The organism is Pseudarthrobacter polychromogenes, from assembly GCF_014644495.1.
In the GTDB taxonomy this organism is placed as follows: domain Bacteria; phylum Actinomycetota; class Actinomycetes; order Actinomycetales; family Micrococcaceae; genus Arthrobacter; species Arthrobacter polychromogenes.
In genome coordinates, this window is sequence record NZ_BMKU01000006.1 from 1 (window position 1) to 56,298 (window position 56,298).

A 56,298-nucleotide genomic window follows, 5' to 3' on the forward strand; every position below is an offset into this window, starting at 1 on the left:
GACCCACAGCGCCGATGGTACTGCACCCGGGAGGGTGTGGGAGAGTAGGTCACCGCCGGACACACACTAAAGGGTCGAGGCCCCAACCACTAATGGTTGGGGCCTCCCACATTTAACACACACAACACGGGCCCCGCGAAGCCCGGACGACCCACCCCCCGACGCTCTCTCATTTAACGTCGCCTTCCCGAACGATCCTCTCGCACTTGATGCAGGCACCGGGCGGACCCTCTCGCAGTAGATGCCGCTTCCCGGACGATCCCGCACTTGATGGCGCTTCCCGAACGATCCTCTCTCACATGATGGCGCTTCCCGGACGATCCTCTCCCACCTTCTGCCGGCAAGAAACGGCCGCAACCCGACATCGAGTGAGGGAGCGTCCCGGGAAACCCCGCATCAGGTGAGAGAGCGTCCCGGGAAACCCCACATCAGGTGAGAGAGCGTCCCGGGAAACCCCGCATCGAGTGAGAGAGCGTCGCAGGGGGAGGGGCGGTAAAGTTGGGCAGCATGGACAGCCTCTTCAGCCACAAGAACGAACCGTCCGGGGGTGACGGCCACGCCGCTTTCGAACTCCTGGAGCCACTGGTGCACACGGTGGTCGTACCGGGAAGCGTCGCGCATGCATTCACAGGTTTCACGGACCACACCCACCTCTGGTGGCCACTGGAATCGTACGGCGTCTATGGGGCCGGCTCATATGTTGAGTTCGAGGAGAACCTCATCCTCGAAACGGCGGACGACGGCCGCACCAGCATCTGGGGAACGCTGGATGACTGGCAGCCTCCGTTGTCATTCCACGCCACCTGGCATCCCGGTACCACGGCGCTGTGGTCCACGGAGCTCCTGGTCGCCTTCCGGTCTGTCCCGGACGGAGCCGAAGTAAGAATATTCCACGACGGTTGGGAGGGGGCTGAAGACCCGGCTGCCACACGGGCCACCTACGCCCAAGCCTGGCCTGAGATCCTTGGCAGGTACGCCCGTTTCATGGGCGCTGCCTGAGCTTGTATTCACGGCTGCGGACGAGTGCCTGCCTGGGGCATCCGCCAACGAGCCCCGTGGGGTTTTCCCCCTAGACTTGGGAGAATCCGCCGACGACGTAGGGAGGCCAGGTTGGGAAGCGTAGTTGACGAGCTGGAGAGGGTCCTGGCACCCGGCCGGCTAGACGCAGGGGAAGTTACCCTCCGCCGGTATGCGGTGGACCAGGCTCCGGTGATCGACTTCCACCTGCCGCTGGCTGTGGTCTTCCCGGAATCCGTGGAAGAGGTCCAGGCCGTAGTCCGCGCGTGCGCCGGTACCGGCGTAGCCATCGTGGCGCGCGGCGCGGGCACTGGTGTGTCCGGCGGGGCCCACGCCACGAAGAACTGCATTGTCCTGTCCCTGGAGCGCATGGACCGGATCCTCGCGCTCAACCCGGACGACGAGACGGCAGTGGTTGAACCGGGCGTCGTCAATGCTGTCCTGAACGATGCGGCGGCGGACCATGGGCTGATGTACGCGCCCGATCCCGCCAGCTTCCGAACGTCAACCATCGGCGGGAACGTGGCCACCAACGCCGGCGGGCTGCGCTGCGCCAAATACGGGGTCACCCGGGACTCCGTCCTGGCGCTGGACGTGGTGCTCGCGGACGGCTCGCTCATCCATACCGGCCATCAAACGTTCAAGGGGGTAGCCGGCTACGATCTCACCGGGCTTTTCGTAGGCTCCGAAGGGACGCTCGGCATTGTGGTCGGAGTTACCGTGCGCTTGAAGTACCTGCCCCGTGACGTGCATACCGTCGCAGCGTTCTACCCCGACTTCCGGCAGGCCGCCGCAGGCGTCCTGGCAGTGGGAAGGGCCCGGGTCCAGCCAGCCATCATGGAACTGCTCGACGGCGGCACGCTGGCCCAGCTTGATGACATCCACGGGTCCGATCTCTCGACCCGCGGCCGGTCGCTGCTTCTGGTCCAAACCGACGGGTTTGGTGCCGCAGCGGAGGCCCAAGTGGTCCGTGAAGTGCTGCTCGCGGGCGGCGCGGCCGTTACCACTGAAGCCAGCGCGGAGGCTGAACGGCTGGTGGAGCTCCGGCGCCACAGCCGGGGAGTGGAGGTCGACGACGAATACCGCGTGGGCGAGGACGTCGCCGTTCCCCGTTCCCGGCTGGTGGACTACGTTGCAGCCTTGGATGCCATGGCGTTGGACTACGGGGTGCACCTCAAAGTTGTAGCCCACGCGGGAGACGGCAACCTGCATCCCACCTTCTGGATCGACCGGGCGGGCGGCAGTGTGGACGCCGGCGACCTGGAACGTCTCCAGCGGGTCCTGGACGAGTCCATCACCGCCGCGCTGGCCATGGGCGGCACCATCACCGGCGAACACGGTGTGGGGCAGTACAAGCTGCGCTGGCTGGGCCAGGAGCAGCCGGAGCCGGTCCGCGAGATCCAGCGGAGGATCAAGGAACTGTTTGATCCCGAGGGGATCCTCAACCCTGGAAAGGCAATCTAGCCTTAGTCGTCGGAGTCCGGGTATTCGTCAATCGACTCATCGTCGCCGTAGCGGGACTCTTCCGTCTCCACTTCAAGGATCTTCAGCATTCCCGTGTCCGGGTTCAGCATGATCGCGGCTTCATCACGGCGGTGGCGCAGGATGGAGTCAATGTAGGACTGCACGGCCTCCGCCAGCGGAATGTGCCGCTCCTGCTTCTCCGACATGTACCAGCGGTGCTCCAGGACCTCGTGCACCACTTCTGCCGGTTCCAGCTTGCCCGAGAGGTCCCGCGGGATGGATCTGACGATCGGCTCGAAGATCTGGCTGACCCAGAGGTGGGCGCTGTATTCCTCGTCCATGTTCGGGTTGTTGTCCGCACGGAAGGAGTCCATGTCGTTCAGCAGCCGGCGCGCCTGGTTCTCCTGCGCGTCGATGCCCGTGAGGCGCAGCAGCCGCCGCTGGTGGTGCCCGGCGTCCACCACCTTAGGCTGTAGTTGAATGGTGGACCCGTTCTGGGTGGTCTTGATGGCGTATTCCTCGACGTCAAAGCCGAGTTCGTTGAGCCGCCGGATCCTTGCACTCACGCGCCAGCGCTCACCGAGTTCGAAGGACTCCTTCTCTGTAAGCTCCGCCCAGAGCCGGCGGTAGCTGTCCATGATGAGCTCGCTGGTGGCCACAGGGTCCACCTTCTCCTCGATGAGCCCGCCGTCGAGCAGGTCCATCAGCTCACCGGCGATGTTCACCCGTGCGATCTCGAGGTCGTATTCCCGCTGGCCCGTGGACAGGTCCGGGTAGAGCTCGCCGGTCTCAGCGTCAACCAGGTATGCAGCGAACGCGCCGGCGTCGCGCCGGAACAGCGTATTGGAGAGGGAAACATCGCCCCAGTAGAAGCCGATGAGGTGCAGCCGCACCAGGAGCAGCGCCTGGGCGTCGATGAGGCGCGTCAGGGTGTCCTTGCGGAGCATCTGGGAGAACAGGGCGCGGTAGGGCATGGAAAACTTCAGGTGCCTGGTGACGAGGACCGGGTTCAGCGGCCGTCCGTCCAGGGTGGTGCGTCCGGTGATGACGGCGACGGGCTCCACGCAGGGGACGTCCAGGCGGGCCAGCTTCCGGAGCATGTGGTACTCGTGGCGCGCCACGTGCTCGGAGGTTTCCTTGATGGCGATCACGGAGCCGCCGAGGTGGGCAAAGCGCACGATGTGGCGGGAGATGCCCCGGGGGAGGGCAGCCAGGTTTTCCGCCGGCCAGTCCTCCAGGGCAATGTGCCAGGGAAGGTCCAGCAGTTCGGGATCGGCCGCAGCCGCCGTGATGTTCAGGGAGCTGGAAACCGAGGCAGCCTTGCCGTCATCGGCACTGGCGGCAACAAACCGCGGCAGTTTGCCGATCTGCGCATAGTCGGTGGGTTCGTCGTGCCACTGGGCGCTGTATTCCTCGGTCATGGGGTCAATTCTTCCGTACGTTAGGGGCGGCCAGCTAATTTCTTCTGAGGGCACGGTTAAAAGCCGACGGCGGCCATCCGGAAAGGAGGGCCGCCGTCAGTGATGCAGGGGGATTAGTCACCCAGGCGCAGGCCGGTCTTGGTGTCGAACAGGTGCACGTGGCCCGACTGCGGACGGACGTAGATGATCTCGCCCTTCATCGGAGGGCGGCGGCCGTCGACGCGGGCCACGATGTCGTGGTCCTTGCCGTCAAGCGTGGTGTGGCCGTAGACGTAGGCGTCGGCTCCGAGCTCTTCGACGACGTCGACCTCAACTTTCAGGCCTTCGCCCTGGGGCGCAGTTTCGAGGTCCTCGGGACGGCTTCCGAGGGTAACCGTGGAGCCGTGCGCCTCTTCCAGGACGTTGCGCGGCACGGGGTACACCGTTCCGCCGAACTGGACGCCGCCGTCGACGACCGGGAGTTCGAGCAGGTTCATGGCGGGGGAGCCGATGAAGCCGGCAACGAAGACGTTCTTGGGCTTGTCGTACAGGTTGCGCGGGGTGTCAACCTGCATCAGCAGGCCGTCCTTCAGCACAGCAACGCGGTCACCCATGGTCATGGCCTCGACCTGGTCGTGGGTCACGTAGACGGTGGTGACGCCCAGGCGGCGGGTCAGCGAGGCGATCTGGGTACGGGTCTGGACGCGGAGCTTGGCGTCCAGGTTGGAGAGCGGCTCATCCATGAGGAAGACCTGCGGGTTACGCACGATGGCGCGGCCCATGGCGACGCGCTGGCGCTGGCCGCCGGAGAGTGCCTTCGGCTTGCGGTCCAGGTACTGCTCAAGGTCAAGAAGCTTGGCTGCTTCGCGGACGCGCTCGGCGCGCTCTTCCTTGGAGACGCCTGCGATCTTCAGGGCGAAGCCCATGTTGTCGGCCACGGTCATGTGGGGGTACAGCGCGTAGTTCTGGAAAACCATCGCGATGTCGCGGTCCTTCGGCGGAACATCGGTGACGTCGCGGTCGCCAATAAGGATACGGCCGGCGTTGACGTCCTCGAGGCCTGCGAGCATGCGCAGGGAGGTGGACTTACCGCAACCTGAGGGTCCGACGAGGACCAGGAATTCGCCATCGGCGATGTCGATGTTGAGCTTATCGACGGCGGGCTTATCTGTGCCCGGGTACAGACGCGTAGCGTTATCAAAAGTAACTGTAGCCACAGTTATCAATCCCTTCACCGGCAGGTACGTGCCGGACGATCCGTTGTGAATGGTTCATGTTTGTTCAGTTTTGTACTGCAGGCGCCGTCCAGCCGAAACAGGAGGGCATTGAGTGACGCCGCACGGTTCTTGTGCGCCACATCACAAGCAAGAGTATGTCAGATGTTCCGCCAATGGTTGCAAATGTTACGGACGTCACACGTGAGCTTGCACAACCCGCGTGCGCCGCATCACGGCGCTCAAGTCCCGGGGTCTTCCTCCGCGACGGCCATGCTGCGCTCCTGAAGCAGTACCTCCAAAAGTTCCGCCACGTGGACCGGCGCCTCTACCCGGTACTGGGCCTGGGTGAAATCCAGGCCCACCTTGACGCCGACGTCCCCCGGCTCCAGCCGAGCCAGGGCGTCCTCGTCCGTGGTGTCGTCGCCGGCGAACAGGACCCCGGTGGCGCCGGTGATTTGCCGCAGGAAGGTGACGCCTTCGCCCTTGGAAGCATTGACCACCGAGGTCTCAAGGACGCGCTTGCCGTCCTTGAGGAACACCCCTTTGCGGTCCTGCAGCAGGGAACGCGCAGCAGCCACGGCATCGTTGGCGACGTCATCGGGGGCGAGGCGGGTGTGCAGCACCACCCCGGCCGGCTTGTCCTCGAGCATGGTGCCCGGTGCTTCCTTGACGATGTCCTCCAAGACGGCGCGCACCTCGGCAAGGAGCGCTTCTTGCTCGGGTTCGAGCGTCAGCCCGGTGGATCCAGGGCCCAGCCATGCCTCTGCTCCGTGGCTGCCGATCAGGAGGGTGTTCACCGGAGGGGACGCGACGGCGCGCAGGCTGGCGAGGGCGCGTCCGGAGATGAGTGCCGTCGTCGTTCGTGGAAGTACGGCCAGCCCGGCGAAAGCCGTTGCGGAGCGCGGCAGGGGCCGCGCGTCGTCCGCGTGGCCGACGATAGGCGCCATGGTTCCGTCGAAGTCCATGGCCACCAGCAGGTGCTCGGTCCCGGCGATCTCCCGGATGGCCTCCCGAAGTTCAGGAGTCAGCGCGAGCTTGTCCTTCGCGTGGCTGGCATCAGGAGTCATCACGGACAACCTTTTCGTTGAGCGCGTGCAGGAAGTCGGCAGACCAGTGGTCCACATCGTGCTCGAGGATCTGCTTGCGCATGGCCCGCATCCGGCGGCCGGCTTCCCGTGGCTGCATCTCCACGGCGCGCATGATGGCGCCCTTGAGCCCGTCGATGTCGTGGGGATTCATCAGCAGGGCCTGCTTCAGCTGGTCGGCTGCGCCGGCGAACTCACTCAGGACCAGGGCGCCGTCGTTGTTGGTTCGTGCCGTGACGTACTCCTTGGCGACGAGGTTCATACCGTCCCGGAGGGCCGTCACCAGCATGACGTCGGCGGCGAGGTACAGGGCCACCATCTCCTCAACGGGGTAGCTGTGGTGCAGGTAGCGGACGGCAGTGTTCTCGATGGTGTCGTAGGTGCCGTTGATATGGCCCACGGTGCCCTCCACCTCCTCGCGCAGGAGCCGGTACTGCTCAACGCGTTCACGGCTGGGGCTGGCCACCTGGATCAGGGTGGCGTCACCGACAGAAAGCTTGCCGTCCGCCAGGAGCTCCTCGAAGGCCTTGAGGCGGTGCCGGATGCCCTTGGTGTAGTCCAGCCGGTCCACGCCGAGCAGGATGGTCTTGGGGTTGCCAAGGTCCTGGCGGATCTGGCGTGCCCGCTCAACGATTTCCGGTGTGGCGGCCAGCTCGCTGATATGCCGCACATCGATGGAAATGGGGAAGGCCTGGGCCCGGGCAATGTGGGTGATCTTACCGTCCGGACCCTTGACGTGCACCTGCTGCTGCTTGACGCTGGCGCCCAGGAAGCGGCGTGCGGACCGCATGAAGTTGCCGGCATCGCTGGTCCGCTGGAAGCCCACCAGGTCTGCTCCGAGGAGCCCGTCGATGATTGCCTGGCGCCATGGCAGCTGGGCAAAAATCTCGGGCGGAGGAAAGGGGATGTGGTTGAAGAACCCGATCCGGAGGTCCGGCCGCGCTTCGCGCAGCATGCGCGGCACCAGCTGGAGCTGGTAGTCCTGCACCCATACCGTGGCGCCCTCGTCGGCATGGCGGACGACGGCGTCGGCAAACCTTCGGTTGACCTTGCGGTAGGCGTCCCACCAGGTCCGGTGGAACTCCGGCGGTGCGATGACGTCGTGGTAGAGCGGCCAGAGGGTGGCGTTGGAGAACCCCTCGTAGTACAGCTCCACGTCGTCGGTACTGAGCTGGACCGGGACGAGGTCCATGCCGCCGTGGCTGAAGGGCTTGACCGTCTCGTCCGGCGCGCCGTGCCACCCCACCCAGGCGCCGTCTGTCTTAGTCATCATGGGCGCCAGTGCTGTCACCAGGCCGCCTGGGGAGCGGCGCCAGCCGGAGCCGTCGTCCCCGCTGTCGCCGGGGGCGCAGCGGTCCACAGGCAGCCTGTTGGACACCACCATGAAGTCGTACTTTGTTTCGCCGCCGTGGCCTGCTCCGGCGGCGCCGGACGTCGCCGGGGCGGTGGGTTTTTCCTGGACGGGTGTTTGCATTGCGGCCCCCTGGGGTTGCTTGTGCCTCTCTGCCCACCCTAACGGGACGGAATCTTCCGTGCTATTCGGCCGTTCGTCAACCCCGCCAATACTTGAAGGAGCAAGCTCCCAGCTTTCTCCCCTAAAATGTTTGGAGTTGCCACGAAGTGGTCCCCCCACGTCAACCGACCCAAGGAACACATGAGCCCTGCAAACGAAGTCCGTAAGTCCAAGGCTGAGCGAACCGCGGAGGCGCGCGAAAAGGCGCGCCTGATCCGTGAAGCGCAGCTGAAAAAGGACAAGCGCAACAAACTGCTCATCGGCTGGGGCATCGTGGCGGCTGTCGTGGCCATCCTGGCTGTTGTCGCATTGGTGGTGACCACCAGCATCAGGCAGAACACCCCCATCGCCGACCAGGGGCCCGTGCCCGCCAACGCAAACGTCAATGGCGGCGTGACCCTCCTGGCCAACACCGACGTCAAGCAGACGGATCCTGCCACCGTTGACGTGACCACCCTGACCAAGCCCGAAACCCCGCCCAGCCCCGTGGTGGCACCGGGGGCAGAAGCCGAAGAAGGGCAGCCCGTCAAGGTCATTGCCTACATCGACTTCATCTGCCCGGTCTGCCTGCGCTTCGAAGAGACCTACAACGAGGCACTGACAAGCCTTCGCAATGAAGGCAAGATCACCATGGAGTACCGCCCCCTGGGCTTCCTGGACCGCCAGTCCAGCACCAACTACTCATCCCGGTCCGCCAACGCGGCTGCATGTGTTGCCGACACGGCCCCCGACAAGTACGGGGAATACGTCAATGTCCTCTTCGAGAACCAGCCCGCCGAAGGCGGTGCCGGCCTGTCCGATGACAAGCTGAAGTCCCTCGCCACCGACATCGGTGCGGACATCAACAGCTGCGTGGACGACAAGACCTTCCGCCCCTACGTCAAGTACTCCACGGAATTGGCAGCAAACACCGGCATCACCGGTACGCCCACGGTCTTCATCGACGGCAAGCAGTGGGACGGCGGCACCGACCTGAACGCCGAAATCCAGGCGGCGATCGACGCCAAGGCCTAACACCTTTCCCGCACCTGTACACCCAGCGGCCCGCTCCCGGATTCTTCCGGGAACGGGCCGCCGGCTTTAACCCTGAATCCTGTGGGGGCCGCCGGCGTTTTTACCACCGGCAGCAGTTGGGCTAACCTTATCTAGCGCCGTTCAGGCGCCGCCCGCAGGGGCACGCCTCCTTAGCTCAGTTGGCCAGAGCACCGCTCTTGTAAAGCGGGGGTCGTCGGTTCGAATCCGACAGGGGGCTCCACCGCCAGACATTCCGTCCAGGCCGCCCGCCTCTCCGTGCACCCCGCCAGTTAAGCTGGTGTCATCCGTATGATCAGCCTGCTGATGAAAGGAGTGTGGGTACCGTGCCCAAGACCGGCAAGAACGACCACGCCCGCAAGGAAGAGCTTCCCTCCACCCTGCAGCGCTCTGAGCAAAAGGCCCAGGACACGTTCGCCAAGACCTACGATTCAGCCCTTGAAAGCTATGACAATGACGAGGGCCGGGCTGCGCGGGCGGCCTACGCCTCCCTCAAGCACAGCTACGAGAAAGTGGGAGACCACTGGGAGCCGAAGGAAAAGCGCGGCCCCTCGGACAAGCGGGCCGAGGAGGGCGGCACGTCATCCGAGCCCACCGCGGGAGGGGTGGACGCGAACGCCTCAAAGGAACACCTCTACGAGCTTGCCCAGGAGCTGGACATCGACGGCCGGTCCATCATGGACAAGGACGAGCTGGTCAAGGCCATCCAGAAGGCCAATGACGCCGCCACCCGGAAGGCGCGCGGCAGCTAATCCCAAGCCCTGCGGCTCTTGCCGATCCACCCTCCAGGGTGTCGAATCAGAGGACACATTTCCGTCCGGTCGGATGGCAAAGACGCCAGGAGGTTTCCCATGTCGGTCAAGGGCACCAAGGACCCAGGCAGGACGGCAGCTGGCCGCAACGGAGCCGAATCGCGCCGTGCAGACGCCTCTGCCGGCATTGCCGCGGAGGATCCGGCCAGGATCCGGAATGTGGCACTCGTAGGCCATTCGGGCGCCGGAAAAACCATGCTCATAGAAGCACTGCTCGCTGCCCAGGGCATGATCACGCGCAAAGGATCCATCCCGGACGGGACAACGGTCAGCGATTCCGACCCCGCTGCCGTGCACCAGCAACGCTCCGTGACCCTGTCTTTGGTGCCGCTGCTGATCGACGGCATCAAAGTGAACCTCCTGGATACTCCCGGTTACCCCGATTTCATCGGCGAGCTCCGGGCGGGCCTGCGCGCGGCGGACGCCGCCTTGTTCGTGGTGTCCGCCGTCGACGGCATCGACGCCACCACCACCGCGCTGTGGGGTGAGTGCGAGCTCATGCAGCTGCCCCGCGCCGTCGCCATCACCCGGATGGACCACCCGCGGGCAGATTACGACGGCGTCCTGGCCGCCTGCCGGAAGTCCTTCGGCGAGGGCGTCCTGCCGCTCTATGTCCCGGTGCGGGCGGGCGGTGAGGTCACCGGCCTGCTGGGACTGCTGTCCGGCACGGTTACGGACTATTCGTCCGGGGAGCCGGCCGCTGCCGTGCGGGCAGCGGATGCGGCGGAACTCGCCGCGTCCGGTGCCGCCAGGGGTGATCTCATTGAGGGGATCATCGCCGAGAGCGAGGACGAGACCCTGATGGACCGCTACCTCGAAGGCGAGGACATCGACACTGATGTCCTCATCGCCGACCTGGAAACCGCCGTCGAACGCGGCACCTTCTTTCCTGTCCTGTCCACGTCCGCCGTGAGCGGGCTGGGCACCGCGGAACTCCTGGAAGTGCTGGTCCGGGCATTTCCAGCACCACCGGACGGCAGCGTACCCGGGGCGACCGACCTCGCGGGAGCACCCGCAGGGGCCCTGCGGTGCGACCCCATGGGACCGCTGGCGGCGGAGGTGGTCCGGACCTCCGTCGATCCGTTCCTGGGCCGGGTGTGCCTGGTCCGGGTTTTCTCCGGGACACTGCGGGAGGATGCGCCCGTGCACGTCGGCGGCCACGGGCTGGCGGACCGCGGCCACCAGGACCACGACTCGGACGAACGCGTCACGCACCTCTACTCACCGCTGGGGGCCTCCCTGCGGCCCGTGCCGTACTGCGTGGCCGGCGACATGTGCGCGGTGGCCAAACTGGGAAGCGCCGAAACGGGGGACACCATTTCCGGGCGGGACCGGCCCCTGCTGTTGGCCACGTGGGAGATGCCCGAACCGCTGCTGCCGGTGGCGGTGGAACCCGATTCGCGCAGCGACGAGGACGCGCTGGCTCGCAGCCTGGGGAAGATCGCGGCCGGCGATCCCACCCTCCGTGTGGAACGCAACTCAGAAACGCACCAGCTGGTCCTTTGGTGCATGGGCGAGGCCCACGTCGAGGTAGTCCTGGACCGGCTCCGCGACCAGGGCGTGAAGCTGCACACGGTGGACGTGGTGACGCCCCTGCGGGAAACCTTTGCAGCACCCGCGGCAGGACACGGCCGGCACGTCAAGCAGTCCGGAGGCCACGGGCAGTACGCCGTCTGCGACATCGACGTGGAGCCGCTTCCCCGCGGCGGGGGGTTCGAATTCGTGGACAAAACGGTGGGTGGCGTTATTCCGGGGACCTTCATCCCGTCCGTGGAAAAGGGCGTCCGTGCGCAAATGGAGAAGGGCGTGAGCGCGGGTTTCCCCGTGGTGGACCTGCGGGTCACCCTGACAGGAGGCAAGGCGCACAGCGTGGATTCCTCGGACGCAGCATTCCAGGCGGCGGGGGCACTGGCGCTCCGGGAGGCCGCGGCGGCCGGACGGATCCAGCTGCTTGAACCAGTCTCGTCAGTGACCATCTCGGTGGCGGACGAGCACGTGGGGTCCGTGATGAGTGACCTGTCATCCCGTCGCGGCCGGCTCACCGGCACCACGTCCGCGGGCGGGGGCCTGACTGAAATCGGCGCTGAAGTCCCGGACCAGGAGCTCCTGCGGTACGCCGTGGACCTGCGGGCGCTCACCGCCGGAACGGGGCGCTTCCGCCGCCGGTACCTGCGGCATGATCCCGTGCCTGCCAGCTTCAGCCCCTCGTAGCAGCCCTCCATGAACGCGGCTGCCAGGAAGATCCAGCGCGTCTATCTCACGCTGACCCTGGGAAACACCCTGGCGGCCTCGTTCATCTGGGGAATCAACACCCTCTTCCTGCTGGACGCCGGGCTGACCAACCTTGAGGCCTTCGCCGCGAACGCCTTCTTCACCGTGGGCATGGTGCTCTTCGAGGTGCCCACCGGCGTGGTGGCGGACAGTTGGGGGAGGCGGGCTTCCTTCCTGCTGGGGACCGTCACGCTGGCCGGGTCCACCTTCCTGTACTTCCTGCTGTGGCAGTTCTCGGCCCCGTTCTGGTGGTGGGCCGGCGTCTCGGTCCTGCTGGGCCTGGGCTTTACCTTCTTTTCGGGGGCGGTGGAGGCCTGGCTGGTGGACGCCCTGCGCTTTTCGGGATATGAGGGCGGGCTGGAGGTGGTGCTCGGGCGCGGACAAATGGTGTCCGGGGTCGCCATGCTCACCGGCTCCGTGGCCGGTGGGGTGATCGCCCAGGCCACGAACCTGGGGGTACCGTTCCTGGTGCGCGTGGGTGTGCTGGTGGCGATGTTCGCGGTGGCCTTCCTGCTCATGCACGACGTCGGCTTCACGCCTGAACGCTCGGCCCACCCCGTGCAGGCCACCCGGGCCGTCCTCAAAGCTTCAGTGGACGGGGGCCTCAAGCATCCGCCGGTGCGATACATCATGCTTGCTGCGCCGTTTACCGAGGGCGTGGGCATCTACGTCTTCTACGCTCTGCAGCCCTACCTGCTGCAGCTGTTTGGAGATCCCCGGGCCTATGCCATCGCCGGCCTGGCGGCGGCACTGGTGGCAGGAGCGGACATCGTGGGCGGGTGGATGGCGCCGCGCATCCGGAAACTGGTCAAACGGCGGACCAGCGTGCTGATCGCCACCAACATCGTCAGCGCAGTCATCCTGGTGGTACTGATGTTCACCACCGTCTTTTGGCTTGCCCTTGCGCTCCTGGCGCTGTGGGCCGTGGTGGCCTCGGCAGGCACTCCCGTGCGGCAGGCGTACCTGAACGACATGATCGCATCGAAGCAGCGGGCAACAGTGCTGAGCTTCGATTCCCTGATGGGTTCGGCAGGGGGAGTCGTGGTGCAGCCTGTGCTTGGCAGGACTGCAGACCTCTACGGCTATCCGGCTTCCCTGGCCGTGGGCGGTGCGCTGCAGCTGATCGCCGCACCTTTTATCCTGCTCAGCCGCAGGCAGCGACCGCCGGCGGACACGGCCTCAGAGGGAACACCGCCGGCGCCCTAGCAGCGGCCCCGGCTACGGCGGACGTTCCGGTCAGTCGGAGTCCATCAGTCCGAGCAGCTTCTTGGCCGCTTGCCTGATGTCATCGTGCCCGTACTGCGCCGCCCTGCTGTCCAGCGTAGAAGCGAGGAGGCAGGGAAACCGGCACGGATTAACGCCGGCGAGACAGCGACGAAACGCGCCCACAACAATCGCTGCGTAGCTTTCAGGCATGATCGCAAACATCTCCGACCGGTTCCGCGCGTGGCTCATTGACACGTTTACCTACGAATCCGGCCAGCAGGCAGCCGATGCCATGGCTGATGCCACCCGCTGGGGATGGCTGCCGGCCCTGAGCGGAGTGGCGGCCGGGGCAGAACACGCCAGGCGGAGCCACAATGAATCCGTGGTCCAGGGCAGCGGAGTGTCCGGTTGAGCACACTATTGCGCCGGTAGCGGGATCATGCCCTAAACTGCTTCACTGAGGTGCCTGAAATGGCGCTGCGCAGCAACGAAAGTGAACACGCTATGGCTACCGATTACGATGCCCCACGCAAGCAGGAAGAAGAAACTCCGGCCGACTCGCTGGAGGCCCTCCAGGCGTCGCGTAGCGGCAACGCGCAGACCGCAGTCATTGACGTCGATGAGAACGACACCGCCGAAGGCATAGACCTGCCCGGCGCGGATCTTTCCAACGAGGAACTGACGGTCATTGTTGTTCCAGAGCAGTCTGATGAATTCACCTGCTCATCCTGCTTCCTGGTCCGCCACCGCTCCCAGGTTGCCCGCGAAAAGAACGGCATGAAGTACTGCCGCGACTGCGAAGGCTGACTCCTCCCGAACTTCCTGCGCCGGCCACCTCCAAAGGTGGCCGGCGCTTTTTCGTCTCCTGCCGCCGTCGTTATGCCGGTAACGGCAAGGTGCAGGAACAGCGCAGCAACAGGTCAGAAACAGCCCGTATGGGGCCAAGGAAAGCCCGTTTTCCGCCCCGGATTTATGCGCGCGTGATGCGCGGCACCGCAGCCTAACGGTTGCGCGGCGAAGCGGCCACAGGCCTCGATCTGCGCCGAAAACGCTCCTACCCTTGAGCTATCACATCGCTCTACGCATGGGTGGCCCCACAATGAAAAAGTTCTCCACCTGGCTCGCCGCCATCCTCATGGCCGCCGGGCTCGGAATAGTGGCACCGGGGCCCGCCTCGGCAACCACTTCCTATTGCGGGCTCGTCTGGGGGTCCCTGGCGAAAGCCGACCGGGACATGAGCACCGCCAACGTTACCAACGTCCGCACGGGGCAGCACTACTGCTTCGACAGGATGGTGGTGGACCTCAACGGCCCTGCCGCCGGCTACACCGTGAGGTACGTTCCCCAAATAGTGCAGGACGGATCCGGGTTCACCATCCCGGTCCGGGGAAACGGGCGCCTGCAGGTGACAGTCAACGCACCCGCCTACGACGGGAACGGTAACTCCACCTATAACCCGGCTGACCCTGCCGAGCTCTCTAACGTGGCCGGTTACCAGACCTTCCGCCAGGTGGTCTGGGCCGGGAGCTACGAGGGCTACACCAGCATTGGCCTGGGTGTCCGCGCCCGACTTCCGTTCCGGGTCTTCACCCTGGACGGGCCGGGTTCGGGATCCCGCCTGGTGGTGGACGTGGCGCACTACTGGTGACAGGTGGCCCTAGACGGAGAGGTGCCGTTCCCCCTGTGTGCGGGGAACGGCACCTTTCCTGCGGTCGGGCGGTTGGACTAGCTCACGGCGGCTACTCCGGCACCACCAGCGCGGGGGTATCCCGCTTAAGGGTTTCGCCGCGGAAGAAGCCGGGGCGGACCTTGGCCATGATGAGCATGACGGCGGCGCCTGAGGCCAGGATGCCGACTCCGAGGACGAACACCAGGCCCACTCCAAAGATCTCCGAGCCGCTGCCGAACTCCGGGGCCACGCTGTCCACTGCGGTCTGCAGGAACACCACGAACAGCCCCACCCCGCCGAGCACCGGGCACACCAGGCGGAGAACGAAGTGCCGCAGGCTGTCGAAAACGCTGTGGCGGAAGTACCAGGCGCAGGCCAGCGCGGTCAGCCCGTAGTAGAAGCAGATCATCAGCCCGAGTGCCAGGATGGTGTCGTTGAGGACGTTCTCGCTGACCACATGCATCACCGCGTAGAAGCCGGCAGACATGATGCCGGCGGCAACGGTGGCGAAGCCCGGCGTCGCGAACTTCCTGCTGACGCGGCCGAACGGTGCGGGCAGGGCGCCGTAGAACCCCATGGCCAGCATGCTCCGGGAGGGTGACATGAAGGTGGACTGCAGGGAAGCGGCCGAGCTGGACAGTACGGCAAGGGACATCAGGATGGCGAAGGGACCCATGATGGGGGAAGCCAGGGCGGTGAAGATGTTCTCGTGGATCTCGGTATTGTTCAGGCCGTTGCCGGTATCCCCGACGCCGGCGAACATCATGGTGGCGATGCTCACCAGCAGGTAGATCGCCAGGACAATGAGGGCGGTGAGCGTGCCGGCGAGCCCGGAAGTCTTCCTGCCGTTGGACGTTTCCTCATTGACCGTCAGGCAGACGTCCCAGCCCCAGTAGACAAAGATGGAGAGCGAGATGCCGGCGGCGATCTGACCGAAGGTCTCGATCCTGGTGACGTCGAACCATTCCCAGCTGAAGGGAATGGCGGTTTCCGAGGAAGACCAGTTGGCGAAGGCCATGACCACAAACAGCCCCAGGACCAGCAGCTGGAATCCCACCAGGCCGTACTGGACGAGCTTGGTGGTGTGGAGTCCGCGGTAGCTGACCCAGACCGCCAGGGCTACGAACACAAAGCAGGTCAGCACGTTCAGGGCTTTGTTTGCGGACAGGTCCGCGAGCTCCGGGGAGCCGGTCAGCTGTGACAGGAAGAGGTAAAAGAAGTCGACGGCGACGCCCGCGAGGTTGGAGAGCACAATGATGTTCGCGGCCAGCAGGCCCCAGCCTCCCATCCAGCCCACCCAGGGGCCGAAGGCCTTGGTGACCCAGGTGAAGGTGGTGCCGCTGTCCGGGAAATCGGCATTGAGTTCCCGGTAGGCGAGGGAGACCAGGATCATGGGGATGAAACCGATCAGGAAGATGACAGGCAGCTGGAGCCCGGCTTCGTTGACCGTGGGACCCAGGGCGCTGGTGAGGGTGTAGGCGGGGGCGATGGTTGAAATGCCCAGGACGACGACGGCGAGCAGGCCCAGCTGCCCGCCCTTCAGTCCTTTGGGACTGGTGCCGGACGTCCCCGGGGAGTGCGGCCCGGAACCGGCAAGGGATGTTCTGGTGCGGATGGTCTCGGTCATGGCACCACTTTCTGGAAGATGTTGAGACAACGGTCACTATATGAATGGCGTTCATTTAGTATGAGTGGATGTGATGCAGGACGCAAGGGGAAATATGAATGCCGTTCGTTTATGTCCGTGTTCACAAATTAGTAAGCTCACTGAGAAATCCTCCGCCGACCGGCCACAGCACGCTGCGGTGCTGATAGCGTCGGGACTACTGGACCCACTTGAGGAGGACGCATGAAAGCTTCACCGACACTGACCAACAACCTGCAGGCCGTGCTCGCCGACCTGATCGAACTGCACATCCAGGGCAAGCAGGCGCACTGGAACATCGTGGGAACCAACTTCCGCGACCTGCACCTGCAGTTGGATGAAATTGTGGACGCTGCCCGCCAGTTCGCTGATGACACTGCCGAGCGGATGCGGGCACTGCACGCCCTGCCGGACGGCCGCAGCTCCACCGTGTCCGGGTCCACGAGCCTGGCCCAGTTCCCTGAAGGCCTGATCAGCACCAAGGACGCGATCGAACGCATCGTCGCTGCCCTTGAGGCTGCCGTTGGCACCATGCGCAAGGTTCACGACGAAGTGGATGAAGAGGATCCCACCACTGCGGACCTGCTGCACGAGTTCATCGCCAAGCTGGAGCAGTATGCCTGGATGGTCAACGCGGAAAACATGAAGCCTACTGCCAGCGTTACGGCGCCGGACGCAAAGTAGCAGCGTCCGCAGCGAAGCGGAGTGCAGGGCGCCCGCGGCCGGAGGTGGAATCCTCTGGCTGCGGGCGCCTTTTGCTGTCCCCGGTGAGCAGGGCCCCTTTCAGCTGTCCGCCTTGGGCACTTTCCGAAGCACGACGGCGGCGAGGACTGCCGCCGTCGCCATCAGTACCAGCCCAATTGCTGCGGTGATGTGCACTCCCGAATCGAACGCCGCTGCCGCGGCCAGGCGCACGGCGTCTGCCATTGGCTGCGGCAGCCGGGCCGCCATCTCCACGGCGCCGGCGAGGGTCTCGCCGGCCTGCGCAGTTCCCGCGGTGGGGGCGGCGTCGGTGATGCCCGCCGGCAGCCGCAGGTTGTGCTGGTAGGAGGCCGTAAGAATGGAGCCCAATACCGCGGTTCCCAGCAGGGCGCCCACCTCGTAGCCCGTCTCGGAGATCGCTGCTGCTGCGCCTGATTTTTCCGGCGGCGCACTTCCCAGGATGAGGTCGTTGGAGATTGTCTCGGCAGTCCCCACGCCCAAGGCGAGGATCAGCAGTGCGGCCAGCAGCAGTGAGGGACCGCCCGCATGGCTGCCGAAAGTGACCAGGCTGTAGCCCGTTGCGCTCATCGCGAGCCCGGCCGCCACCACGAAGCCGGGGCGGACTTTGCGTACGGCCGGCACCGCGGCAAGCCCCGCAATAACGGTGGCCACCAGGGCCGGAATCATCGCCATTCCGGCGGCCGAGGGTGACATGCCCTCGATGAGCTGAAGGTGCTGGGCCAGGAAGAGGATGAACCCGTTGAAGGAGAACAGGGCCAGGATGTTGGCGGTGATGGCCATGCTGAAAACCCTGTTCCGGAACAGGGAAATGTCCAGGAGTGGGCTGTGCAGGCGCTGCTGGCGGCGGACAAACACAACACCCATTGCCACGCCGAATGCCATGGTTCCCAGTGCTGCGCCGCCGGGCCCTTCGGTGGCGAACTCCTTGATCCCATAGACCACCGGGGCCATGGTGAACAGCGAGAGCAGGATGCTGGGCGCGTCCACCTTCCCCGGGGACGGGTCCCGGGATTCCGGAATGAAGGCGGGGCCCAGGACCAGGAGGGGGAGCATGATGGGCACCGCGACCAGAAGCACTGCTCCCCACCAGAACTGTTCCACCAGCCAGCCGCCAAAGATCGGCCCCAGCGCGGCGCCGCCCGAGAACCCTGCGGCCCAGACCGCGATGGCCAGCCGCCGCCGGTTGGGATCCGGAAAGATGTTCCGGATCAGCGACAGCGTGGAGGGCATCAGCATGGCGCCAAAAAAACCCAGCGCGGCCCTGCCTGCAATAAGCCAGCCAGCGCTGGGGGCAAAGGCGGTGGCTGCTGATACTGCCGCGAAGCCAATACTGCCGATGATCAGCAGCCGCCGGCGTCCGATCCTGTCGCCCAGGCTCCCCATGGCAACCAGCAGCCCCGCCAGTACCAGCGGGTAGGCGTCCACGATCCAAAGAAGCTGAACTCCCGAGGTGTCCAGGGCGCTCGCGATGGCCGGCAGCGCAAAGGTCAGCGCCGTGTTGTCAACGGCTACCAGCAGGACGGGGAACATCAGTAGCGCCAGCGCCAGCCAGTCCCGCCGGCTTGCCCGGAAGCGGCTGCCTGCGGGCAGGGGGGACAGGGTGGGGCTGAAGCTGTTCGGCTGGGCGGCGGCGGACGGTGTCATGGAATTAACTGTACCGTCTGGACGGTATAGTTAAGAAATCGAATCCCAACCGTGCATGATGGGACCATGGCCAGGAAACCCGTCGCGCGAGATGCAGTCCTCGATGCTTTTGAAGAGCTCCTTATCGACGTGGGGGAGCGGGCGGCCACCCTCGATGCGGTCGCCAGGCGGGCTGGCGTCTCCAAGGGCGGCCTGCTGTACCACTTCCCCAACAAGGAAGCGCTGATCACGGCCACCCTCGAGCGGCTGGACCGGCTGGCGGGGGAGGACCTCGCGGCGATGGCGGCCGCGAAGGAAGGCGCCGCCGCGTACTTCATCCGATCGTCCCTCTGGTCCGACACCCCCATGGACCGCTCCTTTGTTGCTGCCACCCGCCTGGCGGAAGTGGCGCACGAGGAGGCACGGCGCCGCTTCGCGGCGATCCAGCAGCAGTGGCTGGACCTCATCGGGAAGGATGTGGGCACGGCAATGGCCAAGGCGGTGCTGTACATGGGGGATGGGCTGTACTTCAATGCCATGTGGGAGAGCGGGCCGTCCGGTAACCCCGGGAACAGGCGGGAAGATGTGGAGGAACTCCTGGCGGCAGTGGAGCGGCTGAAGGGCTGACCGGCATTTGCCCGCGGGCCCGCAGCGTAGGAGAATTGGTCCATGTGTGGGCCGTCACCGGCAACCACAAACATTACAAATCAATAGCCTTTGATCTGCGGCGGGAGAGTTCTGCCAGAAGGTACAAGCAGGCGCCGTAGGAGCAATACCTCCCCAGGAATCTCACAGGCCCATGTACCGCCGCGGCGAGGCAACTCTGGAAAGCAGCAGGCTGTCGGCTCGGAGATCCGGTTCCGGAAATCCAGGCAGCTGTGCTCACCGACGGTGCAAGCGAGGCCAGCCCAGGCAGGCCACGCGGAAACTCTCAGGTCCAATACAGAGCGGGGAGGGACACGAATCGATGTGGCGTACCCTGCGCCGCCCTATCTATGGAGTTCCTCGTGACTGTATCTCCGGCCTCCGCCACCCCGGCAACCGCCACCCATGCTTCTGCCGAACCCGCTGCCGCAGCCTTCGTTGACCGGCACATCGGCGCAAGGCGCCAGTCCGACGTCGACACCATGCTCAAGGCCGTGGGATACGACACCGTGGACGCACTGGTAGATACCGCCGTCCCCAAGGACATCCGGCAGGACTCCCCGCTGGAACTGGCAGGCGCGCTGAGCGAGGTGGAGGCCCTCGCTGAGCTCCGCAGGCTGGCCGGCAAGAACAAGACGGCCGTGCAGATGATCGGCCAGGGCTACTACGACACCGTTACGCCGCCGGTGATCCGCCGCAACATCCTCGAGGGGCCGGCATGGTACACCGCCTACACGCCCTACCAGCCGGAGATTTCCCAGGGCCGGCTCGAGGCGCTGCTGAACTTCCAGACCATGGTGCAGGACCTGGTAGGCCTGCCCATCGCCAACGCCTCCCTGCTGGACGAAGCCACCGCCGTGGCCGAGGCCGTGCTGATGATGCGCCGGGCGAACAAGGCCACAGGGCAGAATGCAGATGCCCGCGACGGCAAGACGGTGCTGGACGCAGACTGCCTGCCGCAGACCATTGCCATTGTGAAGGGCCGCGCCGAAGCGCTCGGCTTCGAGGTTGAAGTGGCGGACCTTTCCCAAGGACTGCCGGACGGCGCCATCAACGGGATTGTCCTGCAGCAGCCTGGTGCTTCCGGCCGGGTCTTCGACCACTCCGCGGTGATCGCGGAGGCCAAGGAGCGCGGCGCCCTGGTGACCGTTGCAGCCGACCTGCTGGCCCTTAGCCTGATCACCCCGCCGGGCGAGCAGGGCGCGGACATCGCCGTGGGCTCCGCCCAGCGCTTCGGCGTCCCGCTGTTCTACGGCGGCCCGCACGCGGCCTACATGGCAGTCCAGAAGGGCCTCGAACGCTCGATGCCCGGCCGCCTGGTGGGCGTCTCCAAGGACAACGCCGGCGTTCCCGCCTACCGCCTGGCCCTGCAGACCCGCGAGCAGCACATCCGCCGCGAAAAGGCCACGTCCAACATCTGCACCGCCCAAGCGCTGCTCGCCATCGTGGCTTCGATGTACGCCGTCTACCACGGCCCGGAGGGCCTGAAGGCGATTGCGCAGTCCGCCCACACCCATGCCAGGAGCCTGGCTGCGTCCCTCAAGGCCGCAGGCCTCGAAGTGCTGCACACCAGCTTCTTCGACACTGTCACGGTTTCGGTGCCGGGCAAGGCTGCCGGAGTCGTCGCCGCGGCCGAGGCGATGGGCATCAACCTGCGCAGCATCGATGCCGACACCGTCGGCTTCTCCACCGATGAAACCACGACGCCGGACATTGCCGCCCGTGTCCTCGACGCTTTTGGCGTGAAGGCCTCCGGCGTCCCGGCCACGGCGGACGGCGACGCAGCCTTCGCGCTGGACAGCGCCGTCGAACGCTCCTCCGACTTCCTGCAGCACCCGGTGTTCAATACGCACCGCTCCGAGACCCAGCTCCTGCGTTACATCCGGAAACTCAGCGACCGGGACCTGGCGCTGGACCGCACGATGATTCCGCTGGGTTCATGCACCATGAAGCTGAACGCCACGGCCGAGATGGAAGCCATTTCCTGGCCGGAGTTCGCCTCCATCCACCCGTTCGCTCCGGATTCGCAGACTGAGGGCTGGCGCGAACTCATTGCGGACCTGGAAGCGCAGCTGACGGAGATCACGGGCTATGACCAGGTGTCCATCCAGCCGAACGCCGGTTCGCAGGGTGAGCTCGCGGGCCTGCTGGCGATCCGCGGCTACCACCACTCCCGCGGCGACCAGCAGCGCAACGTCTGCCTCATTCCGGCGTCGGCCCACGGCACGAACGCCGCATCGGCCGTCCTGGCGGGCATGAAGGTTGTTGTGGTGGCGACCGCATCGGACGGCACCATCGACCACACCGATCTTGCCGCGAAGATCGAAGCCCACAAGGACGTCCTTTCGGCGATCATGATCACCTACCCGTCCACGCATGGTGTGTACGACTCCGATGTTCGCGAGGTGTGCGACGCGATCCATGCCGCCGGCGGCCAGGTGTACGTTGACGGCGCCAACCTGAACGCGCTCGTTGGCCTGGCGCAGCCGGGCAAGTTCGGCGGGGACGTGTCGCACCTGAACCTGCACAAGACCTTCTGCATCCCGCACGGCGGCGGCGGACCCGGCGTCGGACCCGTTGCTGCCAAGGCGCACCTGGCACCCTTCATGCCCGGCAACGCCGCCACCTGGACCGAAGGCAACGACGTCCCCATCTCCGCCTCCAAGTTCGGTTCCGCCGGCGTGCTGCCCATCTCCTGGGCCTACGTGAAGCTGATGGGCGGGACCGGTCTCACCGAGGCCACCAAGTCCGCACTGCTGGCAGCCAACTACGTCGCGGCACGGCTGAACGAACACTTCCCCGTCCTCTACACCGGCGAAGCCGGACTGGTGGCGCACGAGTGCATCCTGGACCTGCGCGAACTCACCGCCCGCACCGGCGTCACCGCCGAAGACGTGGCCAAGCGCCTGATCGACTACGGTTTCCACGCGCCCACGCTGGCGTTCCCCGTGGCCGGCACGCTGATGGTGGAGCCCACCGAGTCCGAGGACCTGGGGGAGATCGACCGCTTCATCGAAGCCATGATCGCCATCCGCGCCGAGATCGACCAGGTGGCGAACGGCGACTTCACGGTGGCGGACAGCCCGCTCCGGAACGCCCCGCACACCGCTGCCGCCGCCATCAGCAGCGACTGGGACCGCGCCTACCCGCGCGAGCAGGCCGTGTTCCCGGTGAAGTCACTCAAGCAGGACAAGTACTTCCCGCCGGTGGGCCGCATCGACGGCGCAGCCGGTGACCGCAACCTGATCTGCTCCTGCCCGCCGCTCTCCGAATTCGAAAACTGAGGACGCCTGCCATGACTGAGAAGCGCACCGCCCTCTATGACGAGCACACGAAGCTGGGTGCCTCCTTTACCGACTTCGGCGGCTGGCAGATGCCCCTGAAGTACAGCTCCGAACTGGCCGAGCACCACGCCGTCCGGAACTCCGCAGGGCTTTTTGACCTGTCCCACATGGGCGAGGTCTGGGTCACCGGGCCGGAGGCCGCCGCGTTCCTGGACTATGCGCTGGTGGGAAAGATCTCGGCCATGGCCGTGGGCAAGGCCAAGTACTCGCTGATCTGCACTGAAGACGGCGGCATCATCGACGACCTCATCACCTACCGCCGCCCTGCGGCCGATACCGCAGGAGACGGGACGGACCGCTTCCTGGTGGTTCCCAACGCAGGCAACGCGGACGTGGTGGCCGCGGCCCTGGCCGAACGTGCAGCCGGGTTCAACGTCCGGGTGGACGACGCCTCCGCGGCCACCTCGCTGATCGCCGTCCAGGGTCCCAGGGCGCAGGAGTTGCTGCTGCGCCTTGTCCCGGCTGCCCAGCACGGGCTGGTCACGGAGCTGAAGTACTATGCCGCCGTGGAGGTTCCGTTCCTTGTGGGAGGTGCCGGGCAGGAGCTCCTGCTTGCGCGCACCGGCTATACCGGTGAGGACGGCTTTGAGATCTTTGTGGCGAACGACGACGCCTCCGCCCTTTGGCAGGCACTCGCCGCCATCGCGGAGGATGGGGAGCTGACGCCTGCCGGGCTGGCTTCGCGCGACTCCCTCCGACTTGAAGCGGGGATGCCGCTGTACGGGAACGAGCTCTCGCTGCAGGGTGACCCCTTCGCCGCCGGACTGGGTCCCGTCGTCGCGCTCTCCAAGGAAGGCGACTTCGTGGGAAAGGCCGCCCTGGCCGCCAAGAAGGAGGCCGGAGCCGGTTCCACTGCAGGCCGCAGGCTTGTGGGACTCAAAGGACTGGGCCGGCGCGCCGGCCGCGCACACTACCCCGTGCTCAAGGACGGCAAGACCGTGGGCGAAGTGACCTCCGGGCAGCCTTCGCCCACCCTGGGGTACCCGATCGCCATGGCGTACGTCGATGTTGAGTTCACCCGGGCCGGCACGGCATTGGACATCGACCTGCGGGGCAAGGCGGAGCCGTTCGTCGTCGTCGATCTCCCGTTCTACAAGCGCGCCACGTAGTTTACCTTTGGAGTTTTTGTCCAGGTATGCAGGGTGTGGGGGTGTTTAGGCCTGCGTATCTGGACAAAAACTCTTGGCTTTTCGATCTGTTAGGAAAACCCGTCATGGCTGTTGGCGTTTTTGATCTTTTTTCTATTGGGATCGGGCCTTCGAGTTCTCATACTGTGGGGCCGATGCGGGCTGCTGCTGTGTTCGCCGGGGAGTTGAAGGGCTCCGGGGTGTTGGCGGGGGTGGCGTCGTTGCGGGTGGATCTGTATGGGTCGTTGGCGGCGACGGGTCATGGGCATGGGACGATGACTGCCATTTTGTTGGGGTTGGAGGGGTTTCATCCGGAGCTGATCCTGCCCGATGAGGTGGAGGAGCGGCTGGCCGCGATTGCGGAGACCGGGTTGCTGCAGCTGGCCGGTGCGGTGGCTTTGCCGTACGGGGTGAAGGATATGGTGCTGCGGCCGTTGACGGTCCTGCCGCGGCATACGAACGGGATGACGTTTACGGTCTCGGACGCCGACGGCAACGTCCTGCACAGCGCCACTTTCTTTTCGGTGGGTGGCGGGTTCATTGTCCGTGAGGGTGAGGAGGACGCGGCGCTGCAGGAGTTGGAGGAGTCCAAGCAGGAGCTGCCGCTGCCGTTCCGGACCGCGGCGGAGTTGCTGGAGCATTGCCGGGTGACCGGGCTGGGGATCAGTGAGGTGATGCGGGTCAACGAGGAGGACAGCCGCACCCCGGAGCAGATCCGGGCGGGCCTGCTGCACATTTACTCGGTGATGGAGGGGTGTGTGGCCACGTCCCTGAAGCGTGAGGGGGTGTTGCCGGGCGGGTTGAAGGTCCGGCGGCGGGCCCCTGACTGGTATGACCGGTTGCGGAAGGAAAGCGCCCGGCCTGCCGGTGACAGCCAGGACGGGGCGGGGGAGTTCCATGATCCGAAGTATTGGCAGGAGTGGGTTAACTTGGTCGCCTTGGCGGTGAATGAGGAGAACGCTTCCGGGGGCCGTGTGGTGACGGCGCCGACGAACGGTGCGGCGGGGATTATTCCGGCGGTGCTGTATTACGCGCTGCATTTCGCGCCGGGGATGGAGAACGCCTCCCAGGAGGACCGGGATGATGTGGTGGTCAGGTTCCTGCTCGCCGCCGGCGCTGTGGGGGTGCTGTATAAGGAGCAGGCGTCGATTTCGGGGGCTGAGGTGGGGTGCCAGGGCGAGGTGGGGTCGGCGTCGTCGATGGCTGCTGCGGGCCTGGCTGAGGTGATGGGCGGAACCCCGGCGCAGGTGGAGAACGCGGCGGAGATCGCGATGGAGCACAACCTGGGGTTGACGTGTGATCCGATCGGCGGGCTGGTCCAGGTTCCGTGTATCGAGCGGAACGCGATCGCGGCGGCGAAGGCGATCAACGCCGCGAAGATGGCGCTCTGGGGCGACGGCTCCCACCGCGTCTCGCTGGATGAGGTCATCGTGACCATGCGCGAGACCGGCAAGGACATGAGCTCCAAATACAAGGAAACGGCCATGGGCGGCCTCGCCGTCAACGTCGTCGAATGCTGAAGGAACAGGAAACCTTCAGTTGTGGACTGCAGCCCACCAATTCAAGGTGGACGCGAAGACCAGCCAGGCAATGTAGGGCAGCAGCAGCAGTCCAGCGGTCCGGCTGATGGGGCCGAAGTAGAGCACCGTCACCGTGACCGCGGCGATCAGGGCCACAATAATGGCCATGGCCAGCCAGAGGGCAGCCGTCCCCAGAGCGGGGTAGAGGCCGAAGAACACCGGAGTCCAGGCGAGGTTCAGCCCCAACTGGACCGCGTAGGCAGTCAGCGCCCGCCTGGTTTTGGGAGCCCGCTTCCGCCAGACCAGCCAGGCAGCCACCGCCATGGCTGTGTAGAGCAGTGTCCATACCGGGCCGAAGAGCCAGTTGGGCGGGGACCAGGGTGCCTTGTCAGCCGTGGCATACCAACCGTCCACGTTGTCCACGGTGGAGAATCCGCCGAACCCGGCCACCAGGAAGGATGCCACCAGGAATCCGGCCAGCACCGCTGCCTGGACCCGCGCGCTGTACGGCTGGTCGCTTCCATCAGGCGGGTAAGACAAGTCTTGACGGTTCGGCTGCATGCCTCCACCCTTGCCAACCGGTCCGCCCGAGTCAAGGGCGCGGGTGACGGCAGGCACGGGCCGGCTGCTGAAAAGCCGTGGGGGCTTCAGGCTTTAGACTTGAGGCTGCATGTCCGCACGCAGACACGAGTACCGAAACCGCGCACGACACCGATTGGACACGGCCCCCTTGCGAGAATTTACCGCACGTTTTGCCACAGCCGAAGAGATTGAAAACTGGGACAAGCACGTCACTGCCAACCCCAACGGCGGCAACATGCTGCAGTCCGCCGCGTACGCGTCAGTGAAGAACGGCAGCGGCTGGAAAGTCCGCTTCCTGGTCCTCGAAAACGGTGGATCTGCCAGCTACAACCTGGTGCTCGAAAAGAGCTTCCCTGTGCTGGGCCGGCTCTGGTACCTCATCAAGGGCCCCGACCTGGAAGCGGCGGCGGACCTCAAAGCGGCGCTGGAGGCCTGCGCAGCTTTGGTGCGCGGCCGGAAGCTCAACGTCTTCACCATCAAGATCGAGCCGGACATCGTGTACTCGGAGGAGGCCCAGGCACACCTGAGGGGGGCGGGCCTGGTCAAGGCGCCCAACATCCAGTCCAACGACTCCACTGCGCTGCTGGATATCTCCGGCCCCGAAGAAGCGGTGTTCAAGGCCATCTCCTCCCGGGCACGTAACGCCATCCGACGGGCCCAGCGGGAAGGCTGCGAAGTGGTCCGCAAGGAACACGGTCCGGAAACCTACCGGGCCCTTTATGGCCTGATGGCGGACACCGTCAGCGCCAAGGGCTCCATGCCCTTGCGCAGCTACGAGTATTACGCTGCGTTCTGGGACGAATTCTGCAACCGGGGCCAGGGCAACTTCTTCTTCACCTATGAGGACGGAAAACCCAGTGTGGGAGCCTTCGTCATCAACTATGGTGCCAAAGCCACCTACAAGGACGGCGGCTCCACCCAGAACCGCACGCAGTACGGCGATTCGCACCTCGTCCAGTGGGCTGCCATCCGGCGCATGCAGGAACTGGGCTGCACGGAATACGACTTCTGCGGCACCCCGCCAGCCTCACGGATCAAGGACAAGAGCCACAATCTCTACGGGATGGGCATGTTCAAGACCAGCTTCACCAAGACTGTCACCGATTTTGTCGGGTGCCACGACTACGTTCTCTCGCCCCTCAAGCACCGGCTCTGGGTTAAGGGAGCCGAGAAGGTGTTCCGCCGGATCGAAACTGCCCGCACCGGCCAGCAGTTCTACTGACCCGGAAGGCGGGGCCGCAGCTGACTTCTCAGCCATCCCCGCCGCCGGCCTGCCCACATCCTGCCTATGCCAGCCCCCATTCGTGAAGAAGGTAACCCCTTGACTGCAATCTCCGCCGCCGACCTGGAGTTCGCCATGCTCAGCGATGCCGAATTCGAGCAGTTCGCACTGAAGCACCCACAGAACAGCTTCCTCCAGTCCCTCGACTTCGCCCGGTTCCAGCGCGCCCGGGGACAGCAGGTTGAACTCTTCGGAGTGCGCCGCGACGGTGAACTGGTGGCGGCCGGCAAACTGAACTACACCACCACGCGCCTCGGCTACACGGTGTGCGAATGCGCCAAGGGCCCCCTGATGGACTACACGGACCCTGAACTGGTGCGCGCCGTCGTCGAACTCCTCCGCAAACGTGCAGCGGAGCGGAAAGCCGCCGAGCTGCGGATCTCCCCGAACCTCAGGTACATCGCCCGCGATGCCGACGGCGCGGAACACCCCGAAGTGGAGGACAACAGGCCGCTGGTGGACCAGCTCGGCGGGCTGGGGTTCCAGCACCAGGGGCTGGACATGAACTTCGTGAACGTGAACTGGATGTTCATCAAGAGCCTGGAAGGCATCCAGGATGCGGAAGAACTGATCATGGGCACCAGCTACCGCACCCGGAAGGCCATCCGCAAAGCGGAAAAGAACGGTGTTTTCCTGGAACAGGCAACGCTGGAGACCCTTGACGAGTTCTACGGCGCCCTGAGCCGGGCCGGCGACGAAAAGGGTTTTGTCTACCGCGAACGCGCCTACTACGAACAGCTGCTCCGCACCACGTCGGCCGAGTTCACCAAGCTCATGATGGCCAAGATCGACATTCCCGCCTACCGGAAATCCATTACGGAGCGGCTGGCCGCGGAATCGGAAACCGCGGCAGAACTCCGCCGCGACGTGGAGGAGACCGGCAGCAAGAAGAAGGCCAACCGGCTCAAAGTGGTCCAGGACCTGGTGGACAGCTACGAGCGAAGCCTCAAGGACATCGAACGTTTTCCGGATTCGGTTGGCGTTGCCACGGTGGCCGCCATCCACTTCGTCTGCTACGGCGACGAAGTGGTCTGCGTCATCGGCGGCACCGTGCAGGACTACATCTACTTCAACGGCGCCACGTCGCTGTACTGGGGGATGATGCTCCACGCCCTTGAAAAGGGTTACCGGCGGTACAACTTCTACGGTACGTTCGGCATCTCCGGCCAGGACGAGGAAGGCCACGGGGGCTACGAGTTCAAGAAGGGCTTCGGCGGCGAAGTGGTCCAGCTCGTGGGCGACTTTGTGATGCCTCTCCGCCCGGCAGTGTTCCGCGCCAACAAGCTTGCCCGCGCGGCAGCGGGCGCCGCCCGCCTCCTGCTGACCAAACTGCCCCTGCGGCGCTCCGCCTGACGCGCTCCGCAGCCACGCTGCACACCATTACAACGGGAGGAGGGACCCATGACCGACCGGCCTGACTATCCCGGCGGCGGATCACCGAAGGCAACGCCATCACCGAAGGCAACGCCGCGCACGGACGGCCTGCCCAAAACCGAGCCGCTGACCCCCTCCCAGCTGCGGCAGAATGCTGCGGCGAAAAGGATGCTGCGGCGCCTGGTCCAGGGCGAGAACCCGCCTACGGCTCCCATGAGCATCGTGGACAGGCTCACCGGGAGCCCCTATGCGAACCCCATGATCCAGGTGGGCGGCGTGGACACGTCCGCCCGGAAAACCCTGGATTTCGCGCTGCACCTGGCCGAAACCATGTTCCGCTACGGTGCGGGAGCCCTCGAGGTTGAAACCAGCATCATTGCCGTCACGGCGGCGCTTGGCCTGAAGAACATCGAAGTGGACATCACCAACCAGTCGGTGGGCATCAACTACGCCCCGAAGGACCAGACCCCCATTGCGCTGCTGCGGGTGGTGCGGTCCTGGACCAACAACTATGCGGGCCTGGCGAAGGTCCACCAGCTGGTGACGGACATCGTTGCCGGGGGAGTGGGGCGCGACGAGGCGATCCGCCGGCTGGATGAGGCAATTACCAGTCCCAAGCCGTTCCCCCGCTGGATGGTGACGGCGGCGTTCGGGGTATTTGCCGCCGCGTTCGTTGCGGTGCTGGGCGGCGGCCCAGTGTCCTCCGCCATAGCGTTCGCCGTCAACATCGGCGTGAGCCTGCTGGCCCGCCAGCTGGGCCGCTGGCGCGTGCCGGACTTCTTCACCACCGCCAGCTGCTCCTTCGCCGTGACCCTGCTGGCGTTGCTCTTGTGGCAGTTTGGGCTGACCACCTCGCCGGCGATCGTGGTGGTGGGCGGAATCCTCCTGCTCCTGCCCACAGGCCGGCTGGTCTCCTCCGTGCAGGACGCCATCAACGGCTTCCCCGTGACCGCCGCGGGGCGGTTCCTTTCCACCCTGCTGACCTTTGGCGCGCTGGTGGCAGGCATCGCCGTAGCTTTCGTGGTGGGCCAGCTGACCAGCATGCAGGCCATCGACGTGACGCAGACCTTCCCGCCCGCCTACGACTTGTGGGTGCTGGTGATCCTTGTTGCCGTGGCGGTGATGGCCATCGGGGTGACCGAGCAGACCACCTGGCAGCTCCTGCTTCCCACCGCGGCCGTGGGGGTCGCGGGGTACCTGGTCCTGCTGGGCGGCGGCCTGCTGGGCATTGGTGACCGGTTCTCGCCGGCCCTGGCCGCCGTGGTGATCGGCCTGCTGGCCCGGGTGGTCGCCTTGCGGATGGGAGCACCCCAGCTGGTGGTGGCGGTACCGGCGGCACTGATCCTGCTGCCCGGCCTCACCATTTTCCGCTCCATGTACGTACTGACCATCGAGGAAGCCGAGATCCTGCTCGGCGCCGGCGGGATGCTCAACGCCGGTGCCATCGTCCTGGGAACTGCCGGGGGGATCGTGCTGGGGGATACCCTGGCGAGGCCACTGACCCGCAGCCTGGCCAGCAACGAGCGCCGGCGGGCCCGCCGCCGCTGACCTGGCCTGGCTGCCTAGATCTGTCCTACGGGCAACTTCTTCTCCGCTTGGAAAACGTCCTCGACGCGGCCCTTGGCCCAGTAGCCGGACAGGGACACCTGCTTGCGTTCCAGTCCGCGCTGGACGAAAAGGACATCCCGGAGCGCCTTCATGTACCCCCGCTCGCCGTGGGCAAAAACGTCCACCCTCCCGGCAGGCCAGTCAGCGTCCGCGACGGCCTGGACCAGGAGGTTGCTTTCGCCTGCGGCGACACCGTGGCGGAAGAGCCAGCGCAGTTCCAGCCCGGCCGGGGCGGCAATCGGCTGGATGTCGGCGTCGGAATCGACCTCGAGGAACGCGACGCCGGCCGCTTCCGCAGGCAGGGATTCAATGCAGGCGGCGATGGCGGGCAGGGCGGCCTCGTCTCCGGCGAACAGGTACCAGTCAGCTTCGGGATTCGGGTTGTACGCTCCGCCCGGGCCGGTGAAAGTCAGGGTGTCGCCCGGCTGGGCCCTGGCCGCCCACGGCCCAGCCAGCCCCTCATCGCCGTGGACCACAAAGTCGATGGCGAGTTCCCGGGCCGCCGTATCCACCCAGCGAAGGGTGTATGTGCGCGTGAAAGGCCATTGTTCCCGAGGCATGGTCTCCCGGATGCTCCACAGATCGAGGGGTGAGGGGTACTGGACACCCGGCTGCGGAAAGACGATCTTGACGTAGCGGTCAACAAAGCCGTTGTTGACGAAATCGGCGAAACCGTCACCGCCCGCGACAATCCGGACCATCTGCGGCGCCAACTGTTCCCGGCGCACCACCGTGAGGTTGACCTGGGGGCGGCTTTTCTTGCTGGCGCTGGTGGAGGCGGGAACAATGCTCATAAGGCAAGCCTAAGCTAGGGCACCGCCGGAAGCTCCCAGGTTACGTCCGCGGCCCCCTGCTCACGCAGGAGCTCGTTGACACGGCTGAACGGGCGGGAACCAAAGAAACCCCGTGAAGCGGACAAGGGGCTGGGGTGCGCGCTGGACACTGCCGGGACCCCGGGCAGCAGCGCGCGCACGCTCTCGGCGTCCTTTCCCCACAAAACCGCGACCAGCGGCAAGGGCGACCCGTCCGGTGCCCGCCGCGCGCCCAGCGCCTCGACGGCCGCCGTCGTAATTTCTTCCCAGCCCTTCCTCCGGTGGGATCCCGCAGATCCCGCCCGTACCGTCATTACGCGGTTCAGCAGCAGCACCCCCTGCCCGGCCCACGCGGAGAGGTCACCATGCGCCCTCGGCGGGATTCCCAGGTCAGCCTCCAGCTCCCGGTAGATGTTCGCGAGGCTCCTGGGAATGGGCCGGACGTGCGGGTCAACGGCAAAGGACAGTCCGACGGCGTGTCCCGGTGTGGGGTAGGGGTCCTGTCCTACAACCAGCACTTTCACTTCCGCGAGGGGCTGGCGGAAGGTCCGCAGGACGTTCGACGGCGCCGGCAGGACCTGGTGCCCGGCCGCCACCTCGCCGGCCGCGAAGCGAAGAACGGCGCGAAGTTCCGCGTCCACGTCCGAGAGTGCGGCGGCCCAGTCGGGCGCCATCAGCTCCGCCAGCGGCAGCTGCGCCAGACCGGCGAAGCCGGTGCTGCCTGCCGGTTCCTGCTCCAGCTCAAACAAGGCGTCCGATTCAAACATCAGTCCATTCTTGCAGGCGGCTGGAGGCGCCGGCTGTACCGTTCGGCGTGTGCGGCAGGGCTATGCGCAAATGACAATGGTGTTGTTCGTCCGTAGCATGGGGGTCAGACATTTACGTAACCAGCTAAGGAGAGTGCGCCGTGGCGGAGCCAGCTCGGGAGCACCTGCCGGCGCAGGCACAACGGAACACCCTGCTGGCGGATTTCACGCTGCGGGAGTCGCCGCTGAGCGAGCGGGACCAGCAGATGCTCGCACTGGAGCGGCAGTGGTGGAAGTATGCCGGCGCCAAGGAACAGGCCATCCGGGAACTGTTCGATCTGTCCGCCACCCACTATTACCAGCTCCTCAACGCCCTGATCGACACCGAGGATGCGCTGGCGCACGACCCCATGCTGGTCAAGAGATTGCGTAGACTACGTACGTCGCGTCACCGTGCACGCACTGCACGCCGCCTGGGGTCCGACGCATAAGACGCTCACGCTGAGTCCTCAGCAGCTACACACAAGGATGTCTCTTTCCCATGACCAAATACGCCCGCGATGAATTCGACAAGGTCCCGGAGACCGCGTCGCGACAAGGTGTACACCGCACAGCCTCCGCTCCGGCACGGGTCCGTCTTTGGCCCATCCTGACTGCGGGGATTGTTGCGCTGGCCATTGGCGTGGTTTCCTTCCTGATCCTGCCCAAGCTGGGATTCGACGGTCCGGCAACCCAGGCGTCGTCGAGCCTGGAAGCAGCGCCGCTGGCCGAAACCGGTTCGACTCCGTCCGCTACGCCTGAGACGGCAGGAGTCCCCTCCACCGAGCCGGAGCCGTCGTTTTCCCCCGAACCGGCAGGCACCGCGGGGAACGGGATCCCGTCCAGCCCCCGGAGCACTGCTCCGGCCGCAACAGTGGACAAGGCCCAGGCAGTGGCGGTCTACAACGCTGCCGGAACTGCCGGGCTGGCCAGCCGGGTGGGCGGAACCGTGCAGTCGGACGGGTGGACCCTGGGCCAGGTAGGCAACTGGGCAGGGGCGCCCCAGCAGGGCTCCATCATCTTCTACGCGGGAGCGGCGCAGGAGGCCAACGCGCAGGCCCTCGCGGAACTCCTGGGAGTCCCCACCGTGGTGGAGAGCACCGAATTCCAGGTTCCCCTGGTGGTGGTGCTCGGCCCCGGGTACCGGTAGGCCGGGGTCCCCAACAGGGCGCCTCACGCCACATGCGCGCAGGTGAAGGCCGGGGGGTCACGCCTGAATAACGTTTGCGGCCGGCCATGCTGTGCCCCGGCGCTGCCGGCGAGCATTGGCTAGAGTGAATTCCGGGCTTCGAGCCACGGCGGCACCGGCGCAGCATCCCGGACCTAACGGAAAGAGTGGTCATCATGGCACGAGGAACCGTCAAATGGTTCAACGCGGAAAAAGGCTACGGCTTCATCACCGTTGACGGCTCCGGGGACGACGTTTTTGTCCACTGGTCCGCCATCCAGGGCGAGGGCTACCGCGCACTGGACGAGGGCCAGCGCGTGGAACTCGAAGTTGGCGAAGGCGAGAAAGGCCCGCAGGCCGAAAGCGTCCGGCCGGCCGAGTGAAGCACCCGTTTTCCTCCGCTGCACCCATCCGTCCGTTGTTCGCCGCAGCCCTCTGCGGCACGCTCGCCCTCACCGGCTGCTCCGGGGTGACCGGAAACGCGCGCACGGAACCGGCGGAGGCCTCAGGTGACGGCACGCTGCGGGTCGGCCTCATCCTGGACAACACCGGTGCCAACAGCTTCCTGAACGGTCCCCAACTGGCTGCCGCCAAGCTCGCGGTCAAGGAAATCAACGCTGCCGGCGGGCACAAGGGCCGGCCGGTGGAACTTCTCCCCGTTGAAACAGGCCAGGACACAGCGTCCCAGGCGCAGTCCCTGGTCCAGGCCAAAGCGGATGTGGTCATTGGCCCCACCGACTCCAGCCACGCCTCCGCAGCCGTCGACATCCTCTCCAGGGCGCGGACGCCACTGATTTCGCCTGCCAACACCGCGGCCGGGCTCAGCAGCATTGCCAGCGGCGGATACTACTTCCGGACGGCCGCCGCCGACGTCGCGCAGGGACCCGTGCTGGCCAAGCTCGCCAAGGATGCCGGCGCCGCAACCATCTCCGTGGTGTACCAGGAAGGCTCCTACGGCAGCGATGTCTCCGCGGCCGTCTCAGCGTCCGCTGAACAGGCGGGCCTGGACGTGTTGTCAGCGGTGGGCTTCACGCCGGGTGAAGCTGGATCTGCGGCTGCCGCAATCCGCGAGGCGCAACCCGACGCCGTCATCCTGGTGGCCCGTGACGGCGCACAGGGCGCCCTGGCTGAGCTGAACAACGCCGCCCTCGCAGGCTCAAGGCTTATCCTGAGCGACGGCGCCTTCAGCCCGTACGGCTCCAAACTGGGAACCAAAGCCCTGGACGGTGCCCGGGCGGTCGTCCCGGGGCAGCTTCCCTCGGCAGGGTTCCAGGAAAGACTACTGGGCATTGATCCGGCCCTGAAAGATGTGTCCTTCGCTGCGGAGACATACGACGCCGTGACCCTTGCCGCGCTGGCAGCGGCCAGGGCTGAGGACGATTCCGGGCGTTCAATCGCCGCAAGCCTGATCGCGGTATCAGGCGGGACTGCTGACGGAACCGGCCCGGCTGGAACGGCGCCCTGCCCCAGCTACAAAGACTGCCTGGCAGGCAAGGCTTCCGGTGCGGACATCAATTACGACGGCGAATCGGGCCCCATCGCCTTCGATGCCAACGGTGACATCACCTCGGCCGCCTTCACGGTGTTCACCTACGGTGCCGACAACATTCCGGCGGCCACCGGCGTCGAAACGGCAGGCCGCGCCGCCGGCTGATCGCCCTCGGCGAAGACGTGCCCGCCAGGGTGCTTTCCGCCGGTTATTCGCTTGCACTCTCACGTGGGGAGTGCTAATTATTGAGTTAGCACTCTGACGTACCGACTGCTAAGCAAAGCGTGGCTCCGGCCGGCGGCGCCGGCATCGGTCGAAGAGCGAAGAAACACCTAACTGGAGTGAGACCCACACCCGAAGGCATACAGAGGCCGCCGGCAACGGGTCGTCCGTCGCGGGCACTGCAGCGAAGGTTCATTCTTAACGACTGTCCCGAAAGGACTACTGCCGTTATGGCCAAGATCATTGCATTTGATGAAGAGGCACGCCGCGGCCTTGAGCGGGGCCTGAACATCCTCGCCGACGCCGTTAAGGTCACCCTCGGCCCGCGTGGACGCAACGTCGTCCTCGAAAAGAAGTGGGGCGCCCCCACGATCACCAACGATGGTGTTTCCATCGCCAAGGAGATCGAGCTGGACGATCCTTACGAAAAGATCGGCGCCGAGCTGGTCAAGGAAGTTGCCAAGAAGACGGACGACGTCGCCGGCGACGGCACCACCACAGCAACCGTGCTGGCACAGGCACTGGTGAAGGAAGGCCTGCGCAACGTTGCTGCCGGCGCCGACCCGCTGTCCCTCAAGCGCGGCATCGAGAAGGCCGTTGAGGCCGTCACCGCCGAACTTCTGAACTCCGCCAAGGAGATCGAAACCAAGGAAGAGATCGCCGCCACGGCGTCCATCTCCGCCGGTGACGAGGAAATCGGTGCACTCATCGCCGAAGCCCTGGACAAGGTGGGCAAGGAAGGCGTCATCACAGTCGAGGAGTCCAACACCTTCGGCCTGGAGCTTGAGCTCACCGAAGGCATGCGCTTCGACAAGGGCTACATCTCCGCCTACTTCGTTACCGACGCTGAGCGCCAGGAAACGGTCCTCGAGGATCCGTACATCCTGATCGTCAACTCCAAGATCTCCAACGTCAAGGAACTGGTTGCTGTCCTGGAGAAGGTCATGCAGTCCAACAAGCCGCTGCTGATCATCGCTGAGGACATCGAGGGCGAGGCCCTGGCCACCCTGATCGTCAACAAGATCCGCGGCACCTTCAAGTCCGTCGCCGTGAAGGCTCCGGGCTTCGGCGACCGCCGCAAGGCACAGCTTGCCGACATCGCCGTCCTCACCGGCGGCCAGGTCATCTCCGAGGAAGTCGGCCTGAAGCTGGAAAACGCCGGCCTGGAACTCCTGGGCCAGGCACGCAAGGTTGTTGTCACCAAGGACGAGACCACCATCGTCGAGGGTGCCGGCGACGCCGACCAGATCGCCGGCCGCGTTTCCCAGATCCGCGCCGAGATCGAAAACTCCGACTCCGACTACGACCGCGAGAAGCTGCAGGAGCGCCTGGCCAAGCTGGCCGGCGGCGTTGCAGTCATCAAGGCCGGTGCCGCAACGGAAGTTGAGCTCAAGGAGCGCAAGCACCGCATCGAAGACGCCGTGCGCAACGCCAAGGCTGCCGTCGAGGAAGGCATCGTCGCCGGTGGCGGCGTAGCCCTCATCCAGGCCGGCGCCAAGGCCTTCGCCAACCTGCAGCTGTCCGGCGACGAAGCAACCGGTGCGAACATCGTCCGCGTTGCCATCGACGCCCCGCTGAAGCAGATCGCCTTCAACGCAGGCCTCGAGCCCGGTGTCGTGGTGGACAAGGTCCGCGGCCTGCCCGCCGGCCACGGCCTGAACGCAGCCACCGGCGAGTATGTCGACCTGCTGGCCGCCGGCGTCAACGACCCCGTCAAGGTGACCCGCTCTGCCCTGCAGAACGCGGCTTCCATCGCCGGCCTCTTCCTCACCACCGAGGCAGTTGTTGCTGACAAGCCGGAGAAGAACGCTGCTCCGGCCGGCGGCGACGACATGGGTGGCATGGGCGGAATGGGCGGCTTCTAGCCACTCCTGCCGGGACCTGTCCCGCTAAACACGAATGTGGCCCCCTCTCCGGAGGGGGCCACATTCGTGTTTTACCGCAGGATGTTACTACCTGGCGCTGGCCAGCATTCCTTCAACTTCCTTCTTGAACGCGTCAGCGGCCGCCTGGGGCGTGAGGCGGTCATAGAGCACCTCATCGGTGTAGCGCTTGATGACGTTCTGCACGCTGCCCGCCCCCACCGGCGGAACAGGCGGCGCATCTTTGATATCGGGTGCGATGTCCTTCAGGAAGCCCACCACCGTGGTGTCGGCAGGCTTCAGGGACGGCGTAATGCTCTCAACGATGTCCGTGTTGGTGGGCACGCCGCGGTCCGTCATCAGGATGGCCCCGGCCTCCGGGCTGTTGGCCAGGTAGTTGATGAAGGTGGAAGCGGCTTCCGGGTGCTTGGAACGTGAGGAAGCCGACCAGAACATGGTGGGCTTGTAGTACATCCCGTTCTCAGCCGACGATCCGTCGACGCTGGGTGCCCGGAGCATCTTGATGCTGCTCCCGGTGGTGGACTCCAGGGACCCGAGCTGGTTGGTCCACCACCACGCCATCCCTACCCTGTTGGTGCCGAAGAGGCTCTCCTCGAGTCCGGCGCCGGAGTCCTCCGTGGCCACCGTGGCCGGCGGACTTGCCTTGGAGTCGCGCTGTTCCTTCAGCCGTTCCCAGAAGGACGCGGCCGTGGCGGTATCGAAATCGAGCTTGCCGTCCTGCGAGTACAGGTTCTCCCCGTGCTGGCGCAGCCAGATGATCAGGTCGGCTTCATTGCTTCCGTAGGCGGCACCGTAGTTCTTGCCGTCCCCGGCGGCGCTGATCTTCGAGGCTGTTGCCATGAACTCCTCCCACGTCCACGTGGTGTCATCCGGGACGGGAACATTGGCTGCTTCGAAGACCTTGGTGTTGGCCATGATGACATAGGCGTTCTGGCCGGTGCTGAGTCCGTACTGGGCGCCGTCATACTGGCCCGACACCAAGGCTTCCTGGTCCAGTTTGGAGGTATCGATACCGCCCTGCTTGGACAGGTCAAGGAGCGCCCCGCGCCCGCCGTATTCCGCGATGTACTTCTGGTCCATCTGGATCACGTCCGGCGCATCGTTGGCGGCTGTCTTGGTGGCCAGTTTGTCCCAGTAGCTGCCCCACTCGCCCGGCTCGGATTCAATCTTGATGTTCGGGTGTTCCGCCTCGAAGGCGTCGATAACCTTCTCGGTCTGGGCGTTGAGGTACTCGTTGCCCCACCAGGCAAACCGGAGGGTTACTTCCTCATTGCTCTCAGAGCCTGAAGAGGTGCCACAGCCTGTGGCGAGGAGGGAGAGTGCAACGGCGGCGGCGCCGAGCTGGAACTTCCTCCGGCTGAGGTTTGGGATCGTCATTGATGTGCCTTCCTGGTGCTGAGGGCGCTTTTCGTTGGCTGCCGCCGCGCGGTGCGTGTTGGGGACCGGATGAGAAAGCGCTTTCTCGTTTCAATACAGCGATTGTGCCTGCCCGGCTCTCCCCGCGTCAAGTACTTTCGGTAACCGCTTTCCGGACAACGGTCCGGGGTGGACTCCGGTTTGTCGTGCCGGTCTGGCAGGATGGACCGGTGACGATTACTGCAGCGGCTGACGGTTCGGCCTTGGGAAACCCTGGTCCGGCCGGCTGGGCCTGGTACGTGAATGACGACTGCTGGCGTGCCGGCGGTTGGCCCCACGGGACCAACAACCAAGGCGAACTGATGGCGGTCCTGGATCTGTTCCGGGCCACCGCCCACCTTCCCCAGGAGGACCTTCACATCCTCTGCGACAGCCAGTACGTCATCAATTCGATCACCAAGTGGATGCCGGGATGGAAGCGCAAAGGCTGGCGCAAAGCAGACGGGAAGCCGGTCCTCAATGTGGACCTGCTTAAGGAGCTGGACCGTGAGCTTGCCGGCCGGAAGTACACCTTCGAATGGGTGAAGGGGCATGCCGGGCATGACCTGAACGAAGCCGCGGACGAACGTGCGCGGGCGGCCGCAACGGCCTACCAGCAGGGCGTGGCTGCCCGCTCCGGGCCAGGCTTTCCCGGTGCCCACCATGCACACCCGGCGCCGGCGATACAGGAAGCCAGGGACGCGCCCCCGGAACCAGAAAAGCCGGCAGTGGCCTACGAGGAACCTGATCTGTTCAGCCAGCTGGACAACCGGGGTTTCGACGCGCCCGGAACTGCCGCAAAGGCAGCTGAAGCCCCGCCTGAGGCCGTGGTGGAGGAACTTGAGCGGGAACTGCTGGGCCCGCTGGTGCGCGGGGACATCGGCCGGACAGCCGTCCTGCTCCACCCCGATTTCATGGAGATCGGCAGCTCAGGCAGGATGTGGACCCGGGACGCCATGATGATGGCGCTCGAGGAGGACCCGGGCGAGCGGACGGACATCGAGATCCTGGGTGCCGAACGCGTCGGTGCTGAGGCGGTCCTCCTCACGTACCGCAGCTATGCGCGCTCCGGCACCACCCTCAGGAGCTCGCTGTGGGTACTGGACGGCGGCCGGTGGCGGCTGCGGTTCCACCAGGGCACACCCGAAGCCTAGGCGCAGCTCAGCTGAACCGCTGGGTATTGCCCTGTTCCGCCTGCGCGTAGGTGGCTGCTGCTGAGGCAAGCGCGGTGTTGATGGATGCCAGTGATGCCTCCACCCTCCCCTGCGTGAGGGTCCATTCCGTAATCAGTGCCTGGAAGTTCGTGGCGGCGGAGCCCCGCCAGGAACCCTGGAGTTCGTCCAGTCCGCGTTTCATGGCCTGGACATCGGCGCTGATTCTGTCCATGGTGGCCTGGACGCTGGCGGACTTCAGCTGCAGGAGTTCGGTATCGACGGAGATAATGCTCATGGTGGTGCCTTTCGCTGTGCGGCAGCTTGCGCCTGCGGGCCCGGCCGGTCCGGACCCTTGCCCTCGAGCGTAGGGAAGCCGCTCGGGACGCTGCCACTGCAAACGGCTATATGTGCATAACCTCGCCGCCGCTGCCCTTGCTCTTTTCAGCACGGTTCTCTTCCACGCGCATCCCCGTATCCGGGATGTCGTCACGCTGCGGAAGGCTGACCACGAGGGTGGCGCCGCCGCCGTCGGTCTTTTCAACCCGGACGCTGCCGCTGTGGGAGCCCACGATCGCGGCAACAATGGCGAGTCCCAGCCCGCTGCCTCCCGTTTCCCGCGTCCTGGAGGTGTCTGCCCGGTAGAACCGTTCAAAGACCTTGGACGCGTCTTCTTCCGAGATGCCCGGCCCGTGGTCCCGAACTTCGATCACGGAGAGCAGCTGCCCGTCTTCCGCCGCCCGGACCCCCACCGCCAGCTCGATGGGGCTGCCCTCAGGGGTGTAACGGAGGGCGTTGCCCACGAGGTTGCCCACTACCTGGCGGAGCTTGGCTTCGTCGCCCAGCGCAGGGGCAGGCGTGGCGGGGCCGCCGTCGAGGCCGGTCAGCGAAATCACGCGGGAGCGGTCGCTGGCCTGGGTGTCCACTACGGCATCATGCGCAATGAGCTGGAGGTCCACGGGTTTTTGCTGCAGCGGCCGCTGCTCGTCAAGGCGGGCCAGCAGCAGCAGGTCCTCCACCATCGAACCCATGCGCTTGGCTTCGCTTTCGATCCTTCCCATGGCTGTGGACACGTCTTCCTCCGTGGCCAGCGCGCCATGCCGGTACAGCTCGGAGAACCCCCGGATGGTCACGAGCGGGGTCCGCAGCTCATGGGAGGCGTCGGCCGCGAACCGCCGCATCCTCGCCTCCGATGCGGTGCGGGCCGCGAAGGCTGTTTCGATATGGGCGAGCATGGCGTTCAGTGACCTGCTCAACCGCCCGAGCTCGGTGCCGGGGTTTTCGACCTCCACGCGGCGGGAAAGATCGCCGGCGGCGATTGCGGCCGCCGTCTTTTCCACCCGGGCCAGCGGCCTGAAGGAGCGGGAGACGGTCCAGCTTGCAATGAGGGACGCGAGCAGCAGGGTGAGCAGCCCCACCCCCGTCACCACCAGGGTGGCATGCTTAAGGACGTCGTCGACGCTCCGCAGGGGCAGCCCTATGGCCACCACTGCTGTGGTCTGGCCGTTCTGCACGGGCACCGCGACCACCCGCCAGTTTTCGCCGTCCGTGCCCCGTACCTGGTAAGGGACTGTCCCGCGTGCCTGGGCCTGTTCCACGGTGATGGAGCTGATGTCCGGGCGGTTCTCCGGATCGCCGCCGAACGGATAGGGCTCCTCGCCGGGGGCGAAGAGAATCAACGAATAGTCCGTGGGGACCATCGGGTTCGTGGGAGCCTGCAGCGGCGTGAAGGAGCGCTGTTTCCGGGCCAGGTCCACAGCTGCATACAGTTTGCCGTCCACCTGCCCCTGCAGGTAACTGTGCAGCAGCGCCAGCGTTCCAGCCCCGGTCACTGTCAGGGCAACTATCAGCAGCGCCATGATCATGGCCACCAGCTGCGTCCTCAGGGACGCCGACTTCCATCGCTGCAGCAAGGTCAGCGCTTTTCTGCCGTCCGGAGCACGTAGCCCACGCCGCGCTTGGTCTGGATCAGTGCGGGGGCGTCGGGGTCGATGTCCACCTTCCGGCGAAGGTAGGAAATGTACGACTCCACGATGGAGGCGTCACCGTTGAAGTTGTATTCCCAGACGTGGTCCAGGATCTGGGATTTGGAGAGCACCCGGTTGGGGTTGAGCATGAGGTAGCGGAGCAGCTTGAACTCGGTGGGGGAGAGCTCGATCACGGTACCGCCGCGGCGTACTTCGTGCGCGTCGTCGTCGAGCTCCAGATCGTCCACGCGGATCACGGCGTCGTCATCCATCATCGGCTGCGTGCGGCGCAGGACGGCGCGGATCCGGGCCACCACCTCATCGAGGCTGAACGGTTTGGTGACGTAATCGTCCCCGCCGACAGTGAGCCCGGTGACCTTGTCCTCGGTGTCGTCCTTGGCAGTAAGGAACAGGACCGGGAAATGCTTCCCTGCGGCGCGGAGGCGGCGGGTGACAGTGAAGCCGTCCATGTCAGGGAGCATGACGTCCAGCACGGCCAAGTCCGGGGCATGGGCATCCGCGGCTGCAAGGGCGTCACGTCCGTTTGCTGCCGAGACGACGTCGAATCCGGCAAACCGCAGCGAAGTGGAGAGCAGCTCGCGGATGTTGGGTTCGTCGTCGACAACGAGGAGCTTCGCTTCTGGACCGTTCTTGTTCATGCTCCCATCATGCTCCCAGACTCTGGGAGTTGTCTGGATATTTGTTGGAAGCCAGGTGGGGAAAGGGGGTGCTCACCAACCCATGGTCCCGGGTTCGCCCTTGAACGGGCCAGCCACGCGGTCAGTGATCCAGCCTCCGTAGAAGCCTCCCGCCTGCGGACGGACACGCTCGCCCTCCACTTCGCAGTAGTCCATCCTGCCCGGGTACACGGCAACGCGGTCAGCCAGTGCCTCATACCCCTTGGATGGCTCAGGGTAGAACCACGCTGCTGCTTCAGCCGCCGTCCCGCCGCCGTGGACAGTCAGGTACTGTGCTGCGCCTTTGAACTCACAGAAGCTGCTTCCGGGGGCCGGTTCCAAGGACGCTGGCGGGAACGCCGACCGGGGCAAGTAGTAGACCGGCGGGTGGCTGGTTTCGAGCACCCTGAGCGAGTCAGCGGTGTCCAGGATCAGTTCGCCGCCAAGGACGATCCGGATCCGTTCGGTGCCCGGCTCCACGCGTGGGGGCCGGGGGTAGTCCCATACGGATTCCTGTCCGGGGCGGGGGATGGCGGGGGTAACTTTTGGGCGCATGCCTCCAGTGTGCAGGACGGGAACCCAAACCGGAGTAAGAACGTTCCGTGCTTCACGCCTTCCACCGGGTGCAGCACGGGAATACAGTGATGGTGCCGGGCTTGGGTCCATCCCTAATCCGGCACCGCAGGGCCCTCCCGGCGCCCGCGGATCCGTGCCTGGCTGCTGTACAACATGTTCTTCAAGGATTTCCGGCCCAATGAAGGGGATAGACCATCATGACTGACCTGAGTGCATCCGAAAACACCGCATCCAACGAACGCAGCATCCGGGACTGGGCGGACCTGGCGGAGGAGATGTGGTCATACCTCACCGGCAAGGGTGCCGCGATCAACTACCAGTTCGTTGATATGACCGTCGAAGTGCCGCGTGACATTGGCCCCGACGCTCCCCGGGCCACCTGGAAGCTGAACGGCAGCCTGCGCGTCACCACCAGCGACAAGGATGCCGCCGGCTCCGATCTGAACCGTGGCTGACGGATATGGCTGACTACCGCCTGGACGTGGATCTGGACTTCTCGTACACAGATGAGTCCGGATCGGTTACGAGGGGCAGCGCCCGGTCCTCGGGCACGGACGTCACGGTGTCCATGGACAGCCTGGCACCCCTGGGAGGCGGCGGCATCCCGTCACTGGACGAAATCAGGCCACTGGCGGAGATGCTGGCCGGGAAGGGACTCAGTGTCACCCTCTCCGGCCCGGACGGAAGCATCGTCAGCCTGGGTGCGGTGAACAGCCCCGCCTCACAGCGCCTGGTGACGCGCTCGCCCCACATCAAACTGGGCAAGCTGGGAGCACTCGTACCGATTGTCAGGCAGAGCCGGCGCAAGGCGGCAGCCGTCCCGCTGCTGCCGCCGTCCACTCCGTTGCCCTTGCTCCCCACCGTCCGGCGGAAGATAAACCGCCGGATCACCACCACGCACTACACCCGGGGCAGCGGCCGGCCGCGGTTGATCTTCGTCCAGGATTCAGCCACATGGACCGGACAGATCCCCAGGGAAGTGACGCTTGCCGGGGAGAAGACCACGATCGGAAGCGACCCTGGCTGCGACATCCTCCTGGAGGGGCTGGAAGGGCTCCATGCCGAAATCAGGCATGACGAGCTGGACGAGTACGTCCTGGTCCCTCACGGCGTGGTCAGCGGCAGCGTGGCGCAGGGCGGACCTTCAGTGCTTCGCACCGGCGCCAGGATCCAGATGGGGCAGTGGTGCCTCGCCTTCTTTCGGGAAGAATTCGCCGACCACGGGCGCCCTTACGGCGGCCGCAGCGGTGGAGAACTGGCGTACGAGCGCCCGCAGTTCGATCCGCGGACCGGCACCATGGAAAGGGACAGTTCGCGCGGCGTGACCTGACAGGACCCAACCTGACCGGGGCACGGCCTAGTCAGCCGTCTCCACGTCTTTGGCGTCCATGATCCGGTACGCGTAGCCCTGTTCCGCCAGGAACCGCTGGCGCTTGGCAGCGAAGTCCTGGTCCAGGGTGTCCCGCGCCACGAGCGAGTAAAAGCGTGCCGAGCGGCCGTCCTTCTTGGGCCGCAGTAGCCTGCCCAGCCGCTGGGCTTCCTCCTGCCGGGAACCGAATGAGCCCGACACCTGGATCGCCACCGAGGCCTCGGGAAGGTCGATGGAAAAGTTGGCCACCTTGGACACCACCAGCGTCTGGATCTCCCCGGCACGGAAGGCGTCAAACAGCTTCTGGCGCACCTTCACCGATGTATCGCCCTTGATCACGGGCGCCTTGAGGCGCTCGCCGAGCTCGTCCAGCTGGTCGATATACTGGCCGATGACCAGCAGCTGTTCACCGGCATGCCGGCTGACCAGCTGCTCCACCACCCGGGTCTTGGACTCGGAGGTGGCACAGAGCCGGTACTTGTCAGTGTCCTCAGCCATGGCGTAGGCAACCCGTTCGTCCTTGGGCAGGTCCACGCGGACTTCCACGCAGTCGGCTGGCGCGATGTAGCCCTGGGACTCGATGTCCTTCCAGGGCGCGTCGTACCGTTTGGGCCCGATCAGGCTGAATACCTCGCCCTCGCGGCCGTCCTCCCGCACCAGGGTTGCCGTCAGTCCGAGGCGCCGCCGCGCCTGCAGGTCCGCCGTCATCCGGAAGATCGGCGCTGGCAGGAGATGAACCTCGTCGTAGATGATCAAACCCCAGTCGTTCCCGTCCACCAGCTCCAGGTGGGGGTAGAGGCCGCCGCGCTTCATGGTGAGGACCTGGTAGGTGGCGATGGTCACCGGGCGGACTTCCTTGACCGCCCCGGAGTACTCGCCGATCTCGTCCTCCGTAAGGGACGTGCGCTTCAGCAGTTCGTCCTTCCACTGGCGCGCGGCCACGGTGTTGGTCACCAGGATCAGGGTGGTGGTGGACCCGGTAGCCATGGCGGCAGCCCCCACCAGCGTCTTCCCGGCGCCGCAGGGCAGCACCACCACGCCGCTCCCTCCGGACCAGAAGTTGTCGCTCGCCATTTGCTGGTAGGGCCTCAGCTTCCAGCCGTCCTCGTTGAGGGCGATCAGGTGCGGAGTTCCGTCCACGTAGCCCGCCAGGTCTTCGGCCGGCCAGCCGATCTTCAGCAGCAGCTGTTTGAGCTGTCCCCGCTGGGAGGCGTGCACCACCACTGTTTCACCGTCAATCCTTGGCCCGAGCAGGGGCTGGATCTTTTTGGCCCGGATGACTTCCTCCAGCACCGGATAGTCATCGGTCCGCATGACCAGCCCGTGCTGGGGGTCCTTCTCCAGGCGCAGCCGTCCGTAGCGGGACATGGTTTCTTCGACGTCGATCAGCAGCGAATGCGGCACGGGGAAGCGCGAGTACTTCAGCAATGTATCCAGAACCTTCTCCGCATCCAGTCCGGCTGCGCGGGCGTTCCAGAGCCCCAGGGGCGTCAGCCGGTAACTGTGCATGTGCTCCGGTGCCCGTTCGAGCTCCGCGAAAGGTGCGATGGCGTGGCGGGCTTCGGTTGCCAGCTCATGGTCCACTTCCAGCAAAATGGTCTTGTCGCTTTGGACGATCAAAGGTCCGTCGTTCACGCCGGGAAGTCCTTCACTGGCGCAGTTTCCTCTGCAGCCTCAATGTCGATGATGCGGTGGATGGACAGCACGCGTTCAGTTTCCCTGGCGGGATCAAACACCCGGACGCGTCCGCCGCTAACAGAGAGCGGAACAACCGTTTCCAGGTTGGCATTCCCCAGGCCGTCCACCACGTTCATGCTGATCCGCTGCTTGAGCCTGATGGCGCGCTGCAGGGCCTCAAGCCCCAGCTGCGTCCCCGTCTCGCCGGCGTGGTCTCCGGACGCGCCGCGGTGTCCGACGGCGGCGCCACCCTGGCGCAGGACCGCCAGCTGGGCTTCCACCTCCTCCGTCCCGGGCGCCATCCGCGGCGCGGTGTACACCGGGCGGTGGGCGTCCTGGGCGGCCTGGGTTCCGCGGAGCCGGACGACGGGCTCATCCGCGCCGTCCACGGCAGGGGAGAGGCCCAGGGTGCGGAGGACCTGTGCGGTTTCCCGCGGTGGCGCGGACGAAACCAGGACAGTTGGGGCAATCTTCTCCAGCTTCAGGTGGGCTGCCGTAGGCCCGGACAGAAGCTCCAGCAGGGCGCCCTCGTCCTCGCTGTGGACGAAGCTGGCCGCCGGCCCCACCCGCAGCCTTCCGTGCCGCAGCGATGTGTCCTCCACAAGGTATTGGAGAGGCTGGGGCACCGCGGTGGCGGAGTGATCGCGGAGGAACTCCAGGATGCCGGCAGCGTCGTACCCCGTGTCCAGGGCCCGCTTGATGGAGCCTTCCGAGAAGCGGTAGATGGTGGCCGGCCCCTGGCCTTCGGCGTCAGCCATCACCAGTAGCTTCTCGGTCAGCCCGGGGTCGAGGTACCCCGGGGCGACAGCTGTGAGATCTGCCTGGAGCAGGACATGGCTCAAAGCTGCCGGCAGGTGTTCGCCGAGGATGGCAATCGCGGCTTCCGGCTGGTCCTCCGCGAGGGCGCTGCCCAGTTGGCTGAGGGCGCCGGACCCCACCAGGCCCAGGAGTTCAGCTTCGGCGAGCACACCGCGGATCATCGAGCTGAAGCGGCGGGCCATCCGCGGCTGGGCCCATTCCGCGCGCTGGAGGACCGCTGCGGCATCAAGCACCGGTGCGGTGCCGTCTGCGGAGCCGGCCTCCACGGTCAGTTCGTGCAAAATCTCCAGGATGCGTTTGCGGACCAGGGGAGCGTCCGGCCGTTGGGCTTCCGCCGACAAAGCGATGATGGTGCTGCCGGAGGCTGAACGGTGCGCCGCCGGCACGCCCCGCGTCCCGTTGATGGGCTGGCCCACCAGGGACGGCACGCGCTCGCTGGCCAGCCAGGCATTCACCAGCCAGAGCCACTGTTCCTGGCGCGGCAGGACCAGCCATTCAAGCTGCGGAGGCTGGACCCAGGACGAGGAATCGACGTCCAGGCGAATCAGGCCTGCCAGTGCGGCCAGCTCCAGCAGGAGTCCCGTTTGCTGCTGGTCGATCCGCAGCAACTCGGCCAGCCGCCTCATCTCGCGCACCCCTACGCCACCGCTGCGCAGCGTGGCCAAGGGTTGCTCCCGTACGGCATGGAGGAGCTCGCCCATCAGCCGCAGCGTCTCCGATATTGCGCTGAGCGCAGCATTCCTGCGCAGGACCGCAGAGGTCCGGCCGAGCTCTGGGACAGGGGGCTGGAGGGTGAAATCGTTGATGATCGCGCCGCCGCGCAGCGAGAGTCCCACGCTGTGGGGCAGCTCCACGTGTGCGGCGTCCAGGGGCACCAGCAAACCGCGCGCCAGCAGCCAGTCGACGGGCCCGACGTCGGACCCCTCCGTGGTGATGGAGGCCTTGCGTTGCGCCTGGGGGACCGCCCCCATGGCCCAGTTGCGGAACCTGGCGAGCAACGCCGTCGTCCGCTCCGGTGCCGTGGACAGGATGGTGTTGAGGGCCTCAGGCGAGGAGGTCCAGTGCTGCAGCGCCAGCGCCGCCTCCATGGGAGTAGTGGCATCGTGGATGGCCACGCCGCTGCGGTGCAGCTCGGAGACCAGCTGCACCACGCGCTGGGCGAAGGCGGGCTGAAGCCGGACCAGTTCCGTGTAGCTCCTGCCCAGCCCGGCGGGATAGATCCCTACCACATCCTTAAGCGAACCCACCGGGAGGTAGTGGCGCTGTTTTGCCGCAGATTCCGGGGTGCCATGGGGAGGATCGGCACGGTGCACCAGTGCCAGGTCCTGCAGAGTGTGCAGGATCCGTTCAACCGCGGCCCCTGACGATCCCGGAATCATTTTGCGGAGTCCAGCCGCCGAGGCGCTGTGCCCGGTGTCCGTATTGGTGCACAGGTGGAGTGTCTCAAGGACCTGCATCTGCGGCCTGTTGAGCCGTTCCAGCGCACGCTGCACGCTGAGCCTGGCGCTGGCCCGCGCCGCGAGCGCGCCGAAGTCGGGGACGGGGGGAGTGATGAGGTCCGGCCGGGCGTCGAACAGCGCACGCAGTGAATTGTCGCTGCGTGCCTCCAGCTCCTTGCTCAACGCGCGAATGAGGGACATCAGTCCAACGTTACCGCCGGTCCGGCTTTCCTGCCCGGCGCCGCCCGGCAACGCTGTCCAGAACCAGGAAAAGCATCAGGAGGAACGCGACCGGCAGGCCGTACAGCGCCGAGTACGTTACCCAGGAGGGGGCCACTGACCCGGCGAAGGCCAAGGCCATCACAGTGCCTACTGCCACCAGGGAGAGCACGGCGACAGCTGCGGCGAGGATCATCAGGGCGCGCCGGTAACGCGAGGGAGTCATGGACGTAACGCTACAGCTCCGGCACCCTCCGGCGTGAACGCTGCTGCACGGAGCCCCGGAATGCCTCCGCAAGGCACATAAAAGCAGGAATAGGGCGGTGGGCAGGATAACCTTGGGGGATAGACCAACACGGCCTGCAGCCGCCATACCCTAAACCCGCACAGCAATGCGGATGCGGTGGCGGGCGGCCGTGTCAGAAGACGCAGAACGAAGAAGGTTGATTACGTGCCTACCGGCAAGGTCAAGTGGTATGACAAGGACAAGGGCTTTGGTTTCCTCGCGGGCGAGGACGGCCAGGAGGTATTCCTGCCCAAATCGTCGCTGCCCGAGGGCGTAACAGAGCTTAAGGCCGGCACCCGGGTTGAGTTCGGTGTGGCTGACGGCCGGAAGGGCGCCCAGGCGCTTGGCCTGCGCGTCCTGGACAAGACACCTTCCCTCGCCAAGGCAAAGCGGCCCAGTGCAAAAGACCTTGCTCCCCTTGTCCAGGATCTGGTGACTGTCCTGGACAACCTGTCCGGAACGCTCTCGGCAGGCAAATACCCGGAAGGCAACAAGGGCAAGGCCATCGCTGCTGCCCTGCGTAAGGTTGCCGACGAGCTGGACGTTTAGGCACTGATGATCCCGGAAGCTGAACAGCCGGTCCCGGCCCCGCCGGAACAGGACATGCCGGAACAGGACGGTACGACGGCGGGTGGCGCGGCCGCTGCCGGCCCCGCAGTTGCGGGGGCGAAGGCTGCCTCCAAGCGCCGCGCGGGTGTCCCGGTATGGCGGACAGGGAAGCCGGATGCTTTCCTTGCCGCCGCCGTGGACGCGGCGCGTGCTGCTGTGGAGGAAATCACGCCTGCACCGACCGTTGGCCGGCACCTGGCGGCCAAAAGCGAAGGCGACCGCCTGGTGACGCACCTGTTTGAATCCCGGCTGCCTGGCTACCTGGGCTGGCAGTGGTACGCGGTACTTACCCGCAACTCCCGCTCCAAGGTGGTCACCGTCAGCGAACTCGGCCTGCTGCCGTCGGAAGATTCGATCCTTGCCCCTGAATGGGTGCCGTGGGCTGAACGCGTCCGGCCCGAGGATGAGCAGGACCAGGAGCCGGAGCAGGTCCGGGCAGGGGAGCCGGAAGCTGGCGGGCAGGAAGCCGGGCCCGTGGAAGGCGAAGCCGATGACGACGCCCAGGATGCCGGAACAGAGCCCGCCATAGCAGAGCCCGCCGTCGACGCTCCTGATGGTGCCTCTCTTTGGCACACACAGCACGCGGAAGACGACGCCGTCACACCTTGAGGCATGCTGAACACTCCCTACGACATACACAAAGGCGCCGCCCGGAACTAACTCCGGGCGGCGCCGTCGTAATTTAACGCTCTTTGCTGCTGGGTGCGCTGCTTTTGGGACCACTGAGCCGCAGCGCGGACTGCTGCTGGAGTCCGCTACTTGCGCAGCTTGCCCACCACGAAGTCGATGCTGGCCAGCAGCGCGGAAACGTCGTCCGGTTCGATGGCCACGAACGTGGCAATGCGCAGCTGGTTGCGGCCGAGCTTGCGGTAGGGTTCGGTGTCCACGACGCCGTTGGCCCGCAGCACCTTTGCCACCACGGTTGCGTCCACTGACTCGTCAAAGTCGATGGTGGCGATGACGTTGGAGCGCTCATCCGGGTTGGTGACGAACGGGGTGGCGAACTCGGAAGATTCGGCCCAGCTGTAGATGCGGCCGGCGGAATCGGCGGTGCGTGCGGAGGCGAAGTCCAGGCCGCCGTTGGCGTTCAGCCACTGCACCTGGGCATCCAGCGTCACCAGGGTGGACAACGACGGCGTGTTGTACGTCTGGTTCAGCCGCGAGTTGTCGATTGCGGTCTGCAGGTCGAGGAAATCCGGGATCCAGCGGTCGGTGGCTTTGATGCGGGCCGCGCGGTCCAGGGCGTTGGGGGAGAACAGGCCCAGCCAGAGTCCGCCGTCGGAGGCAAAGTTTTTCTGCGGGGCGAAATAGTAGACGTCGCTCTCCGCCACGTCCACGTCAAGGCCGCCGGCCGCTGATGTTGCGTCAACCAGCACCAGTGCGCCCTCGTCCGCGCCTGCTACGCGCTTCACGGGGGCGGAGACGCCTGTGGAGGTCTCGTTCTGCGGCCAGGCGTAGGCATCAATGCCCGCTTCGGCCTGCGCGGCCGGGCGGGTACCTGGTTCGGACTTGATGATGGAGGAGGCAGCCAGGAAGGGCGCCTTGTTGGTGGCGGCCGCGAATTTGGACCCAAACTCACCGAACGAGAGGTGCTGTGCCTTCTGCTCCACTAGGCCGAAGCTGGCGATGTCCCAGAACGCAGTGGAACCGCCGACACCGAGGACCACCTCATAGCCCTCGGGTGCCCGGAAGAATTGGCTGAGGCCCTCGCGCACCGACCCCACCAGGTTCTTCACCGGAGCCTGCCGGTGCGAGGTTCCCAGGATGGTTTTCGACGCGGCGGAAAGCGCATCGATCTGCTCCTGCCGGACCTTTGACGGGCCGGCGCCGAACCGTCCGTCCTTGGGCAGGAGGTCGGCGGGAATAGTGATGCTGTTTTCGCTCACAGGTGCTCCAATTTCGGCGTGGACGCGGCTAGGGTCCGGACGGGTGGTTGCTTGGCGGACAGTTGGCTGTGACTGCAACTTTCGGCCCTCCTCATTCTGCCTGAACAGGCGTTGTGGCGGGAACCGGCGCCGTCATAGTCCAGACACTGAGACGGCCTGGTGTGACGGCCGCCAACTATTCGGACAAAGTCAAAATAGGCTAAGCTTTTCAACGGACTACGTCGCGCGGAAGGCGATACGGTGGGACAACGCAAGGTACTGCGCTCGAGGAGCTGAGCTGGATGACGGATCTGATCGACACTACGGAGATGTACCTTCGGACCATCTTGGAGCTTGAGGAAGAGAACATCGTTGCCCTTCGCGCCCGAATCGCCGAACGCCTGCGCCACTCAGGGCCCACAGTGTCCCAGACCATTGGCAGGATGGAGCGGGACGGCCTGGTGGTGGTCTCGGGAGACCGGCACCTCGAACTCACCGAAGTTGGCCGGAAGCGCGCTACCGAAGTGATGCGGAAGCACCGGCTGGCGGAGAGGCTGCTGGCAGACGTGATCGGCCTGGACTGGGCCTACGTCCATGACGAGGCCTGCCGCTGGGAGCACGTCATGAGCGAACGCGTGGAACGGCGCATCTACGAGCTGCTTGACCACCCAACGGAGTCCCCATACGGCAACCCCATACCTGGCCTCGCTGCCCTCGGCGGCCAGGCATCACAGGGCTTTGCCGACGGGGCCATCAGCCTTCTGGAAGCAATGAAGTCCTATGGCCCGGCGTCCGAGGTAACCGTAAGCCGCCTGGCTGAGCCGATCCAGGTGGAACCGGAACTGCTGGTCCAGCTGGACGAGGGCGGAATCCGCCCCGGGGCCGCAGTCTCGCTGGAGCGGGTGGGGGACTACATTTCGGTCCGCGTGCCCGGCATAGAGGGCGCCCTGGAGCTGCCACCGGAAGTGGCGGCCCACGTCTTCGTTGCCATCCGGTAAACGGGCCTACTACCCCGGCTGGGGCAGAATAGGCAAAGATAACGGAATTGTTACTTTGGGACTTCTGGCCCTATAGTTAAACCCAAGCGTAGATACTAAAGCGTTACCTGATCCGGAGCCGAGCTCTGCCAGCGGATCAGGTGCACGAGTCATTACTGGCAGAGGCGGGGGAACCACAACCGGCAGACGGGGGACTGCCTTGGGGTGAAGTCCGTCAGCAGCAAGCCTCTTCCAGCGTTGGATCCTTCCGGGGATACCTCTGTGCCGAGCTTGCCCAGGCGGACCGGGTCTGTGAACTCTCTGACCCGAATCCGACAGCTAACTTCGCAGGCTTTCCAGAGAGGAACCCTTCTTGTCCATGCAGACCCCCAAGGGGCGCCGCCGCGCGGCCGCCCCCGTTTCAACGCCGCGCGTTGTCGAGGTCATCACCACGGAACGCCCCCGCGATCCGCACCGTGATGCACGCCGCCGTCGAGGACCCTTCCGGCAAATCACTGAATTTGCCTCCGCCAGCGGAATCGGCCAGAAGGCCGGAATTGCGCTGGCCGCCACCGGGCTGGTGTTGACCGTGACCGTTCCGGCCACCAGCCCCGTCATGGCCACCGACAGTGCCGGCAGCGTTACCCCGGTGGCAGCCTCGGCTGTCACTCCGCAGCCGCAGGTATCGGCCGAGGCCGGCGCACAGATCGACTTCAGCCGCTCTGCCGTGGTGACCCAGGCGGATCCCGACGGCAAACTGAAGCAGCTGCTCAGCGCGCAGTCCGCAGGTTCCGTGTCCCGCGCAGCATCTGCCGGAAGCCTCGGAGCCCCTTTGGCCGCGCTGTCCACTGCTTCCCCGTTCGGTTACCGGGTCAGCCCGATCACCGGCGGCTCTGGTGACTTCCACCGCGGCCAGGACTACGTGGCCCAGTGCGGCACCTCGGTCCTGGCAGCAGCCACCGGCACCGTGACGTTCGTGGGCTGGCACCAGTACGGTGGCGGAAACCGGGTTGTCGTGGACCACGGCAACGGCCTGGAGACCACGTACAACCACCTCTCGTCCTTCAGCGTCACCGAGGGCCAGACGGTCTCCCGCGGCGATGTCCTGGCGCTCAGCGGCACCACGGGTGCTTCAACAGGCTGCCACCTCCACTTCGAGGTCCAGGTCAACGGCGAAGTCGTCGATCCCACCGGCTGGCTGTAGTCAAATGATGGTTCACTCTCGAATCATCGTGACCTGCCGTGACCTGAATGTGACATTCAACGAAAACTGCTGTACCGTCTAACTCGCGTCAACTTTTCCGAAGTTGACGCTCTTGTGCGGATTGCCTAGCTCTGCCACCGCTCAAGGTCCGTTCGCATTTCATCGTCTGGCAGGGGCGGGGGAACCAATTTTGGTCTTTGCTTCAGCGAAGGCCTTGGGGTTAAGTCGCACAGCTTCCTTGGAAGCGGTGTGGCCGGGTGACTCCCATCCGAATCCGACAGCTCACCTCGCAGGCATTGGGAGAGGCTACCTTCGTGTCTTCACGCCATAATTCTGCGCGCCACCGTGCGCAAACGGTTCGTACCAACCCTTTGGACACCGTGTCCAAGGCTGTTAGTGCCAATGCCGGGACAGTAGGTCGCCAGGCTGCCGTTATCGCAGCCGCTTCCGGTCTCATCCTCAGCATGGGCCTGCCTGCAAACGCCGCGGACACCACCGCCGGCGTTTCCGCTTCCACCGAGTCCGGGTCTGCCCAGTCCGCCCTCGCGGTGACCGCAGCACCCACCGCCACCGTCTCCTTCGAGCGTCCCGTGGTGAAGACCACCGCCGCTCCGAAGCCGGCACCGGTACGGGCACAGTCGACCGATTCCGAGAGCCGGACTGCTTCCGGAACCCGGACGGCTTCCACCGCGTCGGCCTCCACCGCGCCGGCTCCCGAAGCTGCAGCTGAGAAGCAGGCCGAAACGGTTTCCTCGGCCTCCACCTCCGGCATTGCCGCACTCGCGTACACCGGCATCGGCCGTCCCTACGTCTGGGGCGGCACCACCCCCAACGGCTGGGACTGCTCCGGCTTCACCCAGTGGGTTTATGCCCAGGCCGGCATCAGCATCCCGCGCGTCAACGCCTGGACGGCAATGACGCCCACCTCCACCCCGCAGCCGGGTGACCTGGTCATGCAGAACGGTGGCGCGCACGTAGGCATCTACGTCGGCAACGGCATGATGATCAGCGCGCTCAACCCCTCCCAGGGCACGCTGCTTCACTCGGTGGCCGCCACCGGAAGCTCCGCCTTCTTCACGATCAATAAATAGTTCTTGGGCCTTCGGGCCCAAGAGCTATTTCTTTGCTCCACCACTTTCCACAAACACCACATCCCCGTTCGGGGCGTGCCGGCGTACCCCCAAGATGCCGGCACGCCCATACCCCTTGGTGCCCACAACGGCCTGAGGAAAACGAAAGAGAGAACTGATGACTACTCGTGCCACCGCACGGCATCGCGCCGAAGTCACCAAGACCAGCTCAATCGCCGTTATCGCCAAGGCTGTTGGCGGCAACGCCGGCGGCATGGGCCGCCAGGCAGCGGTTATTGCTGCTGCTTCGGGCCTGGTGCTGACCAGCGGCATCGCTGCAAACGCGGCTGACTCCAGCGTCCAGCGCGACTCCGCCCCGGCGTCCACCCTGGAAGTTGAGTCCTCTGTCGAGGCGCCGATCTCCGCTGCTTCCACCATCGCCATCACCTTCGAGAAGCCGGCCGTCACCACCACGCCCGCGCCTGTTGTGGTTGTCGAGGAAGAGCCAGCTCCTGTTGAGGTCGAGGAAGCCGAGCCGGCTCCCGCCGTCGTCCAGCCTGCCGCAGCCCCCAAGGTGACCGCCAAGGTAACCACCGCCTCTGCACCCGCTGCAGCTCCTGCCGCTTCCGCCAGCGGCAAGGGCGCAGCCATCCTCTCCGCTGCGTACGCACAGCTGGGCGTCACGCAGGACTGCACCATGTTGGTGACCAACTCCCTGGCCGCAGTGGGCATCAACTTCCACGACTGGCCTGCCGGGTACCTCTCCCTGGGCCGCACCGTAAGCGCCGCGGAAGCCCAGCCGGGCGACCTCATCTACTACGCAGACGGTGGCGCGGGCATGGCCCACATCGCTGTCTACGCCGGCAACGGCCAGGCTGTCCACGGTGGATACAACGGAAACCAGACTGTGGTGTTCAGCGCCAACGTTGGCTCCGGCCCTGTTTTCATCCGCGTGAACTAACGAGCCCCGCGTTAGCCTTTCCCTGGGAACGGCACGAAGAACCCCTGCCCCGCGGCAGGGGTTCTTCCATTTAAGGACGATGCCGGCGGAGTGCAGCCCGCAGCCACCTGGGGAACCCCGCCAATGGGCCCGACACGGCAGTTTTGGAAAACCGCAATTAGCTGATAATGCGCTTCTATGTTTACTCTTGTGGTGTCGATCCATAGCCCGGACATGCCGAGGGCAGCCGGCCCTCGTGCCCCTGACGGGTGCGGCCGTGAAGAGGTACGTGCATGCGCACTCTCGTTCTGAATGCTGGATATGAACCGCTGGCGGTCATCACGTTCCGCCGGGCGCTGGTGCTTGTGCTCACAGGCAAAGCCAGCGTGGTTGCCGAGGGTGATGATCCCGTGGTGGGACCGCAGGAGATATTGGGCCGCCCGTCCGTTATCCTCCTGAACCGCTATATCCGTCCCAGATACAACCAGGCCACGGCCGTCAGCCGCCGCGGAGTGCTGAGGCGTGATGGCCACCGGTGCGCCTACTGCGGAAAAGCAGCCCACACTATCGACCATGTCCAGCCCAAGTCCCGCGGCGGTGCCGATTCCTGGGAGAACCTGGTGGCGGCCTGCCTGCGCTGCAACAACGTCAAGGGCGACCATACTCCCGCCGAGATGGGGTGGAAGCTGCGGTTCGTCCCGGAGCCCCCGCACGGAACCATCTGGCAGATCAAGGAACTCGAAAAGCCCACCCCCGCCTGGGACCCGTTCCTGCTGCCCGAGCGCGCCGCCTGACCCCACCCCGCACCATGCGCTTGGTGACTAGGCTGGGGGAGTGGAAGAGAACCGGTTGCCCTTCGATGCCCTCATCCTGGCCGGCGGCCGGTCGTCCCGGCTGGGCGGAGTGCCGAAGCAGGACCTTGTCTTCCACAATGCCACTCTCCTGCAGCGTGCGCTTGCCGCGTCCGCAGGTGCCTCCAGCACGGTGGTGGTGGGTCCCCGGCCGGAATCTTCCGCTCCCGGGCTGATCTGGTGCCGTGAAGAACCGGAGTTCGCGGGGCCGGCTGCAGCCATCGCGGCCGGGCTGGAGGCTCTTGCACAGCACGGCAGCAGCACAACGGAATACACCCTTGTGCTGGCGTGCGATATGCCGCTGGTCCAGGACGCCGTGGCGGCACTGAAGGAGGCGCTGATCCCGGGAGGGGGTGACGGCGTCGTGGCCCGTTCCGGTGACGGGACCCTCCAGCCGCTGGCCGGCATTTACCGCACGGCCGGGTTAATAAAATCAGCGGCGGAACTGTCGTCACGCGGTGCCTTAATCAACGGCTCCGTGCGCTCCCTCCTTGCTAGTCTGGAGGTGCAGCCTGTCACCGTCCCCGCAGGTTCCACGGCAGACGTGGACACGTGGGATGATGCCGCCGCACTAGGGATTGCCGCCGGGAACCAGGACAAGGGCCAGGACCGGCGCAGCCGCAGTTAACTTGGGAGGCACGTTCGTGAAAAGTCAGGATGAAACGCTGGAGGAGTGGTGCAGGTCCCTG

52 protein-coding genes, 1 tRNA gene and 3 riboswitches (1 of these 56 only partly in view) are annotated in these 56,298 nt (G+C 65.6%); of the genes, 35 read left to right on the plus strand and 18 right to left on the minus strand.

The genetic code is table 11. From position 1 onward, the window contains the following. Positions 1-507: 507 nt before the first annotated feature. Together IEX43_RS11025 and IEX43_RS11030 are read left to right on the plus strand one after the other, a co-directional pair. Entirely contained in the window at positions 508-999 is a 492-nt protein-coding gene (locus IEX43_RS11025) for an SRPBCC family protein (RefSeq protein ID WP_188811016.1), read from the plus strand. Between the two features lie 111 nt (positions 1,000-1,110). Then, positions 1,111-2,481, plus strand: coding sequence for an FAD-binding oxidoreductase (locus IEX43_RS11030; protein WP_188811018.1), 1,371 nt, complete (start codon positions 1,111-1,113; stop codon positions 2,479-2,481). A gap of 2 nt (positions 2,482-2,483) precedes the next feature. On the opposite strand, the gene IEX43_RS11035 is transcribed toward IEX43_RS11030, so the two are convergent. From IEX43_RS11035 to IEX43_RS11050, 4 genes are all read right to left on the minus strand, one after another. After that, positions 2,484-3,902, minus strand: a complete 1,419-nt coding sequence (locus IEX43_RS11035) for a DUF4032 domain-containing protein (protein WP_174179679.1) — start codon at positions 3,900-3,902, stop codon at positions 2,484-2,486. Positions 3,903-4,015: 113 nt separating this feature from the next. Further along, positions 4,016-5,098, minus strand: a complete 1,083-nt coding sequence (locus IEX43_RS11040) for an ABC transporter ATP-binding protein (protein ID WP_188811020.1) — start codon at positions 5,096-5,098, stop codon at positions 4,016-4,018. A gap of 239 nt (positions 5,099-5,337) precedes the next feature. Next, complete coding sequence (otsB, locus tag IEX43_RS11045; RefSeq protein WP_188811022.1) at positions 5,338-6,165, minus strand: trehalose-phosphatase; 828 nt, start codon at positions 6,163-6,165, stop codon at positions 5,338-5,340. Then, the gene (locus IEX43_RS11050) at positions 6,155-7,657 is read right to left on the minus strand and encodes an alpha,alpha-trehalose-phosphate synthase (UDP-forming) (RefSeq protein WP_188811024.1); all 1,503 of its coding nucleotides are present in this window, start codon (positions 7,655-7,657) and stop codon (positions 6,155-6,157) included. Before IEX43_RS11050 ends, otsB begins: the two co-directional genes overlap by 11 nt. A 180-nt stretch (positions 7,658-7,837) precedes the next feature. Between IEX43_RS11050 and IEX43_RS11055 the strand changes: the two genes are divergently transcribed. The 8 genes from IEX43_RS11055 to IEX43_RS11090 all read left to right on the plus strand — a co-directional run bounded on the left by IEX43_RS11055 (position 7,838) and on the right by IEX43_RS11090 (position 14,665). Beyond that, positions 7,838-8,710, plus strand: coding sequence for a DsbA family protein (locus IEX43_RS11055; RefSeq protein WP_188732292.1), 873 nt, complete (start codon positions 7,838-7,840; stop codon positions 8,708-8,710). A gap of 164 nt (positions 8,711-8,874) precedes the next feature. After that, positions 8,875-8,951: transfer RNA gene (locus tag IEX43_RS11060), tRNA-Thr, on the plus strand. Between the two features lie 103 nt (positions 8,952-9,054). Beyond that, the gene (locus IEX43_RS11065; RefSeq protein WP_188811026.1) at positions 9,055-9,480 is read left to right on the plus strand and encodes a ChaB family protein; all 426 of its coding nucleotides are present in this window, start codon (positions 9,055-9,057) and stop codon (positions 9,478-9,480) included. Positions 9,481-9,579: 99 nt separating this feature from the next. Then, positions 9,580-11,751, plus strand: a complete 2,172-nt coding sequence (locus tag IEX43_RS11070; RefSeq protein WP_188811028.1) for an elongation factor G-like protein EF-G2 — start codon at positions 9,580-9,582, stop codon at positions 11,749-11,751. Positions 11,752-11,760: 9 nt separating this feature from the next. Further along, a complete protein-coding gene (locus tag IEX43_RS11075) occupies positions 11,761-13,017 on the plus strand; it encodes an MFS transporter (RefSeq protein ID WP_188811030.1) in 1,257 nt (418 codons plus the stop codon). A gap of 208 nt (positions 13,018-13,225) precedes the next feature. After that, a complete protein-coding gene (locus IEX43_RS11080; protein WP_188811032.1) occupies positions 13,226-13,429 on the plus strand; it encodes a hypothetical protein in 204 nt (67 codons plus the stop codon). A 92-nt stretch (positions 13,430-13,521) separates the two neighbouring features. Further along, positions 13,522-13,824, plus strand: a complete 303-nt coding sequence (locus IEX43_RS11085; protein ID WP_188811034.1) for a DUF4193 domain-containing protein — start codon at positions 13,522-13,524, stop codon at positions 13,822-13,824. Between the two features lie 292 nt (positions 13,825-14,116). Then, positions 14,117-14,665 carry an AMIN-like domain-containing (lipo)protein gene (locus IEX43_RS11090; protein ID WP_188811036.1) on the plus strand — a complete coding sequence of 183 codons (549 nt, stop codon included), beginning with the start codon at positions 14,117-14,119 and terminating at the stop codon, positions 14,663-14,665. Between the two features lie 91 nt (positions 14,666-14,756). Here the strand turns inward: IEX43_RS11090 and IEX43_RS11095 are convergent, their stop codons facing one another. Next, complete coding sequence (locus IEX43_RS11095) at positions 14,757-16,313, minus strand: APC family permease (RefSeq protein ID WP_188811038.1); 1,557 nt, start codon at positions 16,311-16,313, stop codon at positions 14,757-14,759. Between the two features lie 222 nt (positions 16,314-16,535). On the opposite strand from IEX43_RS11095, the gene IEX43_RS11100 reads away from it, so the two are divergent. After that, a complete protein-coding gene (locus tag IEX43_RS11100) occupies positions 16,536-17,015 on the plus strand; it encodes a Dps family protein (protein ID WP_104189606.1) in 480 nt (159 codons plus the stop codon). A 99-nt stretch (positions 17,016-17,114) separates the two neighbouring features. On the opposite strand, the gene IEX43_RS11105 is transcribed toward IEX43_RS11100, so the two are convergent. Further along, positions 17,115-18,698 carry an MFS transporter gene (locus IEX43_RS11105; RefSeq protein WP_188811040.1) on the minus strand — a complete coding sequence of 528 codons (1,584 nt, stop codon included), beginning with the start codon at positions 18,696-18,698 and terminating at the stop codon, positions 17,115-17,117. Positions 18,699-18,764: 66 nt separating this feature from the next. On the opposite strand from IEX43_RS11105, the gene IEX43_RS11110 reads away from it, so the two are divergent. The 4 genes from IEX43_RS11110 to IEX43_RS11125 all read left to right on the plus strand — a co-directional run bounded on the left by IEX43_RS11110 (position 18,765) and on the right by IEX43_RS11125 (position 25,313). Continuing rightward, complete coding sequence (locus IEX43_RS11110) at positions 18,765-19,304, plus strand: TetR/AcrR family transcriptional regulator (RefSeq protein WP_188811042.1); 540 nt, start codon at positions 18,765-18,767, stop codon at positions 19,302-19,304. A 91-nt stretch (positions 19,305-19,395) separates the two neighbouring features. Continuing rightward, positions 19,396-19,494: riboswitch (glycine riboswitch) on the plus strand. A gap of 178 nt (positions 19,495-19,672) precedes the next feature. Then, positions 19,673-22,606 carry an aminomethyl-transferring glycine dehydrogenase gene (gene gcvP, locus IEX43_RS11115; protein ID WP_229666415.1) on the plus strand — a complete coding sequence of 978 codons (2,934 nt, stop codon included), beginning with the start codon at positions 19,673-19,675 and terminating at the stop codon, positions 22,604-22,606. Positions 22,607-22,617: 11 nt separating this feature from the next. After that, positions 22,618-23,775, plus strand: a complete 1,158-nt coding sequence (gcvT, locus tag IEX43_RS11120; RefSeq protein WP_188811045.1) for a glycine cleavage system aminomethyltransferase GcvT — start codon at positions 22,618-22,620, stop codon at positions 23,773-23,775. 104 nt (positions 23,776-23,879) lie between these two features. Then, positions 23,880-25,313, plus strand: a complete 1,434-nt coding sequence (locus IEX43_RS11125) for an L-serine ammonia-lyase (protein ID WP_188811047.1) — start codon at positions 23,880-23,882, stop codon at positions 25,311-25,313. A 15-nt stretch (positions 25,314-25,328) separates the two neighbouring features. Here the strand turns inward: IEX43_RS11125 and IEX43_RS11130 are convergent, their stop codons facing one another. Next, positions 25,329-25,874, minus strand: a complete 546-nt coding sequence (locus tag IEX43_RS11130; protein ID WP_188811049.1) for a TspO/MBR family protein — start codon at positions 25,872-25,874, stop codon at positions 25,329-25,331. Positions 25,875-25,983: 109 nt separating this feature from the next. Between IEX43_RS11130 and IEX43_RS11135 the strand changes: the two genes are divergently transcribed. From IEX43_RS11135 to IEX43_RS11145, 3 genes are all read left to right on the plus strand, one after another. Beyond that, a complete protein-coding gene (locus IEX43_RS11135; protein WP_188811051.1) occupies positions 25,984-27,117 on the plus strand; it encodes a lipid II:glycine glycyltransferase FemX in 1,134 nt (377 codons plus the stop codon). Positions 27,118-27,183: 66 nt separating this feature from the next. Further along, positions 27,184-28,530: a peptidoglycan bridge formation glycyltransferase FemA/FemB family protein gene (locus tag IEX43_RS11140; protein WP_188811053.1), complete on the plus strand. Its 1,347-nt coding sequence runs from the start codon at positions 27,184-27,186 to the stop codon at positions 28,528-28,530. A 48-nt stretch (positions 28,531-28,578) separates the two neighbouring features. Next, the gene (locus tag IEX43_RS11145) at positions 28,579-30,099 is read left to right on the plus strand and encodes a threonine/serine exporter family protein (protein WP_229666416.1); all 1,521 of its coding nucleotides are present in this window, start codon (positions 28,579-28,581) and stop codon (positions 30,097-30,099) included. Positions 30,100-30,113: 14 nt separating this feature from the next. Here the strand turns inward: IEX43_RS11145 and IEX43_RS11150 are convergent, their stop codons facing one another. Further along, positions 30,114-30,953, minus strand: coding sequence for a siderophore-interacting protein (locus IEX43_RS11150; RefSeq protein ID WP_188811055.1), 840 nt, complete (start codon positions 30,951-30,953; stop codon positions 30,114-30,116). Between the two features lie 14 nt (positions 30,954-30,967). Then, positions 30,968-31,738, minus strand: coding sequence for a uracil-DNA glycosylase (locus IEX43_RS11155; RefSeq protein ID WP_188811057.1), 771 nt, complete (start codon positions 31,736-31,738; stop codon positions 30,968-30,970). A gap of 140 nt (positions 31,739-31,878) precedes the next feature. Between IEX43_RS11155 and IEX43_RS11160 the strand changes: the two genes are divergently transcribed. The 5 genes from IEX43_RS11160 to groL all read left to right on the plus strand — a co-directional run bounded on the left by IEX43_RS11160 (position 31,879) and on the right by groL (position 36,500). After that, the gene (locus IEX43_RS11160; RefSeq protein ID WP_188811058.1) at positions 31,879-32,208 is read left to right on the plus strand and encodes a DUF3263 domain-containing protein; all 330 of its coding nucleotides are present in this window, start codon (positions 31,879-31,881) and stop codon (positions 32,206-32,208) included. A 50-nt stretch (positions 32,209-32,258) separates the two neighbouring features. Further along, positions 32,259-32,906, plus strand: coding sequence for a LytR C-terminal domain-containing protein (locus tag IEX43_RS11165; RefSeq protein ID WP_188811060.1), 648 nt, complete (start codon positions 32,259-32,261; stop codon positions 32,904-32,906). 194 nt (positions 32,907-33,100) lie between these two features. Continuing rightward, positions 33,101-33,307 carry a cold-shock protein gene (locus IEX43_RS11170; protein ID WP_139028133.1) on the plus strand — a complete coding sequence of 69 codons (207 nt, stop codon included), beginning with the start codon at positions 33,101-33,103 and terminating at the stop codon, positions 33,305-33,307. Next, positions 33,304-34,578, plus strand: a complete 1,275-nt coding sequence (locus IEX43_RS11175) for an ABC transporter substrate-binding protein (protein WP_188811062.1) — start codon at positions 33,304-33,306, stop codon at positions 34,576-34,578. The genes IEX43_RS11170 and IEX43_RS11175 overlap by 4 nt, the downstream gene beginning before the upstream one ends. A gap of 287 nt (positions 34,579-34,865) precedes the next feature. Further along, positions 34,866-36,500, plus strand: coding sequence for a chaperonin GroEL (gene groL, locus IEX43_RS11180; protein ID WP_066273856.1), 1,635 nt, complete (start codon positions 34,866-34,868; stop codon positions 36,498-36,500). An 87-nt stretch (positions 36,501-36,587) separates the two neighbouring features. Here the strand turns inward: groL and IEX43_RS11185 are convergent, their stop codons facing one another. After that, positions 36,588-37,895, minus strand: a complete 1,308-nt coding sequence (locus IEX43_RS11185; protein ID WP_188811064.1) for an ABC transporter substrate-binding protein — start codon at positions 37,893-37,895, stop codon at positions 36,588-36,590. 209 nt (positions 37,896-38,104) lie between these two features. On the opposite strand from IEX43_RS11185, the gene IEX43_RS11190 reads away from it, so the two are divergent. After that, positions 38,105-39,067: a ribonuclease HI family protein gene (locus IEX43_RS11190; RefSeq protein ID WP_188811066.1), complete on the plus strand. Its 963-nt coding sequence runs from the start codon at positions 38,105-38,107 to the stop codon at positions 39,065-39,067. A 7-nt stretch (positions 39,068-39,074) separates the two neighbouring features. On the opposite strand, the gene IEX43_RS11195 is transcribed toward IEX43_RS11190, so the two are convergent. The 4 genes from IEX43_RS11195 to IEX43_RS11210 form a co-directional block, all read right to left on the minus strand. After that, positions 39,075-39,362 carry a WXG100 family type VII secretion target gene (locus IEX43_RS11195; RefSeq protein WP_188732313.1) on the minus strand — a complete coding sequence of 96 codons (288 nt, stop codon included), beginning with the start codon at positions 39,360-39,362 and terminating at the stop codon, positions 39,075-39,077. Positions 39,363-39,468: 106 nt separating this feature from the next. Further along, complete coding sequence (locus IEX43_RS11200; RefSeq protein ID WP_229666417.1) at positions 39,469-40,977, minus strand: sensor histidine kinase; 1,509 nt, start codon at positions 40,975-40,977, stop codon at positions 39,469-39,471. A gap of 2 nt (positions 40,978-40,979) precedes the next feature. Next, complete coding sequence (locus tag IEX43_RS11205; protein ID WP_104186151.1) at positions 40,980-41,690, minus strand: response regulator transcription factor; 711 nt, start codon at positions 41,688-41,690, stop codon at positions 40,980-40,982. Between the two features lie 72 nt (positions 41,691-41,762). Next, positions 41,763-42,263, minus strand: coding sequence for a DUF427 domain-containing protein (locus IEX43_RS11210; RefSeq protein ID WP_188811068.1), 501 nt, complete (start codon positions 42,261-42,263; stop codon positions 41,763-41,765). Positions 42,264-42,481: 218 nt separating this feature from the next. On the opposite strand from IEX43_RS11210, the gene IEX43_RS11215 reads away from it, so the two are divergent. Further along, positions 42,482-42,739, plus strand: a complete 258-nt coding sequence (locus tag IEX43_RS11215) for a hypothetical protein (RefSeq protein ID WP_188811070.1) — start codon at positions 42,482-42,484, stop codon at positions 42,737-42,739. A gap of 5 nt (positions 42,740-42,744) precedes the next feature. After that, a complete protein-coding gene (locus tag IEX43_RS11220; protein WP_188811072.1) occupies positions 42,745-43,614 on the plus strand; it encodes an FHA domain-containing protein in 870 nt (289 codons plus the stop codon). 27 nt (positions 43,615-43,641) lie between these two features. On the opposite strand, the gene IEX43_RS11225 is transcribed toward IEX43_RS11220, so the two are convergent. Genes IEX43_RS11225 through IEX43_RS11235 form a run of 3 tightly spaced genes read right to left on the minus strand, consistent with a single transcriptional unit; the run spans position 43,642 to position 48,033 of the window. Then, positions 43,642-45,288, minus strand: coding sequence for a DNA repair helicase XPB (locus tag IEX43_RS11225; protein WP_188811074.1), 1,647 nt, complete (start codon positions 45,286-45,288; stop codon positions 43,642-43,644). Then, positions 45,285-47,789 carry a helicase-associated domain-containing protein gene (locus IEX43_RS11230; protein WP_188811076.1) on the minus strand — a complete coding sequence of 835 codons (2,505 nt, stop codon included), beginning with the start codon at positions 47,787-47,789 and terminating at the stop codon, positions 45,285-45,287. Before IEX43_RS11230 ends, IEX43_RS11225 begins: the two co-directional genes overlap by 4 nt. A gap of 10 nt (positions 47,790-47,799) precedes the next feature. Then, positions 47,800-48,033 carry a hypothetical protein gene (locus IEX43_RS11235; RefSeq protein WP_188811078.1) on the minus strand — a complete coding sequence of 78 codons (234 nt, stop codon included), beginning with the start codon at positions 48,031-48,033 and terminating at the stop codon, positions 47,800-47,802. A gap of 225 nt (positions 48,034-48,258) precedes the next feature. Between IEX43_RS11235 and IEX43_RS11240 the strand changes: the two genes are divergently transcribed. Together IEX43_RS11240 and IEX43_RS11245 are read left to right on the plus strand one after the other, a co-directional pair. Continuing rightward, positions 48,259-48,642 (plus strand): cold-shock protein, encoded by a 384-nt coding sequence (locus IEX43_RS11240; protein ID WP_188811080.1) that lies wholly within the window; start codon positions 48,259-48,261, stop codon positions 48,640-48,642. Positions 48,643-48,648: 6 nt separating this feature from the next. Continuing rightward, positions 48,649-49,311 (plus strand): DUF3027 domain-containing protein, encoded by a 663-nt coding sequence (locus IEX43_RS11245; protein WP_188811082.1) that lies wholly within the window; start codon positions 48,649-48,651, stop codon positions 49,309-49,311. Positions 49,312-49,457: 146 nt separating this feature from the next. Here IEX43_RS11245 and serC read toward each other — a convergent pair whose 3' ends face one another. Then, positions 49,458-50,588 carry a phosphoserine transaminase gene (serC, locus tag IEX43_RS11250; protein WP_188811084.1) on the minus strand — a complete coding sequence of 377 codons (1,131 nt, stop codon included), beginning with the start codon at positions 50,586-50,588 and terminating at the stop codon, positions 49,458-49,460. 281 nt (positions 50,589-50,869) lie between these two features. On the opposite strand from serC, the gene IEX43_RS11255 reads away from it, so the two are divergent. The 7 genes from IEX43_RS11255 to IEX43_RS11285 all read left to right on the plus strand — a co-directional run. Then, on the plus strand, positions 50,870-51,565 hold the full coding sequence (locus IEX43_RS11255; RefSeq protein ID WP_104186160.1) for a metal-dependent transcriptional regulator: 696 nt from the start codon (positions 50,870-50,872) through the stop codon (positions 51,563-51,565). A gap of 131 nt (positions 51,566-51,696) precedes the next feature. Further along, positions 51,697-51,913, plus strand: a riboswitch (cyclic di-AMP (ydaO/yuaA leader). Between the two features lie 10 nt (positions 51,914-51,923). Beyond that, positions 51,924-52,748 (plus strand): M23 family metallopeptidase, encoded by an 825-nt coding sequence (locus IEX43_RS11260; RefSeq protein WP_188811321.1) that lies wholly within the window; start codon positions 51,924-51,926, stop codon positions 52,746-52,748. Positions 52,749-52,884: 136 nt separating this feature from the next. Further along, positions 52,885-53,058: riboswitch (cyclic di-AMP (ydaO/yuaA leader) on the plus strand. Between the two features lie 70 nt (positions 53,059-53,128). Continuing rightward, the gene (locus IEX43_RS11265; protein WP_188811086.1) at positions 53,129-53,839 is read left to right on the plus strand and encodes a C40 family peptidase; all 711 of its coding nucleotides are present in this window, start codon (positions 53,129-53,131) and stop codon (positions 53,837-53,839) included. Between the two features lie 157 nt (positions 53,840-53,996). Then, complete coding sequence (locus IEX43_RS11270) at positions 53,997-54,779, plus strand: NlpC/P60 family protein (protein ID WP_188811088.1); 783 nt, start codon at positions 53,997-53,999, stop codon at positions 54,777-54,779. Between the two features lie 272 nt (positions 54,780-55,051). After that, on the plus strand, positions 55,052-55,552 hold the full coding sequence (locus IEX43_RS11275) for an HNH endonuclease (protein WP_066273874.1): 501 nt from the start codon (positions 55,052-55,054) through the stop codon (positions 55,550-55,552). A 40-nt stretch (positions 55,553-55,592) separates the two neighbouring features. Next, a complete protein-coding gene (gene mobA / locus IEX43_RS11280; protein WP_229666419.1) occupies positions 55,593-56,237 on the plus strand; it encodes a molybdenum cofactor guanylyltransferase in 645 nt (214 codons plus the stop codon). A 16-nt stretch (positions 56,238-56,253) separates the two neighbouring features. Next, positions 56,254-56,298: the start of a DUF6457 domain-containing protein gene (locus IEX43_RS11285; protein WP_181038097.1), read on the plus strand. Its footprint extends 249 nt past the window's final position; only the first 45 of its 294 coding nucleotides appear in the window; it begins with the start codon at positions 56,254-56,256; the stop codon falls past the right edge of the window.

Coding starts and splice junctions, on each gene's coding strand:
- IEX43_RS11025 (WP_188811016.1), top strand. CDS start 508: ATGGACAGCCTCTTCAGCCACAAGAACGAACCGTCCGGGGGTGACGGC.
- IEX43_RS11035 (WP_174179679.1), bottom strand. CDS start 3,902: ATGACCGAGGAATACAGCGCCCAGTGGCACGACGAACCCACCGACTAT.
- otsB (WP_188811022.1), bottom strand. CDS start 6,165: ATGACTCCTGATGCCAGCCACGCGAAGGACAAGCTCGCGCTGACTCCT.
- IEX43_RS11050 (WP_188811024.1), bottom strand. CDS start 7,657: ATGCAAACACCCGTCCAGGAAAAACCCACCGCCCCGGCGACGTCCGGC.
- IEX43_RS11055 (WP_188732292.1), top strand. CDS start 7,838: ATGAGCCCTGCAAACGAAGTCCGTAAGTCCAAGGCTGAGCGAACCGCG.
- IEX43_RS11070 (WP_188811028.1), top strand. CDS start 9,580: ATGTCGGTCAAGGGCACCAAGGACCCAGGCAGGACGGCAGCTGGCCGC.
- IEX43_RS11075 (WP_188811030.1), top strand. CDS start 11,761: ATGAACGCGGCTGCCAGGAAGATCCAGCGCGTCTATCTCACGCTGACC.
- IEX43_RS11080 (WP_188811032.1), top strand. CDS start 13,226: ATGATCGCAAACATCTCCGACCGGTTCCGCGCGTGGCTCATTGACACG.
- IEX43_RS11085 (WP_188811034.1), top strand. CDS start 13,522: ATGGCTACCGATTACGATGCCCCACGCAAGCAGGAAGAAGAAACTCCG.
- IEX43_RS11090 (WP_188811036.1), top strand. CDS start 14,117: ATGAAAAAGTTCTCCACCTGGCTCGCCGCCATCCTCATGGCCGCCGGG.
- IEX43_RS11095 (WP_188811038.1), bottom strand. CDS start 16,313: ATGACCGAGACCATCCGCACCAGAACATCCCTTGCCGGTTCCGGGCCG.
- IEX43_RS11100 (WP_104189606.1), top strand. CDS start 16,536: ATGAAAGCTTCACCGACACTGACCAACAACCTGCAGGCCGTGCTCGCC.
- IEX43_RS11105 (WP_188811040.1), bottom strand. CDS start 18,698: ATGACACCGTCCGCCGCCGCCCAGCCGAACAGCTTCAGCCCCACCCTG.
- IEX43_RS11110 (WP_188811042.1), top strand. CDS start 18,765: ATGGCCAGGAAACCCGTCGCGCGAGATGCAGTCCTCGATGCTTTTGAA.
- gcvP (WP_229666415.1), top strand. CDS start 19,673: ATGGAGTTCCTCGTGACTGTATCTCCGGCCTCCGCCACCCCGGCAACC.
- gcvT (WP_188811045.1), top strand. CDS start 22,618: ATGACTGAGAAGCGCACCGCCCTCTATGACGAGCACACGAAGCTGGGT.
- IEX43_RS11125 (WP_188811047.1), top strand. CDS start 23,880: ATGGCTGTTGGCGTTTTTGATCTTTTTTCTATTGGGATCGGGCCTTCG.
- IEX43_RS11130 (WP_188811049.1), bottom strand. CDS start 25,874: ATGCAGCCGAACCGTCAAGACTTGTCTTACCCGCCTGATGGAAGCGAC.
- IEX43_RS11135 (WP_188811051.1), top strand. CDS start 25,984: ATGTCCGCACGCAGACACGAGTACCGAAACCGCGCACGACACCGATTG.
- IEX43_RS11140 (WP_188811053.1), top strand. CDS start 27,184: ATGCCAGCCCCCATTCGTGAAGAAGGTAACCCCTTGACTGCAATCTCC.
- IEX43_RS11145 (WP_229666416.1), top strand. CDS start 28,579: ATGACCGACCGGCCTGACTATCCCGGCGGCGGATCACCGAAGGCAACG.
- IEX43_RS11150 (WP_188811055.1), bottom strand. CDS start 30,953: ATGAGCATTGTTCCCGCCTCCACCAGCGCCAGCAAGAAAAGCCGCCCC.
- IEX43_RS11155 (WP_188811057.1), bottom strand. CDS start 31,738: ATGTTTGAATCGGACGCCTTGTTTGAGCTGGAGCAGGAACCGGCAGGC.
- IEX43_RS11165 (WP_188811060.1), top strand. CDS start 32,259: ATGACCAAATACGCCCGCGATGAATTCGACAAGGTCCCGGAGACCGCG.
- IEX43_RS11170 (WP_139028133.1), top strand. CDS start 33,101: ATGGCACGAGGAACCGTCAAATGGTTCAACGCGGAAAAAGGCTACGGC.
- groL (WP_066273856.1), top strand. CDS start 34,866: ATGGCCAAGATCATTGCATTTGATGAAGAGGCACGCCGCGGCCTTGAG.
- IEX43_RS11185 (WP_188811064.1), bottom strand. CDS start 37,895: ATGACGATCCCAAACCTCAGCCGGAGGAAGTTCCAGCTCGGCGCCGCC.
- IEX43_RS11195 (WP_188732313.1), bottom strand. CDS start 39,362: ATGAGCATTATCTCCGTCGATACCGAACTCCTGCAGCTGAAGTCCGCC.
- IEX43_RS11205 (WP_104186151.1), bottom strand. CDS start 41,690: ATGAACAAGAACGGTCCAGAAGCGAAGCTCCTCGTTGTCGACGACGAA.
- IEX43_RS11210 (WP_188811068.1), bottom strand. CDS start 42,263: ATGCGCCCAAAAGTTACCCCCGCCATCCCCCGCCCCGGACAGGAATCC.
- IEX43_RS11215 (WP_188811070.1), top strand. CDS start 42,482: ATGACTGACCTGAGTGCATCCGAAAACACCGCATCCAACGAACGCAGC.
- IEX43_RS11220 (WP_188811072.1), top strand. CDS start 42,745: ATGGCTGACTACCGCCTGGACGTGGATCTGGACTTCTCGTACACAGAT.
- IEX43_RS11230 (WP_188811076.1), bottom strand. CDS start 47,789: ATGTCCCTCATTCGCGCGTTGAGCAAGGAGCTGGAGGCACGCAGCGAC.
- IEX43_RS11235 (WP_188811078.1), bottom strand. CDS start 48,033: ATGACTCCCTCGCGTTACCGGCGCGCCCTGATGATCCTCGCCGCAGCT.
- IEX43_RS11245 (WP_188811082.1), top strand. CDS start 48,649: ATGATCCCGGAAGCTGAACAGCCGGTCCCGGCCCCGCCGGAACAGGAC.
- IEX43_RS11255 (WP_104186160.1), top strand. CDS start 50,870: ATGACGGATCTGATCGACACTACGGAGATGTACCTTCGGACCATCTTG.
- IEX43_RS11260 (WP_188811321.1), top strand. CDS start 51,924: ATGCAGACCCCCAAGGGGCGCCGCCGCGCGGCCGCCCCCGTTTCAACG.
- IEX43_RS11270 (WP_188811088.1), top strand. CDS start 53,997: ATGACTACTCGTGCCACCGCACGGCATCGCGCCGAAGTCACCAAGACC.
- IEX43_RS11275 (WP_066273874.1), top strand. CDS start 55,052: ATGCGCACTCTCGTTCTGAATGCTGGATATGAACCGCTGGCGGTCATC.